We start from the raw sequence: 55079 nt of genomic DNA on the forward strand, positions 1-55079 counted from the left end.
ATATGCATGGCCAGCAGCGCATAAAGCGCGTAACCAAGCCACGTATGCAAGGCGCCGAAGCGATCATGCAAAGTCTCCTTGTACGCCGGATCGAGATTCATCACGTAGCCGATACGCGGCCAGGGAACCAGATTGAACAGGCGCATGGGGTGTGTGGCCGCGTCTTTCCACGCGGAATCGTGCAGCCAGCCGGACAGCGGCAGCGCGATCATCAGCAGATACAGCAGGAAATGCGCGACGTGTGCGGCAATTTTTTCCCACGACGGAAACTCATGCGGTAACGGCGGCGGCTTGTGCGACACGCGCCACAAGATGCGCATGAGCGCGAGGCCGAGCACCGTGATGCCGATCGACTTGTGCGTATCGATCACCGGACGCACCCAGTCGTCCGGCAACGAATCCGCGCTCAGACCAAGCACCACGTTGCCGATCATCAGCAGCGCGATGATCCAGTGCAGCGCCACGGCCACGCGGGTGTAGCGCGACGGCAGCGGCGTACCGGCCGCATCGGTCAAAGAGTCGGCGTGTGTATTCATGAGTCGTTCCATCCGCGCAGGCAATGTTGCGAAAGCTTTTTGAAAATCCGGCCATGCCGGCGCACTTGGGCGCGCCGCCGATTAGGCAAACGCCTAAGTGTGCCGGTTTATTCCACCGGACGCTTAACACCAGGTTTCTGATTATTTCTTGGGCGCGGAGTTCGGTCGCCGTTGCACCTTATCCGTGCACGCCCTCGCGCCGCGCGACAAACGCGGTCGCTTCGATCCGCTCGTCGAGCCAGCCGTTGGTTGTATGCGCATCCAGTAGTTGCCGGATGCGCGCGAGCAGTTCATCGAGCCGCTCGCCGAGCCGTTCACGCGAGAGGCTCGACATCGAGTGGTTAAGGCGGCGGTTCGATACGCCGGATTCTAGCGAAACGCAGGCGGCGAACACCGGATAGCGCTATTGTGTCGGCAACGTCAGCTCCCGCCTTCCACCCTGCTCATGTCCTCACGCTTCAACGCCGCCTTTACCGCCCTGCTCGCCGCCGCCCTGTTCGGCGCAACGACGCCGCTCGCCAAAGCCTTGCTCGGCTCGCTTTCGCCGTTCCTGCTTGCGGGACTGTTTTACCTGGGCAGCGGCACCGGCCTTGCCATTGTGATTCTGGCGCGCCGCCTGAAAGACCGCGCCGCCCAGCGGCCGGCCGATCACAACCGCTTCCCGTTACGCGAAGTGCCGTGGCTGGCCGGCGCGATCGCGGCCGGCGGCGTCGCCGGGCCCGCGCTGCTGATGCTGGGTTTGCAGACGACGCCCGCCGCCACCGGATCACTGCTGCTGAACCTGGAAGGCGTCTTCACCGCGCTGATCGCATGGGTCGTGTTTCGCGAGAACGTCGACGTGCAGGTGTTTCTCGGCATGGTCGCGATTGTCGCGGGCGGCGTCGCGTTGTCGTGGCAGCCGGGCGCGGTGGGCCTGCCGGCCGGCACGCTGCTGCTGGTTGGGGCGTGCGCCTGCTGGGCGATCGACAACAACCTGACCCGCAAGGTGTCGACGCACGATGCGATGTTCATCGCCTGCATAAAAGGGCTCGTGGCCGGTTCGGTCAACGTGGCGCTCGCGCTCACCCTCGGCGCCGCGTGGCCGACAGTGCCGACCGTTGCGCTCGCCATGTTGACAGGCTTCGCGGGCTACGGCGTGAGCCTCGTGCTGTTCGTGGTCGCGTTGCGCAATCTCGGCACTGCGCGCACCGGCGCTTACTTCTCGGTTGCGCCGCTGTTCGGCGTGACCTTGTCGTGGCTGCTGTGGCCGGAACTGCCGCCGCTGCTGTTCTGGGTCGCCGCCGCGCTCATGGCGCTCGGTGTGTGGCTGCATATCCGCGAACGTCACGAGCACCCGCACACGCATGAGCCGCTGGACCACACGCATCGCCACCGGCACGACGCGCATCATCAGCATGAGCATGATTTCGCGTGGGACGGCGACGAGCCGCACACGCATGCGCACCACCATGCGCCCATCACGCACACGCATGGGCATTTCCCAGATATTCACCACCGCCATACGCATTGATTTCGCGGCTGGCCGCGCTGCGTGGGCGCTTGCCGCACTGCAAGATAAATATCTCTGTGAAACAGATCAGGCGATAGGTCGATTCAATTGGCATCGACGCTGATCAAGTCCTCTAATGGAACTCCTGTTGTTCGTCCATCGACTCGCCCGCTTCCTTGGAGACACTCATGTCACAGCCTGCGCCCAACGTAGACGAATTGGTCAGAAGTATTGCCGAGGAAACCAATACACCGGCGGAAACGGTCTCGAAGATGTATGCGGACACTTTGGCCAACTACCGTAACGACGCGCGGGTATTCGATTACGTGCCGCTCTTCGCCGCAAAGAAAGTCCGCGACCAGCTGCGCCATCATCCGGACAACAAACACTGACTCCTAACTGTCGCTGCCGCGGTCGCTGTTTTCGCGGATGATCTTCGCGATCAAGGCGTCGGCCTCGCCTGAAACGTTGTCATGCACGCGCGTGCTTTGCACGGGCGCCGCTGTGTCGTTGCCGATCAGGTGACCGCTGCGCACGTGCGTATCCACTGACACCTGCATCGACAGCCCGAGCCGCAGCGGATGAGCGGCGAGGTCCCCTGCATCGAGCGAAATCACGATCGGCACGCGCTGCACGACCTTGATCCAGTTGCCCGCCGCATTTTGCGAAGGCAGCATCGAGAACGCGCTGCCGGTGCCCGCGGAAAATCCTTCGACGCGGCCGCGATACACCACCTGCGACCCGTACACGTCCGACACGATCCGCACCGGCTGCCCCACGCGCATGCTGCGGATCTGCCCTTCCTTGAAGTTGGCCTCCACCCACAGACGCTCGAGCGGAATGATCGACATCAGCGCGAGTCCCGGACCGACCTGCTGGCCGATCTGCACTGAGCGTTGCCCGACGGTGCCGTCAACGGGCGACACGATCGTCGCGCGTTGCAGGTTCCGGTAAGCGAGCCGCAGTTGCGCGGCGGCTTGCAGCACGGGGGGGCTGGCCTCGATCGGGAACTTGCCGCCGAGCGCCTTCGCGGCGTCGAGCTGAACCTGCGCGGACGCGAGATTCGCTTGCGCCACTGCCACCGCCTCACGTGCGCGCGCCAGTTCTTCCGGCGACACGACTTCGACCGAGGCATGGTCGCGCGCTGCCAGCGCGCGTTGCGCCAGTGCAAGTTCGGCGCGACGCGCGTCGATCGATTGCACATAAAGCTTGCGTGAGATGGTCGCGTTCGCGACTTGACGCACCGCCAGCGTCAATTGCGCTTTCGCCTGAGCGAACGCGGCCGCCGCTTCCGTATCGTCGAGTTTGACGAGCGTCTGGCCGGCGCGCACCTGGCGCGTGTTGTCCACCAGAATATCGGTGACGGTGCCGGGAATCTGCGCGGCGATCTGCACGATATTGCCGGCGACGTACGCATCGTCGGTCTCTTCGTAGAATCGCGCGCTCAGACTCCAATAGGTCAGCCACGCCACGCCGGCGAGCGCGACCACGCCGAAGAAGACGGCGATCCGGCGCCGGCGCGTCGCCCGCCTGGGGTCCTGCGCGCCGCTCGCGGTAGTTGCCTGGTTCGCGGCCTCGTCCGGCGTCCACCCGGCGGCCTGCTGTGCCTGTTTATCGTTGTGCATTCAATCGAAGTGAGTATCCGTAACGCGTGCGTGAGAGAGAAAGCCCTGCTGAGCATGAGAGATCGGTGCACCAGGTACCTTGCGTTCGTCGAAGCCGCCACCCAGCGCGCCGACCAGCCCGACCTGCAACATGCGGCGGCGGCCCTGCAGATCGACCTGCTGCGCGCGTGCATCGAGCAACGACAAATCGGCCAGCGTCACGTCTTTCTCCATGCCAATGCCACGCCGATGGCGCTCCTCGGCAATCGCGACAATGTGCGTGGCTGCCGCCACCGCGCGGGTCTGCTCGGTGGCGAGCCTGTCGACCGTGCGTAGCGACGTGAGCTGGCGCGCCACTTCGCCGAGTGCTTCGTCGACCGTCTTGTTGTACAGGCTTATCGCCGCGTCGGCGTTGGCGAAATCGCCACCCAGTTGCGCGCGCAACCGGGTTCGGTCGAACACCGGCAACGAAATCGCCGGTCCGATCGAGCCGGTCATCGCGGCGCGCGTGAAGAGCGCGCCGGGCGTCAAGGCGGTCAGGCCGGCGAACGCCACCAGATTCACATCGGGATAAAACTGTGCGCGTGTCGCGTCGATGTTGGCCAGCGCGGCTTCCGCCCGCAGGCGTGCCGCGACGATATCGGGCCGCCGGCCCAGCAGATCGACCGGAAGTTGGGCCGGCATCGGTGCGTCGGCCGTCGCGGCGAGCTGCGGACGGCGAATCGACAAACCCCGCTCCGCGCCGCGCCCCGTCAGCACACCGAGCTGCAGCTCGGTCAGCGTGATGCGTTCGTCGTTGAGCGCCTGCTGCGAGGCGAGGCGGCTGCGCTTGAGCGAGGCGTCGGCTGCATCGTAGGAATTGTCGATGCCTCGCGCGCCGCGCTCGCGCAGCACGGCATCGACCTTATCCGCGGCTTGCTGCTTCTGCAGCAGAATGTCCTGCATCGCGAAGGCGCGGTCGAGCTCGCAATAAAGCGTCACCAGCGCGACAGTCAGCGTAAGGCGGGCCTGCTCCGCATCGATCCGCGCCGCGTCCCGCGTGGACAGCACGCCGCGCGTCAGCGCCGCATTTTTGCCCCACAGGTCGAGTTGATAACTCAGGCCTGCGAACAATGCCGCGGGCGAGACCGTGGGATCGTTGAACAACTGCACGGGGATATGCTGCCCGCCCACCTCGACGTTGGCGATGTTGTCCGGTTGCGGCAGACGCGTCTTGCTGACGGTCGCCCCCGCCGTGCCCGTAAGACCAGTCAGTGAGCCGAACTGTTCGAGTTGCGCCTGCGCGGCGCCCACTCTAGCCTTGGCGATCTGCAAATCGGGATTGTTCTGCAACGCCTCGGCGACCAGTTCGTCCAGTTGCGGATCGCGATACTGCTTGACCCAATCGGGCGCGGGCCATGCGCCATTCGCGCCTCGGCCGACGGTTTGCGCAAGCGCATCGGCGGACGGTTCGAGCGGTTTGACATTCGCATGCAGGCCGCCGTCGCTGACGCAGCCGGTCAGCGCCGACGCGGCCAGCAGAAGCGGTAGTACGCGTTTCGTGACAGATTGCATGGGGCGGATCACGAGTGGTGGCTGCGATGCATGACGCCGTCTCGCGCGGGCGACGCGACCACCGTGCTGCGCGCCGCCTGAGCGGCCAGCCGCGGACGCGTCTGCGCGAGCGGCCCCATCCGGCCGAACAGCCCATCCCAAACTCCGAGTGCGATGGCGGTCAGTTTGGCCAGCTTGCCCTGCTCCAGCAGCACGATCTGGACGATCTGCCAGAGCGTCAGCACGTTCGGCACGACGGCGACCGGCAAACGCAGTCCATATTGCAGCGCCAGCTGCATCGCGTTGCGCGCGCTGTAGTAGCGCCGGAACCCGGCATGATTCATCGTGGTCAACTCGAAGGAACCCCATTTGTGACGGCGCCGCGCACCGATCCGATGCGACAGCACCAGCGACGGCACCACGTACAACGGCACATTGCACAGCAATGCGCGCAGGCAGTACTCGGTGTCGACGTGGTCGATGAAAAGCGTCTCGTCGAAGCGGCCCAGCCGCGCGAACGCTTCGCGGGAAATCACGCAGCCCGACGAGATAAGAAACGCGCAGCGTTGCAGCGCCGCGCCTGGCTCGACCTGCAGGCGCCCGACCGATAGCCCGCTCGTGGTCAGCTCCGGCAGGAAACGCTGATCGTTTTCGTCGAAGATACGCGGCCCGGCCATGAACGCCTGGCCACTCATCGACGCACACCGGTCGCGCATCACCGCGAAGTAGCCTTCAGGCACCTCGGAATCCTGATCGAACAGGGTCACCGCATCCACGTGCTGCTCGAACAGCGCGCTCAGGCCGTGATTGAATGCGCCTGCAATGCCGTGGCGATTGCCGTAGTGCAACAGCGCCACGCCCGCGTCGCTCAGCATCGCCGCCGCGCGTGCGTCCGGCAACGGCGAGTTGTCGACCACCAGCAGACGGTCGCACGCAGACTGCATTGCCACGGCTCGCGCAACCTGCTCTTCGCTCGGATGAAACAGAATGATCAATGCGCCCAGAATCGTCATAGGTGCTCCTCAGTGACCCAAGGTCATCGCCGCGCCGCGCTTCGGGCGGGTCAGCCACATCATGGCGGCGAGCACGAGGCAGGTCATGCTGGCCATCTGGAACATGTCGCCGGTCGCCATCATGTACGCCTGCTGCTGCACGATATGGTGCAACGTGCTGACTTCGCGCACGCCGTCGATGCCCATGCCATGCAAACCCTGCACGAAGCGCTGCGTGTTGCCGGACGACGCCGTCACCGACTGCGCGACGACGTCGTAGTGATACAGCGCGCGGTTGTCCCACAGCGTGACGCTCATCGCCGTGCCGAACGCCGCCGAGAGCGTGCGCAGGAAGTTCGACAGGCTGGACGCCGCCGCGAGCTTGTCGTCGGACACGCGCGACAGCGTGGCGGCCGTCAGCGGAATAAAGAAGCATGGCAAGCCGATACCCTGGATCAGACCCGGCGTGATGATCTGCGTGAACGTCATGGTCAGCGTGAAGTGCGCGTCCCACCACAGCACGGCGGCGAACACGAGAAAGCCGAACGTGGCGAGTACGCGCGCGTCGAACCGCGCCGCATGAATGCCGACCAGAATCGAGAACACCAGCGCGAGCACGCCGAGCGGCGCCGTGGCGAGTCCGGCCTGGTAGGCGGTGTAGCCCATCACGGCTTGCAGCCACAGTGGAAAGATCACGCCGACCACCGAGAAGCTCATCATGCCAAGCGAAATGATCAGCACACAGAACGAAAATGTGCGATCGCGGAACAGGCTCAAATCGATCACCGGATGACGCTCGCCCGCCTCCCAGATCAGCAGCGACGCGATCGCCAGCACTGCCACAATCGCCAGTATCAGAATTAGCGGCGAATCGAACCAGCCGCGGTCGTGGCCGAGGTCGAGCACGGCCTGCAGCGACCCGACACCCACGACCAGCAGCACGATGCCCGGCAGATCGATCGGCGCGGCCTTGCGGTTGGGTGCTTCGCGACGCAACAGCGTCATGCACACCGCAAACGAAAAGATGCCGATCGGCAGATTGATCAGGAAGATCCACGGCCACGAAAAATTGTCGATGATCCAGCCGCCGACCACCGGCCCGAAGATCGGCGCGAGCAGCACCGTCATCGCCCACAATGCGAGTGCCACCACGCGCTTGTCCGGTGGAAAGGTGCGCAGCAGGATGGTTTGCGAGAGCGGCACCATCGGACCGGAGAATAGGCCTTGCAACGCGCGGCACACCACCAGCACGTGAAAGTCGCCCGCCACGCCGCACAGCAGCGACGTCAATGTGAAAAGAATCACCGCGCCGAGGAAGAGCCGCGTCTCGCCAAGGCGCAGCGATAGCCAGCCCGTCAACGGCACGGCGATGGCCGCGGCCACGGAATACGAACTGATGACCCACGTGCCCTGGCTATTGGACACGCCCAGACCGCCGGAAATGGCCGGCACCGCGACGTTCGTCACCGTCGAATCCAGCACTTCGATAAACGTGGCCAGCGACAGTGCGAACGTCAGCAATGCGAGCCGCGCGCCGCGCAAGTTGCGCGCGCCGCGATGTGCGTCCGGCTCCATCGCGGCGCCGCCCGCCAGCGGCGTTGTGGCGCTCATGCGCGTTGCCCGCTGTTTGCCAACGCGGGCAGCAGCTTGGACACGGGCTGGTGAGTGACGTATTGCTCTCGCACGCCGCCCGGCATGAACCCTTCGATATAACGCGCAGCCGCCTCGCAGCCATCCGGCGACGCCGCCAGCCTGTCCTGCATGCGCACGCACTGGAGCGCAATCGACGGGTTGCCAAGTACGTGACCCAGCGCGCGCGCCAACGCTCGCGGCTGCAGAGGATCGTCGAGCCGGACCCCGCAGCCGCTGGCGGCGACGCGCTGCGCGTTATCGAACTGGTCGTGCGCAAACGGCGTCACGACTTGCGGAATACCGGCCTCGTAGGCAAGCGCTGCCGTGCCGATCCCGCCGTGATGCACCAGCGCCCGGCAGCGCGGCAACAGCGCCTGGAGGGGAACATAGCGGCGCTTGAGCAGCGCGAATTGCGCGTCCGCCTGCGGCGTGCTCGCTTCAGCAGACGGTGCATCCGGCGTCAGGAGAATGCCGCGCAGGCCGCGCTCCAGCGGCGCCGCGCGCACCGCCGCTTCATACTTCGCGTGATCGACCAGCGTCGAACCCGCCGTGAACACCACAGGCCGCTCACCGCTGTCGAGGAACGCGTCGAGTCCCGCGTCGATGGCTTGCGCGCTGGTGTCGTTAAAGAGCGGAAATCCGCTCGCGCGGTATGGCGCCGGCCAATCCGGCTGCGGTTGCGCGAACCATTCGGGAAAGAGGCAGAGCACCCCATCGGTCGAATGCAGCCACTGGCCGAAAATGCGCTTCGCCGGCGCGAGGCCGAGCTCCCCACGCAGCGCGTTAAGCGCCGGGCCGCAGACCTTGTCGAGCGCATACCGCTCGATCAGCCGCATCAGCGCCACCTTCACGGCAAGCGGCAAACCGCGCGGGATGGTAAGCCTCGGATGAGTAGGCGGGGCGTGCGCGGACAGCAACGTGGATGGCGACACCTGAACCGACACGAACGGCACGCGATACAGCTCCTGCATCAGCCGCGCGGAAAAAGCCCACAACGTGCCCACCAGCACCGTATCGTCATCCGTCAACGCGGCAAGCGTATCGAAATGCGGCCGTAGCGTCGGCGCGATCACCGCCCACAAGGTTCGAAACGACGTGCGCGGATGCCATAGCGCCGGATTCGCCATCGCCGCTGCATACTCTTCGGCCGTGCCGATCGGCACGAAGGTGAACCCCTGTCTCCGGGCGGCCTCCGCGAACGGCGGATGCGTGCAGAACACGATCTCGTGCCCGCGTGCGGCCAGTGCCGCGCCGATGCCTAGGAGCGGATGCACGTCGCCCGCCGAACCGATCGCGGTAATGATGACTCTGGTCATGGCGCCCGCTTCAGAAGACGCCGGGAATCAGCGCAGCGACATCGCGCCGATACTGCGCATAGGCTCCGCCAAAGTAGCCGGTCAACCAGCTTTCCTCCACGCGAACCTTATACGCAAGCGACGCAAAAATCATCAGCAGCCCAGCCACGCCGCGCCACTCCGCGCCGATCAGCACGGCACCCGCGAGCGCCAGCAGGCAACCGGTATAAATAGGATGCCGTACGAGCCCATACGGGCCGCTGCGCACCAGTTCATGTCCTTCTTTCAGCGTTACCGAGACGCTCCAGTTCGTGCCGAGATGCAGCCGTGCCCACACCGAAAACGCGAGGCCGGCCAGCAGCACGGCGAGGCCCGCGAGTTGCAGCGGCCCAATCGTGTGCAGATCGAAAGACCATGCCGCTGCTTGTGCATCCGGCAAGATGATCAGCGCACCGCCGGCGATCAACGGAATCGACTGCAACGTGCGCGAGACAGACGCTTCTTTGCGCGCGGTCTCCTTAACCTGGTTCGACGTCGCGACCCAATACAACAGCCAAAGGGTCCACGGTACAACGATGGCGATACTCTGAGCGATATTCACGGTAGTTCGGCCTGTTGGAACGAGTGATCGGCAGCGGACTGCAATGCGGCGTCCACGATGGCTCGCGGCGCGAGCGGCAAGCTGGGCGAACGCGCCGTCAGCGCGTCGAGGCAGTCGAGCGCCCGGCCCGAAGCCTGCGCCGGCGAGGGGCCGAAGTAATCGAGAATGGCCGTGCGAACCTGGCGCAAGGCGGGGCGCCCTTCGAGGTCAAGAAAGTGACCGGCCTGCTCGATCGTGGCGAACTCCGCGCGCTTCAGATGCGCGCTCAACGAGCGGGCGTCATCGGGTGTGGTGTATTCGTCGAGTTCGCCGTTGAGGAACTTCAGCCCGCAGTCGATGTTGCGGAACTCGTGCAGATAATCTTCCGGACGTATCGACAGAATCTGGTCGACGTGAAACGCCACCTGCTCCTGCTCGTCGCGCGGCAGCGTCGACAGATAGCGGTAGTTGTAGAGCTTCATGATGCGCGGCAGATGACGGCCCACGGTATCGTTGAGCAGTTGCGCGGCTTTGAGGTTTTCGCCCGCGGCGATATGGTCGCGCGCGGCGGTCACGTACGCGGTCATCGGTTCGTTGAGCCGCGGCGAGAACGACGCAATCACAGCGCGCTTGACGCTGGTGCGCGCACGCGACAACGCCAGCAGCGACGCGACCCCGCCCCACGATACCGACAACAGGAAGCTCGGCTCGAATACGCCGATCAGATGCAACAGGATGTCGACTTCATCGTCTTTGGTGAGGATGAAATCGCAAACGTTATGAGCTTTCGATTGCCCTGCATAAGGCAAATCGAAACAGATTGGGTTGTAGCGTTCGCCGAGGTATTTGATCGTCTGGCCGAACGACGCAGTGGTAGCCAGTGCGCCATTGATCAGAATGACACTCTCGAAGGCCGGATTGAATACGTGACGTTCAACGTAGACTTTCAGGCCCGCGGGTAGCGGAACAAGGAGTTTTTCGATGGGCATGGCGTATTCGCAAGCACTTGCACTAAGCAGGTGCGTACCGATACCGCGCCCGCCAACGCGGACGCCTTGCGGCCGTACTGCCGGAAGATCAGGCCCATGCGACTCGCCCTTGCAGGTCAAGTCAGATCCCCCACAGCCGCTTCTGCATCGAAGCACGCACACCTTGTGTGATACGTGCCGGCTCTCCAGGTCACGCGCCTGAGTTCAGGCGAGTTTCAATCGAGCGTTCGATGCCTCGTAATATTTCTTATAGGTAAATTCGAAAGCGTTGCGTCAACATCTATCGCACGCCATTCGTTGACCCCAGTCTGCCAGCACCGCGTGAAGGCTACGTGTCAAGCTGAGGTAGCGGAAGGTTTTTTAACACATTTCAAAAATAATTTCTAAAAAAATCCTAGACCATGCATTCGACATAGACGGGTAAATGCGTCATGCAACGGATCGCTTGAGCGACTGACTTCATACGGCACGCACAACACTGGGTATCAGGAACGGCAGGCCCTGCTGGCGAGGTCACGCACGATCGTTGCGAGGCGCGCCACCAGAGCATCGGCGTCTTGCGGTTTGATGCCCGCATAGCCAAGCATGAAACCGTTGTAGCGCGCGGTGTCTCGCGCCGGGTGATGGCAGAACGCGCTCAGCGCAGAGATATACAAGCCGTGTTCGCGCGTGGCGGCGCTCACGTCCTGATCGCGTAGCGGCGCGTCGAGCCGTACGGTCAGATGCATGCCGCCGCTGTCCGACGAGATCGTCACCAGGTCGCCCATGTGCCGCTCGATCGCTTCCACCAGTGCGCCCCGGCGTTGCTGATAGAGGCGCCGCATGCGCCGCAGATGTCGCGCATACTTTCCGCTTTCGATGAAATCGGCCAGCGCGATCTGTTCGGCCACGCGCCCTTGCCGCGCGATCTCGCTGAGCGTCGCGTCGACCTGGGCGGCAAGATGCGCCGGCACGATCATGAAGCCCATGCGCAACGCCGGGAACATCGTTTTGCTGAAAGTGCCGAGATAGATCACCGGCGTGTGCTCCGCTAGCCCCTGGATCGACGGTAACGGCGGACCGCTGTGGCGCAGCTCGCTGTCGTAATCGTCTTCGATGATCCACGCACCGCGCGCCATTGCGTTCTCGATGATCGACCAGCGCCGCTCCAGGCTCAGCACGCTGCCAAGCGGATACTGATGCGAGGGCGTGATGTACATGAGGTGCGGCGGCGTCTCCTGCCAGTGAGCGGGCGTCGGCGCCATGCCGGCGGCGTCGACGGGAATCGGCACGAGGCGCAACCCTGCTGCCAGGAACGCGGCTTTCGCGCCGTGATAGCCAGGATCTTCGACCCACACGCTGTCGCCCGGATCGGCGAGCATGCACGCGCACAGATCGAGACTCGCCTGCGTGCCGGCAGTGATGAACACCTGCTCGGCCGAACAGCGCACGCCCCGTGAGACGCGCACATATTCGGCAATCGACCGGCGCAGCGCAGGGTGTCCCGAGTTGTTGCCGTAGCCGAGTTCGTTGGGCTCGACGGCGCGCCACGCGCGTTCCATCGAGGCCCGCCATTGGCCGAGTGGGAATTCGTCGAGTGCGGGCACGCCGGGCCGAAACGGCGTAGGCTCGTCGGGATTGGAGCGTTCCCGCGGCAGGTCCGTCGCGCGGCGCGACAAGCTGTTGCCGGGCTCGCGCAGCCTGCTGGTCGAAGACGATGTCGCGCCACCCGCGCCGCTCACCATGTTGACGATTGAACCGTGGCGGCTCGCCGTGATGAATCCCTCTTCCGTGAGCCGCTCGTAGGCGTATAAAACCGAGTTGCGGGCAATGCCCAGTTGCTCGGCGAGCGCGCGGCTTGCAAGGAGACGGCTGCCGTGATGAATGTCGCCGTCGAGAATCGCGCGGCGCAGGCTCTCGTAAAGCAGGTCTTGCTGCGTGAGCTTGCGGCCGCCCAAAGCGCGTTCGACATTCGACATCAACAGACCGTAGTCCATTTCGTGGCTCCAAAATTTGACCGTCTTGTGGAGCTAACAATGGTGCCACAAATTTCTTATGCTGATGGTTCGGGAGTCTTTACAACCGACTATCGACAGAGAAAGGCCGACGCCATGAACACGCATGCACAAGGAACCGCAGCCGCGCGGCCGGGCTATGGCCTCGTGGCAACGTCCTGTGTGGCGCTGGCGTGCGCCGCGTATGCTTATTACGCGCTCGAACCGGCTGCAACGGCGCGGGCCACGCTGGATGCCTGCGTGCGCGAACGTGTCGCACAGCGCAGTTACGCGGCGAGCCCGGCTACTGTCGCCAACGCAGACCGCGAGCAGGCGCTGAGCGCGGCGCTCTACGCCTGCTCGACTCAGCCTTAGCATCGGTGGCCGATTCGTTTGCCGCCATCACTTAACGAGGAACCGTGTATGTCCGATTCGATTCAAATCCGCTCCGTCACGCGTGACGACTTCGACGCGTGGCTGCCGCTCTGGGATGCGTACAACGCGTTCTATGGCCGCTCGGGGGAAACGGCGTTGCCGCGCGAGATCACGCAAATAACGTGGGAACGTTTCTTCGACGGGTATGAGCCGATGCACGCGTTTGTTGCGGAACGCAATGGCAAGATAGTCGGCCTTGTGCACTTCCTGTATCACCGTCACACGACGATGGCGGGCCCGACCTGCTATCTGCAAGACCTGTACACACTCGAAAGCGAGCGCGGCAAAGGTGTGGGGCGTGCGTTGATCGAGGCGGTGTATGTGCGCGCCAAGGCTGATGGTTCGCAGCGCGTCTACTGGCAGACGCATGAAACGAATCAGACCGCGATGAAGCTGTATGACAAGGTGGCTGACCGGTCGGGGTTTGTGGTGTATCGCAAGGCGTTGTGATTGCGTAAAAACAAAGGGCGCACCACCCAGTGCGCCCTTCGTCTCCCTACTATCGCGGTACTACGACATCAACCGCCCACCAAACTCATCACCACGGCGAACTTCAAGCCTCCAGTTGCTCCAGCACCTTGCCCTTGGTTTCAATGCCAAGAAAGTGCACCGCCACCGCCGCAAGAAACGGCACGGCCGCGAGGATATAGAACGCCACCTGCAGATTCCCGCCGATCATCGTCTTCGACACGATAGCCGGCGCGAAGATCGCCGCCACCTTCAGCCACGCGCCGCCCACGCCGCAACCCATCGCGCGGATGCTGGTCGGATAGAGTTCCGGCGTATAGACATAAGCCGTGATAAATCCGCAAGCGAGGAAACCCAGTGAGAAAGCACAGCACGTCGCCACCACATACACCGACGAGTCGTGAAAAATACCCGCCAGCAGCAGCGAAATAGCACACGCCACGAACGACAGATTGATAATCGGCTTACGCCCCACCTTGTCGACCAGCAACGCACAAGTCAGCGAACCCACCACACCGAGTACGGAAGCGGCCACCGCCAGATTCAGCGCGAGTTGCAGCGGCGCGTGATAAATCGTGCGGTAGATCGTCGGCAGCCAGGTCGACAGACCATACTGAATGAAACCGCAGGTGACCCACAGCATCGCCACCGCCAACGTACGCTTCAGATACGCCGGACCGAACAGGTCACCCATACGGCGCTTCGGATGACGATTGGCCATCGCATCGAACTCAGCCGAATGCACCACCGGCGGCAACGGCCCCTTCACGGCACGCTCGAACGCATGCACGGCAACATCTGCATCGGCCATCCGTTCGCGTTCGGCGAGCCAGCGCGGCGATTCCGGCACCAGCCTGCGCAGCACGAAGAACAGAATCAGCGGCATGCCGCCAATAAAGTACATGGCTTGCCAGCCGAAACGCGGCACGATCCACGCGCCCAATGCATTCGACGCAAGCAGGCCGACCGGAAAAACAATTTCATACAGGAGCACGAAACGTCCACGGCCATGCGCACGGCTAATCTCGTTGATGTAAGTCGCGGCCACCGGCAATTCGCCACCGAGCCCGAGACCCTGAATCACGCGCAAGGCAACGAACACCGCAAAGGTCGGTGCAAAACCACACGCAATACTGGTGACACCGATGATTCCCGAACTCAACGCAATCGCCTTCACGCGGCCGTTGCGCTCCGCAAACCACGGGAAGACGAACGCGCCGATCAGTTGCCCGACGGAGCCGGAGCCGATCAGGAAGCCGATTTCCCACGGCGTCAGATGCCACTTCGCGATCAGGATAGGCAGCGTGGCCGCGATCGCGATCACGTCGAAGCCGTCGAAGAACGTCGCTAGACCGATCAGTATGCGTGCGCGCACCTGCATCGCATTCTTGGGCAAACGCTCCAGACGCGCAATGATCGAGCCTCGTGTCTCAGTGCCTGAAACGCCGGCACTGCTGCGGTCTCCTATTGTGTTATCGATAGTTCTCATGCCGTTGTGCCGTCCGTATATATGGTTAGGCAAGCGCCGTCGAGGCGTCGGTCAGGGTGGCAAGGTCGATGGTCCGGCCTTGGTTCATCCATTTGCGCGACAGTTTCAGTTCGCGCGGTGTGTTGATCGCGATCACGCCGCGAATCGCGTCGTCTTCCAGATGGAACAGCGTGGCGCGTTTGCCCGCCAGATCGCCGCGCACTGCAAGCTGCGCATCGGCCGGAATGTCGCCGAGAATCTGCAGGTTCACGTCGTACTGATCGGACCAGAACCACGGAATGTCCGCATACGGTTCAAAGTTGCCGAGCAGCGCTTTCGCCACGGAGATCGCCTGGTTCTGCGCGTTGGCCCACGATTCGAGGCGCACGCGGCGCTTGAGCCATGCGCTTGGATGGTTCGCCACGTCGCCGCACGCGAAAATGCGCGGGTCGTCGGTGGCGCCGAAATGATCGACCACCACGCCGTCGTCCACCTTTACACCGGCGGCTTCCGCCAGCGCCGTGTGCGGCGTGAGACCGATGCCGGCGACCGCGAAGTCGGCATCGAGCGTCGAGCCGTCCGCGAAGGTGGCGCGAATCCGGTTGGCGTCGTTGGGATGATCTTCGAGCTTCGTCAGCGATGCTTTCAGGCGCACGTCCACGCCGTTCGCGCGATGCAGGTCGAGCAGGAAGCGCGACACCAGCGGCGGCAACGAACGCGCGCACAGACGCGGCGCGCCTTCCACCACGGTCGCCTCGACGCCGAGCTTGCGCGCCGTGGCCGCAACCTCCAGGCCGATCCAGCCGCCGCCCACCACCAGCACGCGCTTGCTCGCCCGCAACCGTTCGCCGAGCGCGACGGCTTCGTCGAGCGTGCGCAGGTAAGCGATGTGCGAGGTCTGCACGAGGGAATCCGGCAAACGGCGGGCCGCGCCGCCGGTGGCGATCACCAGACGGTCGTACTGCACCTCGCGGCCCGACTGCGTGCGCACGATGCGCTGGGCACGGTCGATCGCGGTCGCGCTATCCGGCTGCCACGCTTCGACATTCAGCGCGTCGAAGTCGTCGGGCTTCACGAGCCGCACGGTTTCGATATCCGCTTCGCCTGCGAGCACGGCCTTCGAGAGCGGCGGGCGCTCGTATGGCAAGTGGACCTCGTCGGCGATCATCACGAGGCGGCCGTCAAAGCCTTCCCTGCGCAAGGTCTTGACGACCCAGCCGGCCGCCTGACCGCCGCCGATCACGACGATCGTGCGCGGCGCTTCGAGTCCAGCATGGGCGGCTTGCGCCTTTGCAACAGCAGCGTCAGTCATTTTTACGCTCCGTCATGAATTTGCCCTCGGGCGCCTTGGCGTTTTTCTGGCGCCGCGTATTGCCGTCGAGGCCGCCGTCGATCGCCCATTCGGCGAACACGGTCGGACCCGGCTCGAAGTCGCGCGGCTGCCAGGCGGGCGTGAGCTGGTCTTCGTCGGCGTAGTACTCGATCAGGCCGCCAGCCGGGTTCTGGAAGTACCAGAAGTAAGCCGACGACACCGGATGACGCCCCGGCCCGAGCTGCGTGTCCCAGCCGCAACGGCTGATATGCATGCCGCCGCCGAACACTTCGTGAATGTCGCGCACGGTGAACGCCACGTGATTCAGGCCGCGTTTGCCACCGGGCAAGGCCAGCAGGAAGATGTCGTGATGGCCGCCGTGTGGCGCGCAGCGCATGAACGCGCCACGGCCCGGATAACGGTCGGACATCTCGAAGCCGAGCAGATCCTGATAGAACTTTTCCTGTTCGGCGAGACAGTTCGTGAAGAACACCACGTGACCCACTTCGACGGGCTCGGCGCGTTCGTAGATCGTCGACGGCTGATCGACGCGCAGCATCTGGCCCCACACGTTCGAGGGCGAGCCGTGCACGTCGAGCGCACGCTTGCGCGTCACTTCAACGCGAATCGCCATGCCGTTCGGGTCGATGCAACCCACCGCGTCGGCGGTTTCGAAGTGGCCCGGCTGACCTTTGAAGCGGCCGCGCAGTGCGTCGAGTTCGGCTTGCGTCGCGACGCCCCACGTCACCTCGCGCAGCGTCGAGCCTTCCTCGAACGCGGGCGGCAGAGACGGATCGTTCGCGTCCACCACGAGAATCGTGCAGCCGTTCAGCGTTTCGAAGCGCGCGCGCGTTTCGTCGTGTGCGACTTCCTTCAGGCCCCAGTCCGCGAAAAAGCGGCGGCAGGTGGCGAGATCCGTCACGCCGTAGGTAATCTGTTCAATGCCGAGAATCGTCATAACTGCCTCTTGCCTAGTTCGCCCACGCCAGCGGCGCGTCGTTCAAGCCCCAGTAGAGGCTCTTCTGTTGCATGTATTCGCGGATGCCGAGACGGCCTTTCTCGCGTCCCATGCCGCTCTCTTTCCAGCCGCTGAACGGCGTCGAGATCGAGAACAGCTTGTAGGTGTTGATCCAGATGGTGCCGGCTTCGAGCGCGCGGGCAATCCGGTAAGCGCGCTTGTAGTCGCGCGTCCAGATGCCGGCGGCGAGGCCGAACACACTGTTGTTCGCTTCTTTCAGCAGCGAGGCTTCGTCGTCGAACGGCATCGCCACCAGCACCGGGCCGAAGATTTCTTCCTGGCAGATGCGGGCGTTGTTGGTCAGCCCTTCGAGAATCGTCGGCTGGAAATAGGTGCCCGCTTCGCGGCCGTCTCCGACCGGACGCTCGCCGCCGCACAACAGGCGGCCGCCTTCTTCCAGACCCAGCGCGACATAACGCTCGACCGTTTCGCGGTGCGCCGCCGTGATCAGCGGACCCATCTGCGTTTGTTCGCGCGACGGATCGCCCACGCGCAGCTTGCGCGCGCCTTCCGCGAGACGCGCCATGAACGCGTCGTAAATCGAGCGCTGCACGAACAGGCGCGAACCCGCGATGCACGCCTCGCCCGACGAACTGAAAATGCCGTACAGCACGCCGTTCACCGCGTGATCGAGATCGGCGTCGTCGAACACGATGGTCGGCGACTTGCCGCCGAGTTCGAGCGAAACCGGCATCAGCTTGTCCGCGGCAATGCGCGCGATGTTGCGGCCCACTTCGGTGCCGCCCGTGAACGACACTTTCTTCACGAGCGGATGACGCACCAGCACGTCGCCGATCACCGAGCCCTTGCCCGGCAGCACGCTGATCACGCCCTTCGGCACACCGGCTTCTTCGCAGATGCGCGCCAACGCCAGCGACACCAGCGGCGTCACCTCAGCCGGCTTCAGCACCACGGCATTGCCGCCCGCGAGAGCCGGCGCCAGCTTCTGCGCGTCCGACGCGATCGGCGAATTCCACGGCGTAATCGCGGCGATCACACCGATCGGCTCGTAGAGGCTCATCGTCAGATAATCGCCGCGCGAGGGCGTGACTTCTTCGTCGAGCGTTTCGAGGCAAGCGGCGAAATAGCGGAAGGTGTTCGCCGCGCTCGCCACGAGCACGCGCGTTTCGCCGATCGGCTTGCCGTTGTCGCGGCGCTGCAATTGCGCGAGCGCTTCGTGGCGCGCCATGATCAGGTCGGCGATGCGGTACAGAATCAACGCGCGTTGATGCGGCTTGAGACCCGACCAATCGGCCTTGCGCCAGGCGATGTCCGCGGCTTCCACGGCTTCGCAGGCGTCGTCGGCATTGGCCGTCGAGATTTCCATGTTGACCGACTGATCCGCCGGATACAGGCTTTTGTACGGGTTGCCACGCCCTTGCCGCCATTCGCCGCCAATGAAAATGTCGCCGGTGGGCACGAGGCTGGTATCGAAGTGAGTCATGTCGGTCATTCCGGTTTGCTTCGGGTTTGCTTCGGGTTTGCTTCTGCTATTGGCTTAAATCACACAGCGCGCCGCGCGGTTGCGCAGCGCACGCATCGCGCTATAAGCGGTCAGCGCGGACGTCTTGGGGTTGTCCGGCAGCGGCTTGCCGCACATTTCCAGCGACATCTCGCCGAATGCGCCGCGCGCCACGATGCGGTGCACGTTGCGCGTCACGTTCGGGTCCGCGATCAGCCGAACCCGGGTCTGGTCCAGACCGAGGCCGGCCAGCGCGATCGTCGCGGCAACGTTGGCGTTCTTCGGATACAGACGCGCCGCTTCGCGCGCGCTGCCTTCGAAAATCACCTTCTCTTCGTTCAGCGTGGTCAGATCGCAGAGCTGTTCCGCCGGCGTGCCGAGCCATCCCGTAGGCGGCTTGCGGCCCGTGTACAACACCTCGTCGAGACCGCCGAGCTTGGCCGCGGCCAGCGCGTCCACTCCGCCGATTGCGCCCGAGAGCAGCGTCAGCGTGGCGTCGCCTTCATCGGCGGCGGCGGCGAGCGTGTCGAGCAGCACCATGTCGGACAGCGCGCCGATCGACGCCACCGCGCAGTCCGTGCCGGCTTTCAGCAACGGCACCACGTGATCGACCAGCGCGCTATGTCCCGCGCATTCCAGCGCGAAATGCGGCTGGCTGCTCAATGCCGACACGGAGGCCACCACATCCACCGAGCCGCCCACTACTTCACGCACCGAAGCCATGTGGCGCTCCGGCACGATCACGTGCGACACGCGCACGGTCGGATCGGCGGCAACCGAGCGGTACACCGCCTGGCCGATCGCGCCGAAGCCGATCATCGCGACGTCGACGGGTGCGTGATGCCCCGCGTAGCCGGGTTCATGCATGTTCAGGCTCCTGTGCCTTGACCGGCGGGCCCGCGAACGCGGTGGCGAACGAGCCGACCGACAGCATGTCGACTTCGACCAGCACCGGGCCGGTCTTCGCCATGCCTTCGCGGATGATCGCTTCGGCCTGGTCGAGCGATTTGATGCGATAGTGCGTGAGCTTCAGGCTCTCGCAGAACTGCGCGAAATCCGGCTGGTGCAGATCGACGTAGCAACGGCGGCCGCCGTAGTGCGCGTCCTGAATGTTGCGGATCACGCCGTAGCACTGGTCGTTCATCAGCACGATCATCACGTTGGCGTTTTCCTGCACGGCCGTCGCGAGTTCGCCGACGTTGACCATCAGGCCGCCATCGCCGACGAGACACACGGTCTTCGCCGCGCTGCCCGCGAGCGCCGCACCGATGCCCATCTGCATGCCCTGGCCGATGCCGCCGCCGAGTGCGTGCACGCCCGCGCGCGGCGAGAAAATCTTCAGCATGCGGTTGCCCCACGTGCTGTTCGAGATCGTGACGTCGCGCACCCAGTTGTAGTCGCGGCCCACCGCCTCTTGCAGCGCATCGACGAGACGCTTGTAGGGACCAAGGCCCTTGCCCACATCGGCAACCGCGATTTCGCGTGCGGCGGCCAGATCCTGCGCGAACGCCGGATCGACCTGCAGGCGGCCTTCGAGCAGCGTCGCCAGTTCGTCGAGAACGGCCGATGCGTCGCCGTGAATGAACATCTCGTTGCGGTAGCCGCGGTTATCGGCGAGCGCGTCGGCGTCGATGCGATACAACGGTTGCGGCAGCGCGAGCTTGTACTTCAGCGTTTCATTGCCACGCAGACGCGAGCCCACCACCAGCAGCGCGTCGCACGTCTTATAGAAGCTCTCGACCGACGCGTGCACGTTGAATGCGCCGAGTGTGGCCGGATGATCTTCCGGCAGCACGCCGCGGCCCTGCACGCTCGTCACGACGCCGAAGCCCAGCGCCACCAGACGCTCGACCGCCTTGGTCGCGTGGCGCGTGCCGCCGCCCAGCCACAGGAGCGGACGCTTGGCCGTGGCCAGCGAGTCCGCGAGTTGCGCGACGCGCTGTTTGCAATGCGTGAGCGTGGTGACGTGCGGTGCGCCCAGATCGGCGGGCCATTCGATTTCAGCGGCTTGAATGTCGATTGGAATCTCGACGCTGACCGGACCGCTCGGCGCGGTTTGCGCAACGCGCACGGCTTCGCGGATGGTCGGCAGCGCGGTTTCGACCGAACGCACGCGGAACGCGGCCTTCGAGATCGACGACAGCATCGACAGTTGATCCGGTGCTTCGTGGATATACGCGAGGTCCTGATCGAGGTATTCGGTTTCGATCTGGCCGGTGACGTGCAGCAATGCCGTGCCCGCCGTCAACGCTTCGACCATCGCGCCCGCCGCGTTGCCCGCCGCGGTGCCGGTGCTCGTGAACGCGACGCCGAGGCCGCCGGAGACGCGTGCGAGGCCGTCGGCCATGTTCACCGCGCCCGCTTCGCCGCGCGGGCCGACGTAGCGGATCTTGCCGCGGTTGTGGATCGCGTCGAGGATCGGCATGTTATGGATCGAGATCACGCCAAATGCGGTTTGAACGCCGCATTGCTCGAGAAAAGCGGCGATCAGCTCGCCAACGGTGGTTTTGTTAGACATGTCGTGCAACGCCTCCAGAAACATCGATATGACTGCCCGTCGTGTAGGACGACAGCGTCGTAGCCAGATAAAAGAGCGCTTGAGCGGCTTCTTCGGGGCGACCGAAGCGGCCTAGCGGAATGTTTTTCTTGCGTGCCAGTTCGGCGGTCCAGTCTTCCCAGCTCTGCCCCGGCTGCGCCTGCTCCGCATAACGGCGGCGCCACTGACCCGATTCGACAATGCCGATCAGAATCGAATTGACGCGGATGCGCTGCGGCGCGAGTTCCACCGCGAGCGACTTGAGCAGGTTCTGCACACCGGCGCGCGCCGACGAGGTCGCCACCATGTGCGGCTCGGGTTGCAGCGCGAGCAGCGAGTTCACGCAGACCACCGACGCGTTGTGGCCGGCCCCGGCCACGTCGCGCAGCATCGGCAGAAACGCGCGGGTCGGACGGATCACGCTGAAATACTTCAGTTCGAGTTCTTCGCGCCAGGCGTCGTCGGTCGTGTCGGCGAAGGTCGACACTCGGCCCTGGCCGGCGTTGTTCACCAGCATGTCGGCGCGGCCGAAGCGCGTCTGCACCGCTTGCGCGAATGCGTTGACGTCGTCGGCATCGAGCACGTCGCAGCGCTGCGCGAGCAATTGCGAGGCGGGGAACTGCTCCTTCAGCGCGGCTTCCGCCTGCGCGAGCCGCTCGGTGTCGCGGCCGCAGATCGCGACCGAGGTGCCGGCGCGCAAAAACAGTTCGGCGGTGGCGAGGCCAATGCCGGACGAACCGCCCGTCACTACCGCTACCTGCCCGGTCAAGTCGATTTGAATCATCGGAGTCCCAGTGCTTTCATGTATTTGCTGCCCGCATTCGGCCCGCCTTTGGGCCGGTAGTTGAGCCGCTGCGATAGTTCGTCGGCCGCGCGGCGGACCTTGTCGATCAGGCCGCTGTCGAGCAGCGACGCATCGATCTCGTGGCGCGGAATGGTCGTCGTAATGACAGCGACGATGCGGCCCGTGTCGTTGCGCACCGGTGCGCTAACCACCGAAATGCCGCGCTCGAACGACGACTCGCTGATCGCGAAACCGCGCCGCGCATCGTCGCGCACCCGCTCGTAGAGATCTTCGACGGTGGCGGGCGTCTGCTTCGTGAAGCGCTCGAGTTCCGGCTCGGGATAGAGCTTCTTCAGGTCGTCGAGCGTCATGTCGCCCATCAGCACCTGACCGTGCGTCGTGGCATGCGCCGGCAGGCGTGTGCCCACGTTGACCTTCACCGAGCTGAAAATCGGCGCGTGGCTTTGTGCCTTGGCGACGAACACGACATCGCGTCCGTCGCGAATCACGATGTGGCTCGTCAAACCCGTTTCCGACCGCAGCGCTTCGATGATCGGCAGACCGAGATCGGTCAATTCGAGCGAGCTCAGATATTCGAAACCGAGCCGCAGCACCGCGACGCCGAGACGATAGTTGCGGTCCTTGTCTGCGCGCTCGAGAAAGCCGAGCGATTCGAGGGTTTGCAGCAGACGGAATACGGTCGTGCGCGGGATCTTCAGGCGCCTGGACAATTCCGGTGCGCCGAGAACCGGTTCACGAGGCGAAAATTCCGTGAGAATCTTCAGGCCGCGTTCGAGACCCGGCACCCGGTAGCTAGATTCGCTGCCGGTGTCGTTGCGGCCATCGTCCGCATCGCGCTCGGGGTTAATGATCTCGGGCGTCATTCACTGGCTCCGTTGTCTGTCGCTCGCGCGGCAGAACGTGTCGATGATCGCGGTGTACGCGGCGGGGGCTTCGATATAGCCGGCGTGCCCCGCGCGAGGCACGACCTGCAAGGGGGTGTCCGCAGCCAGCGCGAGTCGCTCGCAAGCCGCGGGGGATGTAATGGTGTCGTCGGCGCCGACCGCCACGTTGACGCGGCCCCGGTAGCGCGCGAGGTCAGCGGCAAGATCGGCGTTGGCGAGCAGATGGGTCGCTTGCGCGTAGCCGTGCGGGATCACGCGCGCCATGTTCCAGCGCACCCAGGCGCGCGCTTCGTCGCTCGCGTGCGCTGACAGCATATTGCTGCTGCGTTGTTCGGCCAGGCCTTGCGGACCAAGTTCGTTCAGCATCGCGAGGCGCTGATCGCGTTTGCTTGCACGCACCTCGGCGGATGCCGCGCCGTAGCCACCTGCCGGAGAGAGCAGCAGCAAACCGGCCACACGTTGCGGGTTCACCGCTGCAAACGCGCCGGCGATGATCGCGCCGAGCGAATGGCCGAGCAGCACACAACGTTCGATACCGAGCGCGTCAAGCCATTCCTTCAGCACAGCCGCGTAATCGGCCGCGGCGGGGGATTCGCCCGCGACCGGCGTGGAAGCGCCGTAACCCGGTGCATCCCACGCCAGCACACGACGCGTCTGTCCGAGTACTTCGAACTGCTGCACCCACGAAGCCGCGCCCGAACCGATACCGTGCAGCAACACGAGCGGCAGCGCAGTGCCGTTTGTGCTATCGGCTTCGCGATAGCTCACAGCGCGTTGCGATGCCAGCCCGATCTGCTGCGCCGGAAAGCGCGCAAGGCGTGCTTCGAGCGAGGCGTGCTGATCGGCGGTGGCGGATGGGACTGCGGACATGATTTCCTTCGCGGGTGAGTCTGGAACGAACGGCGGCTTAGCGCTTGAGCTTGGCGAGCGGCGAATCCGGCGGATAAGTCGGCGTGATCGGCTTCGGCGAACCGAGCATCACGCACATCAGCGCGTCTTCCTCGCCGACGTTGACTTCCGTGCGGTACACGCCCGGCGGCACGGAGATCAGGTCGCGCTCGCCCAGTTCGGCTTCCCACGTTTCACCGTCTTTCTCGCAGATCACCTTCATCTTGCCGCGCAGCACGAAGAAAATTTCTTCGACGTCCATATGAATATGGCTCGGACCGATGTTGCCGGCCGGAATCACCATCGTCGAGAACGTGAAGCCGCCGGCGGGCACCGTGTTCACGTCTTTCGCGACACCCGTGCCGCCCGTGCCGACATAGCGCATTTGCGCGCGGCGATACTTTGGGTCGTAGTCGGCCTGGAACTTCAGCGCGTCCCAGTCATAGCGACGCGTTGCGAGGCGCGCGACGCGGCTGTCCAGCCATTGCGCAAAGCTCGCGTCCGCGGGCTGTTCCCACGATTTGCGTTCGGTATCGGCGTCCGCCATCTCTTTCTCCTTTCGATTCGACAAGATCAATTCATCACGAAGCCGCCGTTGACCGGCAGCAGTTGGCCAGTCACAAAGCGTGCGGCGTCGGACAACAGGAACAGCACCGGCCCGGTCACGTCGTCGGGCACTTGTGCGCGCGTGAGCGCGCGGCCTTGCAGGTAATACTGGTGACGCTCGGCGGGCACATAGGCGGTCGCCTCGACTTCGGTCAGTCCCGGCGCAATCGCGTTGACGGTCACCTGATGGGCGCCGAATTCGCGTGCCAGCGACCGGGTCATGGAAATCACCGCGCCCTTGCTCGCCACATAGGCGAGCAGCTTCGGTGCGCCCCACATCGCCGTATCCGAGGCGATGTTGACGATGCTGCCGCGGTGCGAGTCGCGCAAATACGGCAGCGCGGCGGTGCTCATCAGCCAGGTGCCACGCACGTTGACGTTCATCACGGCGTCCCACGTCTCGACTGACAACTCGTCGGCGAACTTGCCGCCGGAATTGGTGATGGCCGCGTTGTTGATCAGTGCGTCGAGACCGCCGAGGCGTGCTGCGGCCTGATCGGCGAATTCCCGGATGCTGACGGGATCGGCGAGGTCGAGCGGCAGGTAGGTCGCCGCGTGGCCTTGCTCGACGAGCGATGCCGCAAGCGCGCGGCCTTCGTCGTGCAACACGTCGCCGAACACCACCTGAGCGCCGGCTTGCACCAGCGCGCGGACGAACGCCGCGCCAAGACCGCGCGCGCCGCCCGTCACCAGGACGCGCCGGCCGTTGAGCGCTGCGGGCGCGTCGTTATGCATGGCTGTGGCCTGCTTCGGTCGAAGCCGGCGTAGCGCTGGCCGCTTGAGCGCGATGCGCGTCCAGATCGGCGAAGTCCTGCTGCGCGCGCTGACGCAACATGCGGCGCACGCGCGTCATGCCGACGTCGTGCTGATAGAGGAATTCGTGATTGCGCGCATTCGGCGCCATGCTTTCCAACACGTAGCGGTCTTGCTCAAGCACGTCCCAATGCAGGCCTTCCAGACGGTTGCGGTACATGAAGCGCCATGCGTCGCGCTGCCAGCCTTGCACCTTGCGGGTACGCCAGAAGTAGACCTGGCAGTTGTCTTCGTCGACGGGAACGGCGAAGCCGATGATCCCGAAGTTGCCGCCCGGGCCGAACTTCTTCTTGTACGGAATCGCGAGGCGCATCCACAGGCAGCCGGTTTCGCCGAGTTCCACCCAGTCGAAGTTCACGTCGCGCTGGCCGACCTTTTCGAACATCAAGCCGGTTTCGGTCTTGCGCACGCGCATGTCGGCCTGCTTGTCGCCTTCGGCCATCGAGTGCGAGGTCGCGTGCAGATACGCGCCGTGCATCGGGTCCATCACGTTGTCGATCGCGTACTGGTAATTGCACTTCCAGTTCGACATGCACAGGAAGCTCGCGTATTCCTCGCCGACCAGTTCTTCCGGCAGCACCAGCGGCGTGGGTTCCTTATGCGCTTCGTCGCCGAACCACAGGAAGATCGCACCGGCATGCTCTTCGACCGGATAGGACTTCACGCACTTCTGGCCTTCCAGCGGGCAGTTCGACACGGCCGGTACTTTGGTGACCGTGCCGCCGCCGTCGATTTCAATGCCGTGATACCAGCACGCGACGCTGCCGCCGAGATTCCAGCCGAGCGACAGGCGCGCGCCACGATGCGGGCAGCGGTCTTCGAGCGCGCGGACTTTGCCTTCGTTGTCGCGCCACAGCACGATCTGGTCGCCGAGGCGCGTGATGCCGATCGGCGCATTGCCGACTTGCCAGCTCGGCGCAACGGGATACCAGTAGTTGCGCAGGCCTTTGTTCAGGTACGCCTGGATCGGATCGGCCGCGCCTTGAGTGGTGTTGGGGGACGTCATGAAGAGACTCCGGATACGGATGCGATGAAACGTGTTCGGGAAAGCGCGCTTATTCGGCGAGCAGGCGGAATTCGGCGGCGAGGCGCTCGCCGTCCCACGCTAGGCCTTCCGGGGTGCGGAAGCCAACGCGATTCAAACCGTCGACCACTTCCTGCAACTCCACTGCGCCGGCTTCAAAAACCTGTTCAAGCGCGTCGCCGAAGTCGTTTTCATACTGGGTCGGCTCGGCCTTGCGCGTTTGCCAGATGAAGTTGCCGGTCTCGCCCGGCTTTTCGATCACGCCTTTGCCCGCGACGTTGTTCGGCTGCGGCGCAAGCCACGGCTTCAGGAAGGGATTGAAGTTCACGGTTTGCTCTCGCATGTCATTCCACCTTGATCTGGATTTCTTCACCTGCGAGACGCACCGAGTACATCTTCAGGTCGCGGCCGCCGGGCTCTTTCAAGCACTTGCCGGTCGGGATATGGAACACGGCTTCGTGCAAGGGGCACTCGACGGTGTCGCCGTCAATAAAGCCCTGCGTCAGCAACGCATACGCATGGGGGCAGACGTTTTCCAGCGCGTACAGCGCATCGCCCACCTTGTAGATGCCGATTTCCGTGCCGTCGAGCTTGAACTCGAGCGGCGTGTCATCGGACAGGTCGCCGGCATGGCCGGCGCAGCGCCATTGTTCAGTCATTTCTCGCCTTCTCCTGAAGCCTTATGTTCCATACAAGGAACATCAGTTCGTGTATGGATAATTATAGGAGCGACCTTGGCGAGAGCAAATAAAAATCTGGACTGGTAGGGGAAAACACCGAGTGTGGCGCTCGCAAGACAGCGGCGGGTGGGCTGCGGCAACTATTGCGATCTCACGCTAAGCCTTTACAGGCTTAGGTTTGAGCATAATTTTCAGACAAATTCCGAAGCCTTCATGCGGGTTTGTACGGGGTCCAAAATTTTATTTTGACCACCTGAAGACTCACTATACTTTTCCATAGGCGATACAAACGCCCATAGGTGGAACATAAAGCGTGGCAGTTTTGGCGCATAAACCCAGAACTGCATTCAACCCAAAGCAAGGATCAGGGAAGACGAATCCGGCGAGAGCTATTCGTCGGGTGATCAGGAGAACCAACGGTGAAGCACATCATTGCAGCCGGCTTGACGGCAATCTGCGCAACGACGGGCGCATGGGCGCAGAGCAGTGTGACGCTATACGGCAGCCTGGATGCCGGTATCGCGTATGTCAGCAATGTAGGCGGCCATTCGAAGTGGATGGAAGAACAGGGCAACATGCAGCCTGACCGCTGGGGCCTGAAGGGTGTGGAGGATCTGGGCGGCGGTCTGAAGACGGTCTTTCAGCTGGAAAACGGCTTCTATACGAACACTGGCTCGTTTGCAAAAGCCGGTGTGCTGTTCAATCGCCAGGCGTTTGTTGGGTTGAGTTCAGACACGATCGGCACGCTTACGCTCGGCCATCAAACGCCTTTCAGCTTCGACGTGCTGGGTCCGCTGAGCACGGCGTATCTGGCGGCCAGCTGGTACGCGTTCCACCCGGGCAATATCGACGAACTCGCCGACACGGGCGTGGTGCCGTTCGACAACTCGGTGAAATTCCGCTCGGCGAGCTTCTATGGCTTCCAGGTCGGCGCGATGATGGGTCTCGGCAACACGACCAACTTCTCGACCGGCAAGACACTGAGCTTTGCACTTAGCTATGCTAATGGTCCGTTCAAGGCCGGCGCAACGTATGCGAACGAGCACAACCGCACGCCGTCGATCGTCACCACCGGCATCACCACCTTCCAGGGCGTGGCCGCGGCGAACTACACCGCTGACAAGGTCGAAAACATGGGCGCGGGCGCGTCATATCAATTCGGCAAGCTGCTGGTGCATGCGCTGTACACGCGCGTGAAGCTGGAGTCGGCCGGGCACTCGGACACGTATCAAAGCTACGATGCCGGCGCGAATTACCAGTTCACGCCGTTTAACAGCATCGCCGGCGGCGCCGCAACGACGACGCTGGCGGGCCACCGCTGGACGCAGTTCGAGATCGGCGACATCTACGCGCTGTCGAAGTCGACGCAGTTGTACGTGAACGCGCTGTATGAGCGCGCAGGCTCGAACACGGATGCGGCGTTCTTTACCGCAGGTGTGTCGAGTGGCCGGAACCAGACAATCATTCTGACCGGCATCCACCACTCGTTCTGATTCAGCTGTTCAGCGTCAGCTCGCCGCAACCGGTTTGCGGCGCGCCTGCTGCGCGGTCGGATCGTCCGGCCGCGGCCGGTAGCTGAGGCGCTCGGACAGTTCGAGCGCCGCCTGGCAAACGGCGATGATGAGCGGCTCGCGCTCTTCGGCTTCGCCGATATCCGAGCGTGGAATCGTGACCGTCAAGGCGGCGGCGATCTTGCCGCTTTGATCGCGCACCGGCGCGCTCACCACCGAAATCCCCCGCTCGAACGACGCTTCGCTCAACGCATAGCCGAGCGCCGCGCTTTCGCGCACGCGTCCGTACAGTTCCTCGACGGTGACCGGCGTGCGTTCGGTGAAGCGTTCGAGCTGCGGCTCCGGGTACAACTGACGCAATTCCTCGAAAGTCAGATCGCCCATCAACACCTGCCCGTGCACGGTTGCATGCGCGGGCAAACGCGTGCCGACGTGCACCTTCACGGAACTGAACATCGGCTCGTGGGTTTGCGCCTTGGCGACGAACACCACGTCGCGCTGGTCGCGAATCAGCAAATGCGTACTTAAACCCGTGGCATCGCGCAAACGCTCGAGAATCGGCGTGCCGACATCGGTCAGTTCGAGCGAGCTCAGATATTCGAAACCGAGCCGCAGCACCGCGACGCTCAAGCGGAAATAACGGTCGCCATTGACGCGTTCGAGAAAGCCAAGTGCTTCCAGCGTCTGCAACAGACGGAAAGTGGTGGTGCGCGGAATGCCGATGCGCTTGGACAACTCGGGGGCGCCGAGCACCGGTTCGCGCGCGCTGAATTCCGCGAGAATGCGCAGGCCGCGTTCGAGGCCCGGCACCAGATACGTCGATCCGCCGGCGCTCTCTTCGCCGGTGGAATCGGGGGAATCAACGCCGTCCGCCTGGTCCGGCGACGCCGTCTCGTCCGGCAAGGCCGCGGCCGCCGCGCCGCGCGGCTTTGCCTGCTTGCGTCCCGCTCCTGTTTGCTCTTCTTTTGCCATCTTGGCTGCCGTTTCTGCTGTTCATCAAGGTCAGATCAGCATCATAGCGCGAAGCACGCGCCGGTCAGCCGCCGTGGACGGGCGCCACGCGAATGCCGAGGTGTGACCGGCCATGTCAATTGCTGCACTGCCATCATATAGCGCGGTGCTATGCTTTGAACCGGTCCAATGCGCGAGGCTTGATTGCCGCGCTTTCGCTCTGCCCAGGCGTTCGGAGGCCACGCTCATGTCCGATTCCATCCAGATCCAGGTTGCCGATTCGCACCTTTATCCGGGCTGCGCGGTGCAAATTCCGCACTTGCCCGAAACGGAGAGCGCGGCGGCGGCCGTCGTCGAATTCGCGGACGGTTCCGGTGCCAACGCCACCTGCCATCGGCGGGCATTCGACGAACTCGAATTGATGGTCGAGCGCTATGCCACGCAAAAGCGCCATCCTGTCGACACGAGGCACTGGCTACTCTTTGCCGTCGACGCATCGCATCACAGCTGGCGAGTGAAGCGCCGGCTGCCGTAGCCTGATCTTCAACCCGCCGCCCTTCTGCAACCGGTGCCGCGCGCACGCCGCCCCGAGCGGCGCCCCAGCGTCCGTTACCGCCACTTCGGAACCGACTGATGACAGACGACGACTCCAAACTGCCGCCGAACGCCCAGAACACCCACCACATTGATGACGCCCCCGACAACCCTGACCGCCGCCGCGTCCTCACCGGCCTTGCGGCAGTCGGAATCGGCCTGGCGCTGACGGGCTGCAAAACCGGCGACGCCATCGCGGAAAACGGCGCGCCGCGCAGCGCCGCCGACATGCGCCTCGACGCCGCGCTCCACGATCAGGTCAAAAACATCGTCGTGATCTACGCGGAGAATCGCAGCTTCGCGAATCTGTATGGCAACTTCCCCGGCGTTGAGCATCCGCTCGATGCGGTGAGCGCCGAGCGCTATCTGCAACTCGACCGCGACGGCAAAACGCCGCTGCCGCGTTTGCCGGCCATTTGGGGCGGCCTCGTGCCGCAAGCGCAGGAAGTGGACGGCAAGCGCTACATGATTGGCCAGAAGGACATCGCCAGCCTGCACAACCGCCCGTTCCATATCACCGACGCGCAAGGCACGCCGCTGCCGACCGGCGTGATCACGCGCGATCTGATACATCGCTTCTATCAGAACCAGATGCAGATCAACGCCGGCCGCAATAACCAGTTCGCCGCGTGGGGCGATTCCGGCGGCCTGGTGATGGGGCACTACCGCAATTCCGCCGACACGCTGCGTCTGTGGAATCTCGCGCAGCAATACACGTTGTGCGACAACTTCTTCATGGCGGCCTTCGGGGGCTCGTGGCTGAACCACATCTTTCTGATCTCGGCGCAAGCGCCGTTTTATCCCGACATCCAGAACAGTCCGGCGAAGAAGATGATGTCGGTGATCGAAGGCGACGATCCAACCGGCACGCGGCTCAAGCAGACAGCGGACTCGCCCGCCTCCGCATTGGACGGTCCGCCGAAGTTCGTCAACGACGGCGCATTCACCGCCGACGGCTACGCCGTCAACACCATGGCGCCGCCCTACCAACCCAGCTTCGTGCGCCCGGCCGAAGGCGGCAATCCGGCTTACGCGGATCCGTCGAGTCCGCGCGTGCTGCCACCGCAAAATTACGCGACGATCGGCGACCGCCTGACGGAGAAAGGCGTGGACTGGGCGTGGTACAGCGGCGCATGGCAATACGCGCTGGACCATCAGGACACCGGCGCGGTGCCCGACTTCCAGTATCACCACCAGCCGTTTAACTACTTCGTCAATTACGCGCCGGGCACCGCGGCGCGGCGCAAGTATCTGCGCGACGGCGGCCTGGGCAACGACGCCGCGACCAATCGTTTTATCGCCGACATCGACGCGGGGCGGCTACCCGCCGTCACGTTCTACAAGCCGCAAGGCGACCTGAACATGCACGCGGGTTACGCGGACGTGGCATCGGGCGACCGGCACATCGCGACCGTCATCGAGCGCATTCAGCGCGGCCCGCAGTGGGCCAATACGGTGGTGATCGTCACCGTCGATGAAAACGGCGGCTGGTGGGATCCGGTCTCGCCGCCGAAGGGCGACCGCTGGGGGCCGGGCTCGCGGATCCCAGCGCTGGTGGTGTCGCCGCTGGCAAAGAAAGGGAATGTCGATCACACGGTGTACGACACCAATTCGATTCTTCGTCTGATTAGCCGCGTGCATGGACTGGCACCGCTTGACGGCGTGGCGGCGCGGGATCGGGCGTTCGCGGCTGGTGGGCTCGCGCCGTTGGGAGATTTGACGGCGTCTCTCGATCTGGCTTGAGCGGCGCAGCATGGGTGGGGCGGGAATCGTTCGATTCGTCGGTGTTGAACCGCCTGCGGCGCGGCCGCGGGCGGCCGGTCGAACTATTGCGCCGCACCGTGCAGCTTGGCGATCACGGCGTCTGAAATCTGCTGAGCGGTTTTCTTGATCGTCTTCTGCTCGTCATCGCGCGACATCACGAACTTGGCGGCAATCACATACGGGTTCAGTTTGATGACCGCGCCCGGCTTACCCTTGCTGTCGGCTTCGTCGACGGCCTGATACAGCGGCGGCAAGTCGGCCGCCCCGAGGCTGTCGCACGACACCGCCACCTGGATCGAATTCTGGCCGGCGCCGAAACCCACCATTGCCCGCCTGAGGCGGTTGCCGTCATCCACGCTCAGAAACACGCCGCGCACTTCCCACCCCGCCGTGGGCAGCGGACTGCCCGGCGCGCTGCGGCGCGCGTCGACGCCGCCCTTCTTCAGATCCGCGGTCAGCGCCTCCGCCATCTCGTCCACGATGTGCTTCGCGTGGTCCTGCGGATTCTTGTCCTGCCCCATCGGTCCCGGTCCGCTCGGCAGCAATCCGCGCAGCCGGCGCAAGCGTTGCCCCGGGCCACTGTCCGGCGTCACGTTCGCGGCGTCGAGTTCGAAGTCGGACACATAGACGACCGGCGCCGGCGCGGCGAACGCCGCGCTGTCCGCCGCGGCGCTCACGGCCGCCACCATGCTCAGGCATCCGGCCACCGCCGCGCAGTGCAAAAATCGACGCGCCATAGTCCGCCTCCGCGAACGTCATCAGGACGCGGCTATCGTACAACCCGCGCACATCGCGCGTCCGTTTTTTCGTGTCTGGACCTCTTACCTTTTGCCTTGCATAACGCCGCTCGCGGCATAGACTGTTAGAGCAAAACTTCGCAATTTGTACGGGAGTGCTATGCGCCTGACTATCCTCATCAACGGTTCCGATCCCACCGTCAATCACGACTATGCGGTCTTATGGCTCGACACCGACGAACACCGGTGGTCGAGGGAAGCGCATCAAGGGATCGATTTGCCCCCGTGGGGCGAGTTGCACGACGAGAACGGCGTGACGACACTCTGCGCCCCTAGCGCGGACTCACCGTTATGCACGCTGCGCGGATTGCACGTCGACCGCAAGCAGCGCGTGAGCGCGGCGCAAGGCGCTGCCGCCTGGACAGCCCTGCCGACACATGCGGCAACCAGCGGCTTCTGGCGCCTGCAAGCCGTGGACCGCCAAAACATCCACGCCGAACACAGCGTATTCGGTAATTAGGATCGAACGCTTTTTTGTGTCGGTCGAAATGCCCGTTCGTGCATTACCCCGCATTCTGAATCTTCCGCTCCCGCTCGTTTAAGCCCTTCTTAAGTTTGCGTGCGTAGAGTTGGAAGTCCACGCATTAGGGTCGCTGCAAAGCGGCCCGTTTTTTTGCTGCTGCGCATGGCGGACGCGTCTGCCTGCGCCACGCGCCGCCATTGATTCCCTACCGGTGCGCGCGGCGCGTCAAGCCACTTTCCTTCCAGTCTTTTCCCCGTAGTCGACGTCGCGCAATACACGCCCGCGACGCTATACTTTCGCCCCCATCCCTCGACTGACTGACACATGAAGAAGTGGTTTGCCTGTCTGTTGTTCGCCGCTGCCGCTCACGTGAGCGCAGCGCCTTCCTGCACCCAGTTCACGCCGAATGCGCAATGGCCCGCTCTGACCAATCAGAAGATGGCGCCAAAAACGCGCATGCTTTGCTACAGCGATTTCGCGGTTCTGCATTCCGGCATCACGCACGGTCCGCTGTGGTCTGCCGAGTTTCTGACGCGCGACCATGTCGAAGCCGCCAAAGACATGGTGCGCACCAACAAATTCTTCGAAGACGCGCGCTTGCCTGACGGCGAGGGCGCCACGCTCGCGGACTACAAGCGCAGCGGCTTCGATCGCGGTCATATGAGCCCGGCGGGCAATCGCTGGAATCCTGAAGCGATGGCACAATCGTTCTCACTGGCCAATGTCGTGCCGCAAAACCGCGAGAACAATCAGCGGCTGTGGGCGCGCATCGAAACGTCCGTGCGCAAGATCGCGGTGTCGTACGGCGACACGTATGTGGTCACCGGTCCGATCTTCAATGGCCAGCAGTTGCAGACCATCGGTCCGACGCGCGTGTTCGTGCCGACGCAATTGTTCAAGGTAGTCTACGTGCCGTCACGGCAGCTGGCGTTCGCGGTCCTGGTGGACAACGTCTCAACCAACCGCTACGAGATGAAGACGATTCACGAACTCGAAGCCGCTTCGGGTATCCGCTTTCCGGGAATTCCGGAGAACCTCAAAGATCAGCGACCGGGAGGACTGAAAGGTGTTTAAACCTTATACGAACGACGACGATGTACTCAACATTCAGGGCGATGCGCTGACCGTGACGAACGGCACCACGCGCGTCGTACTGAACGGCACGCTGGAGCTGACGCAGGATCAGCGTGGGTTGAAGGCGGCGCTCGCGCTCAAGGAAGCGGTGGACGCGATTGTCGCCAGCTTGCAGGCGCAAAGCAATTTGCCCGCGAAGGTGAAGGACGAACCGGATGCGAAACCGGGGGTTGTGCAGAATCCGTTTCAGTAACAAACCAGCGCGGCATATTAGCGCGAAGGCAGGGAGCTTCTCCCTGCCTGTGCCGCATTAACCGCAACTGCTTCGGTATCCCGACATGTTTCAGCGGTTACGTTTTGTCACCAGAGCGTCGTCAACTCCTGTCTTCCCGTCAGCGTTAAACCGGCAGCGCTGAAACTTTTCAGCCGCGACACAAGAATCAACCGGTTAAACCAGGAGTTAAACCATGAAGACGCTTCTCGCCACACTCGCTTCCGCTCTGCTCGTGTCGACCGCTTTTGCCCAAACGGCCGCACCGACCGCCGCACCCGCTGCCGCTCCGGCCACGCAACCCGCGCAAGCGCAGCCTGCCGGCCAGGCGAATCTGAAGGCAAGCACCGCCGTGCAAACCGGCGCCACGGACGAAGTCGCGGCCGCCACGAAAGCGCCGGCCAAGGCCGAAGGCAAGACGCATGTGAAGAAGGCTTCCGCTCATCACACGGCGAAGGCACACAAGGCCACCAAGAAGACCATGCCCAAGGCCGATACCAGCGACGCCAAGACCAAAACGGAGAGCGCGAAAGAGGCCAGCACTGCTCCGGCAAAAACCGATGGCGCAAAGACCGACACGACCAAGACGCAATAACACGTGATCGGCTTCGGCACACACCGGCCATGCACTTCTAGATAAACAAAGCCGAACGGTGCCGTTCAGGGAGGGCGAGTCATACGACTCGCCTTTTTTTATGTGCGTTCATCTGGCGTTACGCGCACCGGATCCGAATACGTCTGGATTCAGGCCGTACGATTTTTTCAACACACGCCTCAATTTTTGCACCGCGTTTACCCGCAGAAGTCTAATCTCGAACTGTCTTGATCAACCATGGCGTCAACGAACGCCGCAGATATGGCTCTCACTCAAACAATCGACAGATTCGCCACGCGACCCCTGAACGAGCCGCAAGCGCCACGCAACAACGTCATTCCTTTTCCCGCGGCGCGCGTGCGCCTGCCGGTGACTCTGCCACACGCGGCGCACGAACTTCCCGGCACCCAACTGCGCGCACTGCTTCACTCGCCGCTTGGCGTGTACGTGGTCAGCACGGAAGCCGATCGTGACGAAGTTCGCGTGCTGCTCGACATTGCGTTCGACGATCTCGACTTCACCCTTCACACGCTGATCTCCTCGCTCCCGGCCGCGCTGATCGGACCGCTGAAGCGCCGCAACGCCAACACAAAGGCGCGCTAATCATGTTCTCAGGTATCTGGTTGCCCATCGTCACCCCGCTGCGTAACGGCGAAGTCGATATCGATGCCTTGCAACGCCTCGCTGACTACTACCTGCATACGGAGATCAGCGGCTTCGTCGCATTGAGCACGACCGGTGAAGCCGCGCTGTTACAGGAGGCCGAGCGTCTCGCCGTTTTACAGGCGCTCACCGAAGTGGTCGGCACACGTCTGCCGATGCTGATCGGCGTCGGCGGTTCGAACACGCGCGATGTCCTGCACGATATCCAGCGCTATGAACGGTGGGATTGCGCGGGCTATCTGGTCTCCGCGCCGTCCTACGTGTGTCCGGATCAGGCCGGCGTGCAATGGCACTTCGAGCAGGCCGCGCTCGCCACCGAGCGCCCGATCGTGCTGTACAACGTGCCGCATCGAACCGGCGTGACGATCGCGCCGGACACGGTCGCGCGACTCGTCGAGTTCGACAACATCGTCGCGATCAAGGAGTGCGTGAAGGAGCACTTCGAGAAGTTGAGCAGCCTGCCGGTCAATGTGCTGTGCGGTACGGATGAAGCGTTCGACGATTGCCTTCATCACGGCGGCACGGGCGGCATCCTGGCGAGCGCGCATGTCTGCGCGGACCTGCTGGTCGCCGCGCAGGAACTGCTGCGCGCCGAACGCTGCCAGGAGGCGCGCACGCTGTTCGCGAGTCTGCTGCCGGTGCTGCGGCTGCTGTTTGCCGCGCCGAATCCGTCCGCCATCAAGGCGATGCTCGCTTTCGATCATGCGCTCAGCGACGAGACACGCATGCCGATCACGCGCGCCTCGGCGCAACTCGTCGAGCGGCTGAGCACCGCGCGCGACCGGCTGCAAGACTTGCGCGCGGAGTTCGCCTGCGCGATTCACTAGTTTCACTCGCGCGCTTCTATTCAACCCTTCTTGACTGCACCGCGAATCAGGAGATCATTCGCGGTGCAAACTTGCGTCGAAGCGCTGCATACGAAGCGCGACACGCCGCGCGTAGCCGCGTCCGCCGCCGCTATAGCGAAGCAGCGCGGCATCGAGATCGCCGCCGCTCTCATCGAGGTATCCACGCAGAATGGCCGAGCCAAGCCGCACGTTGACAGCCGGATCGGATAGATCGGTCGTGCTTGCGATCAATTGCGGATGGGCGGCGGGCAGAATCTGCATGAGCCCACGCGCGCCCGCCACACTCACCGCATGGCGATCGAAACTCGACTCGACCGCCATCACCGCAAGCAGCAAGATGGGCGAGATGGCATGGCGGTCGGCTTCAATCAGCACAGCGCGTGCGATCTTCATCGACTCAGCAGGCGCCACGCGAAACTGCGCGCGCAGCAGGGCAGTGATGTCGTCAAGCGACGGCCACCCTGAATCTGAAGGCGTGTCGCTCGCGGCGATTGGAGCGGAGGCAGCCTGCATCGCCGCGTCCGATTGCGTGCCGGCGGCATCAGCGGCTTGGGCTGCTACGGCGAACGAGAGGACAATCGCCGCCAGCATGGCCGTCAGACCCGATGCTGGGTGACGGCCTGCTTTTCGTTGTACTGACACACCATTCAGTGCGCTATTTCCATGCATGTTTTCGCTTCCTGACCGGGGTCTCTCGACCTTACCGGGCTCGGCGTAGCGAATCGCCAAAGAAACAGGGGTGCGCCGTAAAATGATTATAAAAATGCGCCGATTGCGAAGCGCGTATACGTTTTTTATGCGCCTCGCGCCGCGTGGTCCAGCTCCGCCAACGCGCTGAGTTTTTGCACGTCCGCAATTTCGATTTCCGCATAGCCCAGCTTCAGCGCGCCTTGCGATTCGAACTGCTTCAGCACCTGGTTGATCGTCTGCCGGGACAACGCCAGCATCATCGCGAGATCTTCCTGCGGGACTTTGAGTACGCGCCGCAATGCCCCAGGCTCGCCGTAGCCGCCCGCCATCAGCAGCAAGCGGCGCGCGACGCGTGGCGCGGCAGGCAGCAGCGCGGCCTCTTCAATCGCCTCGAAAGCGAGGCGCAGCTTTTGCGTCAACAGCAATCCGAACGCATGCCAATACGCGGGCGTGTGCTCGAGCAGCGCAACGAGTGCGGCGCGCGGCACATGAAACAGCTCGGAATCGCGCTCGGCATACGCGTCGTGGGTTCGCGGCCGGTTGTCGAACAGCGCGATCTCGCCGAACCAGTTCACCGGTTCGATCACGGCAAGCAAAGCTTCTTTGCCCGTCGAACTGGCCGCTCCGATTCTCACCAATCCGTCGAGCACACAGTAAAGGCCGTCGTCGGTATCGCCGCGCATAAAGAGCCGTTGACCGGCCACGAGCCGCTCGACACGCCCCGCTTCGATCAGGCGCGCCTGCAGGGCCGCAGGCGCCGAGCGAAACCACGCGCTGCGCCCAAGCAACACGGCAAGCTCATTCGATGGGAAACTCGCAGTCATAGAACAGCATCCACGCCCGATTGTCGGCTACCCGATGGTTTCAAAATCCGCTGCCCGCGATTATGCTGACTTTGACGCAGAAGAGGCATCCATGAGAACGCTGACGCAACAGCTCACGCAATACGCGGCTTACCATCGTGACCGGCGCAATATCGTCACGCACTTCATCGGCATTCCAATGATCGTGCTGGCTTTGGCGGTGTTGCTGGGCCGGCCTGCGGTCGTGCCCGGCGCACTCTCGTTGACTCTGTCGCCCGCCTCGGTGCTATTCGTCGCCGCAACCCTCTACTACCTGAGGCTCGACGTGCCGCTCGGCTTGATGATGGCGGTCGTGTCGGCCGTATGCCTCGCGTTCGGCCAGTGGGCGGCGGCGCAATCCACGCTGGCGTGGCTCGCAATCGGCGTCGGGCTCTTTGTGATCGGCTGGGTGTTTCAGTTCATCGGCCATGTGGCTTACGAGCATCGCAAGCCGGCCTTCATCGACGATGTCATCGGCCTGCTGATCGGACCACTGTTCGTGCTCGCGGAAGCGCTATTCGGCTTCGGCTGGCGGCCCGCGCTGCGCGAAGCCATCGAGCAGCAAGTCGGCCCCACGCGAATCAACACGGATCGCGCGGCGGCGCATCGCTAAAGCACGCCGCCCGAGCCGACCGAGCCGTTCAATTCGGCGCGAAGCGAACGAGGCGCACGCCGTGCAATGCGGTCAGCGCGACCGCGATCCAGATTGGAACGTAGGTGGCCAATTGCGCACTGCTTAGCGTTTCGCCGAGCAGCACAACCGAGACCAGCACCAGCAACACAGGCTCGACATAGCCGAGGATGCCGAACAACGCGATCGGCAACAGGCGGCTCGCCTTCAGATACGATGCCAACGCAACGGTGCTCAGCGCGCCAAGGCCCGGCAGCAATAGACACCACATGTCCACGCGGCCGGCGATCATGGTCAGCGAACCGCCGCTGATCACGAAGACGATCGCCGCCGGCAGCAGCAGCGCCATCTCCACCGTGAACATCGCCAGCGAATCGCGATTGATCCGGCGGCGCAGTACGAAGTACGGCGGATAGCCGAGCGCGACCAGCAAGGTTGGCCACGAAAAGGCGCCGGTCATCCATAGCTCGTGAACAACGCCCACGGCCGCGAACGCAACAGCCAGCCACTGCAAACCGTCGAGACGCTCGTGGTAATAGAAGCGCCCCACCAGCACCATCACCAACGGCAGAAGGAAGTAGCCGAGCGAGACTTCAAGCATCCGGCCGTGCAGCGGCGCCCAGAGAAATACCCACAATTGCAAGCCGAGCAACACCGCGCTCACGATCATCGCCACGCCCAGTTTCGGCTGCGTCACCATGCGGTAAAGAAGCTCCCGGAGAATCGGCAAGCGCTTGCGCAATGCGATCAGCAATAGCGCGCCAGGCACAGTCCAGATAATGCGCCACGCGAAAATATCGAGGCCGCCAAGCGGCGCGAGCAACGTAGCGTAAGCGGACAGTAATGCGAACAGCGCGGACGCGCCGACCGACAACGCGATACCGCGTTTGGGGTCATACTGGTTCATCGCGCACCCCGTTGCGCGATCTTTTTGGCGGAGATGGCGTTTTGCTGCGCAGCGCCCGGACGCGCGGCGTTGATGGTTGTCATTGGAAAGGCAGTCTCACAAGCGGGCAGTGCGAATCAGGCGCTGCGTTTTTTGTCTTCATTAAGCGACGCAAGCCGGCATTCTAGACGGGTTGCCCGACCCCGGGGTCGCGCGCTTTCGCCGGCAGGTTGTAATTATTCCGTGCACATCGTGCATTGATGCACTAGAACATAACTTCACGTGCGGCGGCCTGAACACGCTTTTTCATCGGCAGCGCCGCATTTCTTTCGCGCAGGACGGCTCACGCGCGAATCTTGCTACGGAGTCTTGCGACGCTGTTGGCCTGTCTGAACGGCGTCATATCTCGCATGCTCCGCCCGGCAGCAATCCCGTTCATCGTATGTGACTACTGGAGCCAGCATGACCCAGCCAGCCCTATCACACGACGTATCGCCCAACCTGCGCGCAGCCTTCGCCGCCGAAGTACGCGCGGGACTCGAGCACACACCGCAAAAAGAGCTGCCGTCGAAGTATCTGTATGACGAAGTAGGCTCCGCCCTGTTCGAAGTGATTACCGTGCTCCCCGAGTACGGCGTGACGCGCGCCGAGGAGCGCCTGCTCACGAAGCACGCCGCGGACATCGTCGCGCATCTGCCGCACGACGTGACGGTTGCCGAACTCGGCAGCGGCAGTGGCCGGAAAACGCGGCGCATTCTGGAAGCGCTGTGTAAAAAGCGCCCCACTTCGTACCATCCGATCGAAATTTCGCGAAGCGCCTTGCAGTTGTGCCGGCGCGAACTCGGCGACATCGAGCGGATTTCGATTGTGGGTTATGAACGCGACTATCTGGCCGGTCTCGCCGAAGTCAGCAAGAAGCGCGCAACGGACGAGCGGTTACTGGTGCTGTTTCTTGGCAGTACGATCGGTAATTTCGGCAGACTCGCGGCCACGCGTTTCCTGCGCGATATCCGCAATATGCTCGCCCCCGGCGACGCGCTGCTGCTCGGCACGGATCTGATCAAGCCGACGCCTGTGCTGGTAGCTGCTTACGATGATTCGATCGGCGTCACCGCGTCGTTCAATCTGAACCTGCTCGCGCGTGTCAATCGTGAACTGGACGGCGACTTTCCGCTCGACGCCTTCGAGCACGTCGCGCGCTTCAATCCGGACGCGCGCAGCATCGAAATGCATTTGCGCGCAAAGCGCGATGTCACAGCGAACGTGGGCGCCGCGCAACTGACGGTGTCGCTCAAGGCCGGCGAAACGATCTGGACCGAGAGCAGCCACAAATATCGCGCGGAAGAGGTGCCCACGATCGCCGACGACGCCGGCTTTGCGTGCAGCCATCAATGGATCGAAGACGAATGGGGATTCGCGGAGAGCCTGCTCGTGGCGCGATAAACGCCGGCAACTTCGATGGCCGCGCATTGACGCGGCCGCACTCCGACAACACTTGGGCGGCGCACCGTCATGCATGACGGCGCTGCCTTTTTTGCATCAAGCCGCCCAGTGCGGCTCCTTAATGCTGCTCGAAGCGCTCGTAACGTTTTTCAGTAAGGCGCTCTTCGCCGGTCACTTCGGTCACGCGCGCCGCGGGCGGGCCGTGCCGCAGCCACGACAGCATGCGGTCGACCTGGTTGGCCGCGCCCTGCAACATGGCTTCGACGGAACCGTCGTCGAGGTTCGCCACCCATCCCTTGATACCAAGCGCGTGAGCCTGCCGCACGGTCGCGTGGCGAAAGCCGACGCCCTGCACGGTGCCGCGCACGCGCACGTAATACGTTTCGATCCGCTGATCCAGATCCGGGGCCATGCTGTCCTCACTTTGCTGTCTTTCAAGCCGGCATTCTAGTCGCGCCGCGGCGAGCTTGCTCGGCAATCCGCGCGCCCGCCACGTACAATCCGTCGTCTGTCATGCGGGGAATGGAAAAGAATGACCGAACAGAATGGCGATCTCGTGCTCGTGACCGGCGCTTCAGGCTTCGTCGGCTCGTCGGTGGCGCGCATCGCGCAACAGAAAGGTTTCAAGGTGCGCGTGCTGGTGCGCGCCACCAGTCCGCGTCAGAACGTCGAGGCGCTGAACGCGGAAATCGTGGTCGGCGATATGCGCGACGAAGCGTCGATGCGCAACGCGCTGCGCGGCGTGCGCTATCTGCTGCATGTCGCCGCCGACTATCGCCTGTGGGCGCCGGACCCGAGCGAGATCGAGCGCTCCAATCTCGAAGGCACTGAGGCGACCATGCGCGCGGCGCTGAAGGAAGGCGTCGAACGCATCGTCTATACGAGCAGCGTGGCGACCCTGAAAGTGACCAGCTCCGGCCAGTCCGCCGATGAAACCTCGCCGCTCAAGGCCGACCAGGCGATCGGCGTGTACAAGCGCAGCAAGGTGCTGGCCGAACGCGCGGTGGAACGGATGATCGCCGAAGACCGGCTGCCGGCAGTGATCGTCAATCCGTCCACGCCGATCGGTCCGCGCGACGTGAAGCCGACGCCGACCGGGCGGATCATCGTCGAAGCGGCGCTCGGCAAGATTCCCGCGTTCGTCGACACGGGTCTGAACCTCGTGCACGTGGACGACGTCGCGGCGGGCCATTTTCTGGCGCTCGAGCGCGGCAAGATCGGCGAGCGCTATATTCTCGGCGGCGAAAATCTGCCGCTTCAGCAGATGCTCGCGGACATCGCGGCGCTGACCGGCCGCAAGGCGCCGACGCTGAGCTTGCCGCGCTGGCCGCTCTACCCGCTCGCCATGGGCGCGGAAGCGGTCGCCAAGATCACGAAACGCGAACCGTTCGTCACCGTCGACGGTCTGAAAATGTCGAAGAACAAGATGTATTTCACGTCGGCGAAGGCAGAACGCGAACTCGGCTATCAGGCGCGCCCCTATCGCGAGGGTTTGCGCGATGCGCTCGACTGGTTCAGGCAAGCCGGCTATCTGAAGCCGTAACGCCTGTCCGTATGAATACGCGACGCGTGCTCGGCCATCCGTCACGCGCCGCCAAGAATTTGTTACAACGTCACTGTGTTAGCGAAAGGTAAAAGCCTACGCGCAGCAGGTAAAATCGTGGGTCTTACCAGAGAAACCTCGCATGAATCTTCACGAACAGCTCGGCGCACTGGAAATGGGCGTCGATCAGCTCATTCAGGCTGTCGTGGCCCCGCAGGCCAAAAACACTCCCGAGACACCCGCCAACAACGCCGCCGAGCACGTGCCGGCGGAACAGGCCGCGGCCGAACCCCAGGCGGATGCGCCTGCGGCCGAGACCGTGGCGGTCGTTGAAGAGAACGAGGCGCCGGCTCAAAAGCCCCAGCCCACGCTCCAAATCAATCGACCCGCGCAGAACGAGATCACCATGACGATCGGCGATCAGACGGTCGCGTTACGCACGGAGCAGATCGGCCAGCTGATCGAGGAATTGTCGAACGCGCGCGCCTCGATGACGCCGGAGCCGCCGCCGGGCATTCCGCCGGGCTGGCGCTTCGTATCGACGAAGAATCCGGTCATGGCGGTTCAGAAGCAGTCGAACGGCGACCGTTTGCTGGTCATGCGCCACACCGGCCACGGCTGGGTGCCGTTCTCCTTCTCGCCCGACATGGTGATCCAGCTCTACATGATGCTGACCAAAGCCTGATACGAAAAAGCGGTGCCCGAGCGCCGCTTTTTTCATTCAGGTCACACCCTTCATTTCGCGCGCCGCCTCAGCGCTCCTGCACGGGCGCCTGAACGCGCGCCTTCCACTGGCCACCCTTACCGCGCCAGTAGCGCACCGCCGACGCGAACGTCGCGCCGACATAGAACAGCGCGACCAGCGGCAGGAACGGCGCCCACAACGGCGAGCGGCGGTAGTAGCTCAGCATCGGCGCGTACGCGCAGCACATGGCCGCCCACGCGAGCCACGCGGGCCAGCCCGTGGGTCCGAGCACCAGCGCGGCCACCGGCGGCATCAGATAGATGATCGTCATGCCGGCCAGCGTTCCGGCCAGCAGCAGCGGCGAATAACGCAATTGGGTAAATGCCGTGCGCGCGATCATGTTCCAGATATCCCGCCAGCTATCGTATGGACGCAGCGACACGCTGCGCGCCGCCACATCCAGCCGGATCGCATGACGCCCCGTGCCGCGATGCTTGATGCGCGCGGCGAGACTGCAGTCGTCGATCAGCTCGGCGCGGATCGACTCGATGCCGCCCGCCTCCTCCAGCGCGCCACGCCGCACCAGCATGCAGCCGCCCGCGGCGGCCGCCGTGCGATTGCGCGGGTTGTTGACCCACGCGAACGGATACAGCTTGGCGAAGAAGAACACGAAGGCCGGAATCAGCGCCTTTTCCCAGAACGAGTCGCAGCGCAAACGGACCATCAGCGAGACGAGGTCGCGCTGTTCCGCGTCGGCGCGCGCCACGAGTTGCACGACCGCGTCGGCGGGATGGCCGATGTCGGCGTCGGTCAGCAGAAGAAAGTCCGCCGGCAGGCCGAGCGTGCGCACGGCCTCGATGCCCTGCGACTGCGCCCAGACCTTGCCCGACCAGCCCGGCGGCAGCGGCTTCGCGCTCAGCACCGTCAGGCGGCCGGGGCATTGCAGCTGCAACGCGGCGGCACGCGCGGCGTCGGCGGTGCCGTCGGTGCTGTGGTCGTCGACCACGATCACGTGGAATTCGCCCGGATAGTCCTGCTGCAGCAGGCTGGTGACCGCCTCGCCAATCACATCGACTTCATTGCGGGCCGGCACGACGGCAGCGACCGCCGGCCATGATTCGCGAGGCCCGATCGTTAGCGGCGCGGCAGGACGCGCGCGCCAGAAGCCGCCGCGTGCGAACAGCAGCACGCACCAGATCAACAGCGAAAGACACGAAAGAAGAAACAGAACCACTGCCATTAAACATTACCCTCGATTGAGCGCGCCTCGACCCCAACGCGCCGTGACAGCCACATCACCACAGTGCGCGCCGCGACAACGCACCAGTCAAATGTATTAAGCACTGGCCGCGCGCGAAACACGTCGTAGTCCGCGCGCTCGATCCGTTCGAGGAAGCGCAGACCGCCCTGAACGGCGCCGCAGAGTTCGAAACCCAGCCGCCCCGGGATGCGCAACGCGAGCGGCGCGCCGCGCACCAGCGTGTCCCGCACGAAGGATACTTCGTGCGCCATGAGCGCGCGCCAGTTGTCGTCGGCGACACCTTTGGCGATGTGCGCCTCGGTGACATTAAAGCGCCGCAAATCCGCGAGCGGCAGATACACACGATCTTTTTTCCAGTCGGCGGCCACGTCGAGCCACAAGCCGATCAACTGCGACGCCGTGCAGATCGCGTCGGCGTCGGCGAGATTCTCCGGCGTGCCGGCGCCGATCAGATGCAGCATCAGATGCCCCAGCGGGTTCGCGGACAGGCGGCAATAGCCGAGCAGCGCGGCCCGGTCGGCGTAACGCGGGGTGTCGATGTCCCGCGCGCACGCGTCGAGCAGTTCGTAGAACGGCGCGAGCGGCAACTGATGCTGCGCCACCACGCCGGCAAGCTTGCCGAACAGCAGCGGATGCACCGGCGCCGCGCGCCGCTCCGCCACCGCGTCGAGACCCGCGCGAAAATCGGCGAGACAGGCGTGCCGTTCGGCCGCGCTCCAGTCGTCCTCGTCGGCAATGTCGGCGGCCGTGCGGACCACCTGATAGATAACGCCGATAGGCGCGTGCAGCGCCTTTGGCAGCAACACGCTCGCGACCGGAAAGTTTTCGTATTGATCGACGTCCATCCAGCGAGCCTCGAAACCCTTTTGTAATACTGGCGCCAAGCGCCGCGAACTGCGTAGTTTAAGGGTTCCGTTCGACCGGTGCAGCGTGTAATCTTTGCCAGGCCCGCTGTGCCCGGATCGCTGTGCCGGGTCCGGCTGACCGCCCGTGCCGCGGGCGCCGCAAGTGCAATATCGCGTAAGATCGGCTGGTTCCTTTGGCGCCCGTCCAACACCCGGCGGGCACGTCGAAGCAAAGCCGGCCTGATAGCGTTAGAATGCGCGTTTGGTTTTGCTGTACCGGCCCGCTGCCGGGGCTCAAGACGTCAACTAACTAGATGATCGCGGCGATAAAGTCATATTTACCGACTTCTTCGAAACCCGCGTCAGTCGGAGTTCGCCAACTTATGCGAGTCATCCTTGCTCAGCCCCGCGGCTTTTGTGCGGGTGTTGTTCGTGCAATCGAGATCGTCGATCGTGCGTTACAGCAACACGGCGCACCCGTGTACGTACGCCATGAGATTGTTCACAATCGGCACGTAGTCGAGAATCTGCGTCAGAAGGGCGCGCGCTTCGTCGAAGAGCTCGATGAAGTGCCGCAAGGCGCGGTGGCGATTTTCAGCGCCCACGGTGTGGCTCAAACCGTCGAGCGCGACGCGGAAGCGCGCGGGCTCGACGTGCTGGACGCGACCTGCCCGCTGGTCACCAAAGTCCACGTGCAGGGGCGCCAGTATGTCGGCGCCGGCCGCACGCTGATCCTGATCGGCCACGCCGGGCATCCGGAAGTGGAAGGCACGATCGGCCAGATTCCCGGCAAGGTACTGCTGGTGCAAAGCGAGGCCGAGGTCGCGCATCTGGACCTGCCGGCGGATACACCGCTCGCTTACGTCACGCAGACCACGCTCTCCGTGGACGACACGCGTGGCATTATCGACGCCCTGCTGCGCCGTTTCACCGACATCGTCGGTCCTGACACGCGCGACATCTGCTATGCCACGCAAAACCGCCAGGCGGCGGTGCGCGAGTTGAGCAAGCAGGTCGATGTGCTGCTGGTGGTGGGCGCAACCAACAGTTCGAACTCGAACCGGCTGCGCGAGATCGGCAGCGAAAGCGGCGTGGCGAGCTATCTCGTCGCCGACGGTTCGGAAGTGAAGCCGGAATGGTTTGCGAACGTGCAAACCGTCGGCATTACAGCCGGCGCTTCAGCGCCGGAAGAGATGGTGAAGAACGTAATCGATGCGCTGAGCGCATTGGGGCCTGTCGATGTCACGACGATGGCGGGCCGTGAAGAAAAGGTCGAATTCAAGTTGCCATCGAAACTGATGCAACCACTCGCTGCGCGCGAAGTTTAAGGAGGACGTTTTGTCTATTCCGCTGCTACAGAAAGTCCGGGTCGGCGCCTATATCATGCGTCAGCATCTGTCCGGCAACAAACGCTATCCGCTCGCCCTGATGCTGGAGCCCCTGTTCCGCTGCAATCTCGCCTGCAACGGCTGCGGCAAGATCGACTATCCGGATCCCATCCTGAACCAGCGCCTGTCGCTGGAAGAATGCCTTGGCGCCGTCGACGAGTGCGGCGCGCCGGTGGTCTCGATCGCAGGCGGCGAACCGCTGCTGCACAAGGAAATGCCGGAGATCGTCAAGGGCATCATCGCGCGCAAGAAGTTCGTGTACCTGTGCACGAACGCGCTGCTGATGGAAAAGAAGATGGACGACTACGAGCCGAATCCGTACTTCGTCTGGTCGGTCCACCTGGACGGCGATCAGCAGGCGCACGATCACTCGGTGTCGCAAGAAGGCGTGTACGACAAGGCTGTTGCCGCCATCAAGGAAGCGAAGCGCCGTGGTTTCCGCGTGAACATCAACTGCACGCTGTTCAACGACGCCGTGCCGGAACGCGTTGCTGCGTTCTTCGATACGCTCGGGCCGATGGGCGTGGACGGCATCACCGTCTCGCCGGGCTACGCGTATGAGCGCGCACCGGATCAGCAGCACTTCCTGAACCGCGACAAGACCAAGCATCTGTTCCGTGAGATTTTCAAGCGCGGCAACAACGGCAAGAACTGGTCGTTCAGCCAGTCGGCCATGTTCCTCGACTTCCTCGCCGGCAACCAGACCTACGAATGCACGCCGTGGGGCAACCCGGCGCGTACGGTGTTCGGCTGGCAAAAGCCGTGCTATCTGGTCGGCGAAGGTTACGTGAAGACCTTCAAGGAACTGATGGAAACCACCGACTGGGACAAGTACGGCACGGGCAACTACGAAAAGTGCGCCGACTGCATGGTGCACTGCGGTTTCGAAGCGACGGCCGTGATGGATACGGTGGCGCATCCGCTGAAGGCGCTGAAGGTGAGTCTGCGCGGACCGAAGACCTCGGGCGCGTTCACCAAGGACATTCCGCTGGATAAGCAGCGTCCCGCCGAGTACGTCTTCTCCCGCCACGTCGAGATCAAGCTGGAAGAGATCAAGGTCGCCGGCACGGGCAAGAACGTGCGGGCAGCGACAGCGGCGCACTGAACGGCCGCCGGGGCGGTGCGGTGCCGCCCCTGAAGTCTGCTTGCGGCTGGATGTGAGCACAAAAAAAGCGCGGTGGCTCGATGGCCACCGCGCTTTTTCTTTATGCCCCCTAACCCGCGAGGCGATCCATGCTTACCCGGCGCTGCGCGCGTTGTGCGCGGTCAGGAACTTGATCAATCCATCGACACCGCCCTTGGACAACTGATCGGCGAACTGCGTCTGGTACACCTGGATCAGCCAGGCGCCCATCATGTTGATGTCGTAAATCTTCCAGCCGGACGGCCCTTTGGTGAGGCGGTAGTCGATCGCGTCGTCGCCGCCGTTGCTGATCACGTGCGACTGAACGACGATGTCATTGGCCGAGCCCGCCGCGCTGGCCGGCAAGAATTTGAACTTCACGTCCTGGTCGCGCAGTTGCGACAGCGAGGCAGCATAGGTGCGTACGAGCAGCAGCGAAAATTGCTCATAAAGCTGCTTCTGCTGCTCAGGCGTGGCGGTGCTCCAGGCCTTGCCCACGGCGATGCGCGTGGTGCGCTGGAAGTCCGTGGCCGGCACGAAGCGCGTCTCGACCAGCTGGGTGATCTTCGCCATGTCGCCGCCGCGCGCCTGCGGATCCGCCTTCATCGCGGCTACCGTGCCCTCGACTGCACTTTTGACAACCGCGTCGGGCGCAGTTTGCGCATAGGCCGCCGTGGACACCACGGCCGCAGCCAGAAAAGCAGACAGATAACGTTTCATACGCTCGCCAGAACCTGAAAGAAGTAAGCGCCACCGAGCCCGCGAGCTCTTGGCGAAAGCAGGATAGACCAGTATACCGAGATTGCGTTCCCACCCCAATGAGCCACGCCGGGAACCGCACGTGCTGTCAAATACGAGTCGGACCGCTCCGGCTCTGTATACTTGTGCACTTTCTTCAAAAACTACGTCCGTAACAAGGCTACTTTCGCCTACATGCTGAAGCCATTCATTGTCCGTCTCGTCGCCTATTCGGTGCGCCATCCGTATCGGATCGCCGCGCTGTCGCTCGTGCTCGCCGTTCTGAGCGGCATCTACGTTGTCAACAACTTCAAGATCAACACGGACGTCAGCCGTCTCGTCGAGAACGACAAGCAATGGTCGTCGCTCGGCGACGCCATCGACAAGGCCTTCCCGGATCGGGGCGACTCGGTACTGGTGGTGGTCGAAGCGCGCGCGCCGGAATTCGCCGACGCCGCCGCCAATGCCCTGACTACCGCCCTCAAGGCCGATCCCAAGGAATTCGTCTCGGTGTCGCAGCCCGCCGGCGGTCCGTTCTTCGAACACAACGGGCTGCTGTTCCCGTCCATCGACGACGTGATGTCCACCACCTCGCAGCTCGTCCAGTCCCGCCCGCTCGTCAACGCCCTCGCCCACGATCCCAGCCTGACCGGCCTCGCCGGCACGCTCACCACCAGCCTGCTGCTGCCGCTTCAGCTCGGCCAGGTGAAACTCGGCGACATGAGCGGCCTGCTATCGCAAAGCGCGAACACGCTCGACCGCGTGCTGGCCGGCCAGCCGGCGGCCTTCTCGTGGCGCGCGCTGGTCGATAAGAGCACGGCCACCAATCCGGCGCGCGCGTTCGTCGTCGTGCAGCCGGTCCTGAACTACGACGCGCTTGAGGCGGGCGCTACAGCGTCCAAGGCAATCCGCGACACCGCCGCGTCGCTGCACCTCGACTCGCGCTTCGGCGCCACCATCCGTCTGACCGGCGAACAGCCGCTCGCGGATGAAGAGTTCGCGTCGGTCCAGGATGGTGCGGTGCTCAACGGCATTGGCACTTTCATCGTCGTGCTGATCATTCTGTGGCTGGCGCTGCGCTCGGGCCGCATGATCGTCGCGGTGTTCATCACGCTGTTCGTCGGACTGGCGATCACCGCGGCGCTCGGTCTGCTGCTGGTGGGCGCGCTCAACATGATTTCGGTCGCCTTCATGGTGCTGTTCGTCGGGCTCGGGGTCGATTTCGGCGTGCAGTTCGGCGTCAAGTACCGCGAGGAGCGCAATCGCGACAACCGGCTTTCCGCCGCCCTGATGCATACATCGCACAGCATCGGCGTGCCGCTGACGCTTGCCGCGGTCGCGGTGGCGCTGAGCTTCTTCTCGTTCCTGCCGACGGCATACCGTGGCGTGTCGGAGTTGGGTGAAATCGCGGGCGTCGGCATGTTCGTCGCGTACCTCACCAACATGTCGCTGCTGCCGGCGCTGATCAAGCTCTTCAAGCCGCCCGGCGAGGCCGCTTCACCCGGCTTCAGGCAGCTCGCGCCCGTCGACGATTTCCTCGACCGCAATCGCAAGCCGGTGCTGATCGGCACGCTCATCGTCGTGATCGGCGCCACGCCGTTGCTGACGCATCTGCGTTTCGACTTCAATCCGCTGCATCTGAAGGACCCGCATACGGAGTCGATGGCGACGCTGTTGTCGCTGAAGGATTCACCGGAAGCCGCCGTCAACAACGTGCAGGCACTGGCGCCGTCGCTCGCTGACGCCGACCGGATCGCCGCCCATCTGCGCACGCTGCCGGAAGTGGGCCGCGTGACCACGCTCGACACCTTCGTTCCCACCGAGCAGCAGCAAAAGCTGATGCTGATCGCGAGCGCGGCGCAGCAACTCCTGCCGGCGCTGCTGCAGCAGCCCGCCCCGCAGGCGACGGACGCGGTGCGCGTCGACGCGCTCAAGCGCACATCGAACCAGCTCTCGCTCGCCGCCGACGATCACCCGGGCCCCGGCGCCGCCGAAGCCAAGCATCTGTCTGCCACGCTGCAGAAGCTGGCGGCCGCCGACGCGGCCACGCGCGATCGCGCCGAGACCGCGATGTCCGAGACACTGCGCATCGCGCTGAAGCAACTGGCCGACCTGCTGCAGCCCACCGAGATCACGCGCGACAACCTGCCCAAGGAGATCTCCAGCAGCTGGGTGTCGAAGGACGGCCACGCCCTCATCGACATTTCGCCGAAGGTGAAACCCGGCGCCGATCCGAGCGACGACACCGTGCTGGCCCGCTTTGCCCACGAGGTGAAGAAGGCGGAGCCGGGCGCGATCGGCGGGCCGATTTCGATCCTGCATTCGGCGGACACCATCATCAAGGCGTTCCTGCAAGCCGCCGCCTACGCGCTCATCTCGATTGCGATCCTGCTGTGGGTCGCGTTGCGGCGGTTTGGCGACATGCTGCGCACGCTGGTTCCGCTGCTGGTCTCGGCGCTCGTGACGCTGGAGTTGTGCGTTGTGTTCGGTATGCCACTGAACTTTGCGAATATCATCGCGTTGCCCCTGATGCTTGGCGTCGGCGTAGCGTTTAAGATTTACTTCGTGATGGCATGGCGCCACGGCCAGACCAGCCTCCTGCAGTCGAGCCTCACGCATGCCGTGCTGTTCAGCGCCGCAACCACGGCGACGGCGTTCGGCAGCCTGTGGCTGTCGCACCATCCTGGCACGTCCAGTATGGGGCGGCTGCTGGCGCTGTCGTTGTTCTGCACGCTGATCGGTGCAGTGGTGTTTCAGCCCGTGCTGATGGGTAAGCCGCGCCCGCATCTTGCGCGAAGCAAAAAGGAAAAATAAGCATGAAGCTGCGTAACACCGTGTTAGCGTTCGCCGCCACCGGTCTGATCTCTGGCTGCGCCACCGGTCCCGACCGCAAGCCGGGCGACCCGCTCGAACCCATGAACCGGGCGATATTCAGTTTCAACGACGGGGTGGACCGCTACGTCGCGGTTCCGGTTGCGAAGGGCTACCAGAAAGTGACGCCGCAGCCGCTGCGCACCGCCGTGAGCAACTTCTTTTCGAACCTGGGCGACCTGACCAACGCCGCGAACGCGCTGCTGCAGTTGAAGATCACCGACGCGACCGAAGACTTCGTGCGTTTCGCGTTCAACTCGACCTTCGGCCTAGGGGGCCTGCTCGACTGGGCGACGCCGGCCGGCCTGCCCAAGCATCACCAGGATTTCGGTCTGACGCTGGGTCATTGGGGCGTTCCGTCGGGCCCGTATCTCGTCCTGCCGCTGTTCGGTCCGAGCACGGTGCGTGACAGCATGGGACTGATCGTCGATGTGAAGTTCAATCCTCTGAACTACGTGGAACCGGCGGTGCGCAATCCGCTGTACGTGCTGCAGTTCGTGAGCGTGCGCTCCGACCTGCTGGGTGCGAGCAGCCTGCTGGAACAGGCCGCGCTGGACAAGTACTCGTTCGTGCGCGATGCCTACACGCAGCAGCGCAAGGCGCGTCTGCGCGGCACGAACGAAAATGCGGCGCCGTTGCCGAACTATGACGACCAAGGGGGCGATTCTGGCGCGTCGGCCACGCCGGCAGCGGCCGCACCGGCGGCCGGCGGCCTGCCGAACTACGCTGATCCGGGCGACGCCGCGCAAGCCCCGAATGCGGCCTCTGGCGCCGCCACAGGAGCACCGGCAGGCGTGCCTGACTACAGCGATCCAGGCGAGGCTCCCGCGAGCGGCGCAGCGGGCTCGAACCCGGCCGCGCCCGCCGCCGCTTCAGGCGCGACGGTGCCGACGCCGCAGCCCGCACCGGCTGACGGCGCCAAGCCGGCCTCAGCACCGGTTTCGCAGTAGGGAAAGAGAATCAGAAAAAGGCGTGCTGCGGGCACTCAAGCCGGTCGTTGTCCCGTTGTCCGGCGAGGGGCCCGCTTCCGGCGGTGTGTCAGGCAATCGCCGCCATCCGCAAAGCCCCGGCCGCGCCCATCGCGCGGCGCGCCTGAACCAGCGCGATACGCGCCGCCCGGGCGTCGCCGGCTAATTGAATGAGCGCGCCGATCTGCGACGGCTGCCGCATCAACTCGCGCAGAATCGGCCCGAGCGCCGTGCTGCCGTCGTCGCGCAGACCGGCCGTGGCGGCGGAAGGCAGCGTGCGCCAAGCCGGATCGACGATGGCCCGGCACACGGCGAAGGGCACACCATGCGCGGCGGCTGCCGTGCCGGCAATGTGCGACTCCATATCCACGGCCAAAGCGCCATTCGAGCGATGCAGCGCGTCCTTGTCGCTCGCGCTCACCAGCGGGGCGGCGACCGCGGCCATGAGGCCGCGCCGCAGGCGCGCTGCAAGCGGCCCTGCCGCGATTGCGTCCGCCAGCCGGTCCGCCCACGCCCGATCGGTCTGGAGACGCCCCAACGGCCCCGCCACGGCGTCCGCGATGATCAGGGAACCCGCTTCCAGATCCGGCGCCAAACCGCCCGCCGTACCGAAACTCACAATGCCCGAGCAACCGCGCGCCATCGCCGCGCTCAGCGCACGCTCCAGCAGATCGGCGCGCGCCGCATAGACCACCTCGACGCCTTCGCCGCGCGCGATCCGCGCTTCGAAGGCCATGCCCGCGACCACGATCACCGGCAAGGCAGAGCGGCCGTCAGCGGTTAACGGTGTTATCGAGCGTGGCATGCGGTTACATCCCGACCGCGACGCGCGTGAGGCCGTTGCGCTTCAGATGACGGAAACGCGCCAGCGCCCACAGCGGGAAGAACTTGCGATAGCCGTGGTAGCGGAGATAGAACACCCGCGGGAAGCCGGTCGCGGTGAAACGCGTTTCGTCCCACAAGCCATGCTCGCGCTGTTCACGCTGCAGATACGCGACGCCACGCGCCACCGCCTCGTGATTGACTTCGCCCGCCGCCATCAGGCCCATCAGCGCCCACGCGGTTTGCGAGGCCGTGCTCGGTGCGCGCTCATAGCCGTGGTAGTCGAGCTTGTAGCTCTCGCCACCCTCGCCCCAGCCGCCGTCCTCGTTCTGGATCGATACGAGCCACTGTGCCCCGCGCTTCATGCGCGGGTCGTCGTGCGGCATGCCGGCTGCGTTCAATGAACACAGCGCGGTCCACGTGCCATAGATGTAGTTCAGACCCCAGCGGCCGTACCAGCTGCCGTCCGATTCCTGCTCCTTCAGCATGTAGTCGAACGCGCGTTGCGCCGGCTCGCTGCCCTGCGGCAGTTCACCGATTTGCGCGAGCATCGACAGGCACCGGCCGGACACGTCCGCGGTAGGCGGATCGAGCAGGGCGCCGTGATCCGAGAACGGAATGTTGTTCAGGTAGTACTGCGTGTTTTCCGGCTCGAACGCGCCCCAGCCGCCGTCGCTGCTTTGCATGCCGACCACCCATTCGCGCGCGCGCGCAATGGCTTCGCGATCGACATCGGACTTCGTAATCGCCGCCGAACGGTACATCGCCATCGCCACCACCGCCGTATCGTCGACGTCCGGGTAGTGCGCGTTGTTGTACTGGAAGGCCCAGCCGCCAGGCCGCACATTCGGACGGCGCGAAATCCAGTCGCCGCGCACATCGAGAATCTGCAGCGGGCGCAGCCACGCGAGTCCGCGTTCGGCAGCCTGTTCGGCACGCGTCTCGCCGGTTTCGAGCAGCGCGTGCGCCGCGAGCGAGGTGTCCCACACCGGCGAAAGACACGGCTGGCAATATGCTTCGTCATCCTTGATAACGAGCAATTTGTCGATCGACTGGCGCGCAATCGCGCGATTCGGATGGTCGGCCGGATAGCCGAGCACGTCGTACATCATCACCGAATTCGCCATGGCCGGGAAAATCGCGCCGAGGCCGTCTTCGCCGTTCAGCCGTTCATCGACGAAGGCCACCGCCTGGCGCACCGCGCGCTCGCTCGTGGCTTTCGGGAACAGCCCGTCGACCGCGCGCAGCACGCCGTCCACGCAGCGGAAAAAGCGGAACCAGCCGGCATGCTGATGCGGCGCGCGCTGCGGCATGCCGGTGTTGACCGGCGCGCCGCGGAACAGCTCGTCGATCCGCACGCGGCGCGGGTTGCGTGCCACCGGCCGCTTCGCATTGAGCACCAGCAGGGGCACGATCACGGTGCGGGCCCAGTACGACACCTTCGACAGATGGAACGGGAACCACATGGGCAACGACATGATCTCCACGGGCATCATCGGCACCGCGCGCCACGACACCACGCCGAACAGCGCGAGCAGAATCCGCGTGAACACGTTCGCGGCTTCGGCGCCGCCGTGCGAGAGAATCGCCTCGCGCGCGCGGACCATGTGCTCGGCGTCCGCCGGGTCGCCGATCATCTTCAGCGCGAAGTACGCCTTGATGCTGGCGCTGATGTCGAGCGCGCCGTCGGTGAACAGCGGCCAGCCGCCGTTCGGCAACTGGATGCGGCGCAGGTAGCGCGCGATCTTCTGCTCCAGTTCCACGTTCGGCGTTTCGCCGAGGTAGTGAAC

56 protein-coding genes (2 of these 56 running past the window's edge) are annotated in these 55079 nt (G+C 64.0%); 21 read left to right on the forward strand and 35 right to left on the reverse strand.

All coding sequences use genetic code 11. From position 1 onward, the window contains the following. Positions 1–536: the 5' portion of a cytochrome b gene (locus A6V37_RS06390; protein WP_064271239.1), read on the reverse strand. Its footprint begins 64 nt before the window's first position; only the first 536 of its 600 coding nucleotides appear in the window; it begins with the start codon at positions 534–536; its stop codon lies off the left edge, out of view. A 178-nt stretch (positions 537–714) separates the two neighbouring features. Beyond that, complete coding sequence (locus A6V37_RS38805; RefSeq protein ID WP_242665930.1) at positions 715–870, reverse strand: hypothetical protein; 156 nt, start codon at positions 868–870, stop codon at positions 715–717. A gap of 111 nt (positions 871–981) precedes the next feature. Between A6V37_RS38805 and A6V37_RS06395 the strand changes: the two genes are divergently transcribed. Then, entirely contained in the window at positions 982–2046 is a 1065-nt protein-coding gene (locus A6V37_RS06395) for a DMT family transporter (RefSeq protein WP_064271238.1), read from the forward strand. Between the two features lie 167 nt (positions 2047–2213). Further along, the gene (locus A6V37_RS06400; RefSeq protein WP_064271237.1) at positions 2214–2417 is read left to right on the forward strand and encodes a DUF3562 domain-containing protein; all 204 of its coding nucleotides are present in this window, start codon (positions 2214–2216) and stop codon (positions 2415–2417) included. 3 nt (positions 2418–2420) lie between these two features. Here A6V37_RS06400 and A6V37_RS40465 read toward each other — a convergent pair whose 3' ends face one another. The 8 genes from A6V37_RS40465 to pdxR all read right to left on the reverse strand — a co-directional run bounded on the left by A6V37_RS40465 (position 2421) and on the right by pdxR (position 12626). Then, entirely contained in the window at positions 2421–3650 is a 1230-nt protein-coding gene (locus A6V37_RS40465; RefSeq protein WP_064285863.1) for an HlyD/EmrA/EmrK family protein, read from the reverse strand. Next, positions 3651–5183 carry an efflux transporter outer membrane subunit gene (locus A6V37_RS40470; RefSeq protein WP_064285864.1) on the reverse strand — a complete coding sequence of 511 codons (1533 nt, stop codon included), beginning with the start codon at positions 5181–5183 and terminating at the stop codon, positions 3651–3653. It abuts the gene before it with no gap. 8 nt (positions 5184–5191) lie between these two features. Next, positions 5192–6175, reverse strand: coding sequence for a glycosyltransferase family 2 protein (locus tag A6V37_RS06415; protein WP_064271234.1), 984 nt, complete (start codon positions 6173–6175; stop codon positions 5192–5194). A 9-nt stretch (positions 6176–6184) separates the two neighbouring features. Then, entirely contained in the window at positions 6185–7765 is a 1581-nt protein-coding gene (locus tag A6V37_RS06420; RefSeq protein WP_064271233.1) for a DHA2 family efflux MFS transporter permease subunit, read from the reverse strand. Further along, on the reverse strand, positions 7762–9102 hold the full coding sequence (locus A6V37_RS06425) for a glycosyltransferase (protein ID WP_082904844.1): 1341 nt from the start codon (positions 9100–9102) through the stop codon (positions 7762–7764). Before A6V37_RS06425 ends, A6V37_RS06420 begins: the two co-directional genes overlap by 4 nt. 10 nt (positions 9103–9112) lie before the next feature. Continuing rightward, the gene (locus tag A6V37_RS06430; protein ID WP_064271232.1) at positions 9113–9682 is read right to left on the reverse strand and encodes a methyltransferase family protein; all 570 of its coding nucleotides are present in this window, start codon (positions 9680–9682) and stop codon (positions 9113–9115) included. Then, positions 9679–10650, reverse strand: coding sequence for an alpha/beta fold hydrolase (locus tag A6V37_RS06435; RefSeq protein ID WP_082902877.1), 972 nt, complete (start codon positions 10648–10650; stop codon positions 9679–9681). Before A6V37_RS06435 ends, A6V37_RS06430 begins: the two co-directional genes overlap by 4 nt. Positions 10651–11135: 485 nt before the next feature. Further along, positions 11136–12626 (reverse strand): MocR-like pyridoxine biosynthesis transcription factor PdxR, encoded by a 1491-nt coding sequence (pdxR, locus tag A6V37_RS06440; protein WP_064271231.1) that lies wholly within the window; start codon positions 12624–12626, stop codon positions 11136–11138. A gap of 114 nt (positions 12627–12740) precedes the next feature. On the opposite strand from pdxR, the gene A6V37_RS06445 reads away from it, so the two are divergent. Beyond that, positions 12741–12998, forward strand: coding sequence for a hypothetical protein (locus A6V37_RS06445; RefSeq protein WP_064271230.1), 258 nt, complete (start codon positions 12741–12743; stop codon positions 12996–12998). A 48-nt stretch (positions 12999–13046) separates the two neighbouring features. Beyond that, complete coding sequence (locus tag A6V37_RS06450; protein ID WP_064271229.1) at positions 13047–13508, forward strand: GNAT family N-acetyltransferase; 462 nt, start codon at positions 13047–13049, stop codon at positions 13506–13508. Between the two features lie 103 nt (positions 13509–13611). On the opposite strand, the gene A6V37_RS06455 is transcribed toward A6V37_RS06450, so the two are convergent. The 14 genes from A6V37_RS06455 to A6V37_RS06520 are packed head-to-tail and all read right to left on the reverse strand — an operon-like array spanning position 13612 to position 27001. Further along, positions 13612–15015: an MFS transporter gene (locus A6V37_RS06455; protein ID WP_064271228.1), complete on the reverse strand. Its 1404-nt coding sequence runs from the start codon at positions 15013–15015 to the stop codon at positions 13612–13614. A 25-nt stretch (positions 15016–15040) separates the two neighbouring features. Then, positions 15041–16306 (reverse strand): NAD(P)/FAD-dependent oxidoreductase, encoded by a 1266-nt coding sequence (locus tag A6V37_RS06460; protein ID WP_064271227.1) that lies wholly within the window; start codon positions 16304–16306, stop codon positions 15041–15043. Next, on the reverse strand, positions 16299–17264 hold the full coding sequence (locus A6V37_RS06465) for a VOC family protein (RefSeq protein ID WP_064271226.1): 966 nt from the start codon (positions 17262–17264) through the stop codon (positions 16299–16301). Before A6V37_RS06465 ends, A6V37_RS06460 begins: the two co-directional genes overlap by 8 nt. A gap of 13 nt (positions 17265–17277) precedes the next feature. Then, positions 17278–18768, reverse strand: a complete 1491-nt coding sequence (locus A6V37_RS06470) for an aldehyde dehydrogenase (RefSeq protein WP_064271299.1) — start codon at positions 18766–18768, stop codon at positions 17278–17280. 54 nt (positions 18769–18822) lie between these two features. Continuing rightward, the gene (locus tag A6V37_RS06475; RefSeq protein WP_064271225.1) at positions 18823–19653 is read right to left on the reverse strand and encodes an aspartate dehydrogenase; all 831 of its coding nucleotides are present in this window, start codon (positions 19651–19653) and stop codon (positions 18823–18825) included. After that, positions 19646–21304, reverse strand: a complete 1659-nt coding sequence (locus A6V37_RS06480; RefSeq protein WP_064285865.1) for a thiamine pyrophosphate-binding protein — start codon at positions 21302–21304, stop codon at positions 19646–19648. Before A6V37_RS06480 ends, A6V37_RS06475 begins: the two co-directional genes overlap by 8 nt. After that, positions 21297–22106 carry an SDR family oxidoreductase gene (locus A6V37_RS06485; protein WP_064271223.1) on the reverse strand — a complete coding sequence of 270 codons (810 nt, stop codon included), beginning with the start codon at positions 22104–22106 and terminating at the stop codon, positions 21297–21299. The genes A6V37_RS06480 and A6V37_RS06485 overlap by 8 nt, the downstream gene beginning before the upstream one ends. Further along, on the reverse strand, positions 22103–22990 hold the full coding sequence (locus tag A6V37_RS06490) for an IclR family transcriptional regulator (protein ID WP_064271222.1): 888 nt from the start codon (positions 22988–22990) through the stop codon (positions 22103–22105). Before A6V37_RS06490 ends, A6V37_RS06485 begins: the two co-directional genes overlap by 4 nt. Next, a complete protein-coding gene (locus A6V37_RS06495; RefSeq protein WP_064271221.1) occupies positions 22991–23881 on the reverse strand; it encodes an alpha/beta fold hydrolase in 891 nt (296 codons plus the stop codon). It abuts the gene before it with no gap. Positions 23882–23918: 37 nt separating this feature from the next. Then, positions 23919–24446, reverse strand: a complete 528-nt coding sequence (locus A6V37_RS06500; RefSeq protein WP_064271220.1) for a cupin domain-containing protein — start codon at positions 24444–24446, stop codon at positions 23919–23921. 26 nt (positions 24447–24472) lie between these two features. Then, complete coding sequence (locus A6V37_RS06505) at positions 24473–25240, reverse strand: SDR family oxidoreductase (protein ID WP_064271219.1); 768 nt, start codon at positions 25238–25240, stop codon at positions 24473–24475. Next, entirely contained in the window at positions 25233–26324 is a 1092-nt protein-coding gene (locus A6V37_RS06510) for an aromatic ring-hydroxylating dioxygenase subunit alpha (protein WP_064271218.1), read from the reverse strand. Before A6V37_RS06510 ends, A6V37_RS06505 begins: the two co-directional genes overlap by 8 nt. Before the next feature lie 49 nt (positions 26325–26373). Next, positions 26374–26685, reverse strand: a complete 312-nt coding sequence (locus A6V37_RS06515; RefSeq protein ID WP_064271217.1) for a recombinase-like helix-turn-helix domain-containing protein — start codon at positions 26683–26685, stop codon at positions 26374–26376. Between the two features lies 1 nt (position 26686). Continuing rightward, a complete protein-coding gene (locus A6V37_RS06520; RefSeq protein ID WP_064271216.1) occupies positions 26687–27001 on the reverse strand; it encodes a non-heme iron oxygenase ferredoxin subunit in 315 nt (104 codons plus the stop codon). 440 nt (positions 27002–27441) lie between these two features. Here A6V37_RS06520 and A6V37_RS06525 point away from each other — a divergent pair, with 440 nt between their 5' ends. Further along, the gene (locus tag A6V37_RS06525) at positions 27442–28515 is read left to right on the forward strand and encodes a porin (RefSeq protein WP_064271215.1); all 1074 of its coding nucleotides are present in this window, start codon (positions 27442–27444) and stop codon (positions 28513–28515) included. A 15-nt stretch (positions 28516–28530) separates the two neighbouring features. On the opposite strand, the gene A6V37_RS06530 is transcribed toward A6V37_RS06525, so the two are convergent. Next, on the reverse strand, positions 28531–29505 hold the full coding sequence (locus tag A6V37_RS06530) for an IclR family transcriptional regulator (RefSeq protein ID WP_064271214.1): 975 nt from the start codon (positions 29503–29505) through the stop codon (positions 28531–28533). Positions 29506–29731: 226 nt separating this feature from the next. On the opposite strand from A6V37_RS06530, the gene A6V37_RS06540 reads away from it, so the two are divergent. Beyond that, positions 29732–30019: a hypothetical protein gene (locus A6V37_RS06540; RefSeq protein WP_064271212.1), complete on the forward strand. Its 288-nt coding sequence runs from the start codon at positions 29732–29734 to the stop codon at positions 30017–30019. 98 nt (positions 30020–30117) lie between these two features. Beyond that, positions 30118–31821: an acid phosphatase gene (locus A6V37_RS06545; protein ID WP_064271211.1), complete on the forward strand. Its 1704-nt coding sequence runs from the start codon at positions 30118–30120 to the stop codon at positions 31819–31821. Between the two features lie 83 nt (positions 31822–31904). On the opposite strand, the gene A6V37_RS06550 is transcribed toward A6V37_RS06545, so the two are convergent. Next, complete coding sequence (locus A6V37_RS06550; protein WP_064285866.1) at positions 31905–32579, reverse strand: DUF4410 domain-containing protein; 675 nt, start codon at positions 32577–32579, stop codon at positions 31905–31907. 160 nt (positions 32580–32739) lie between these two features. Here A6V37_RS06550 and A6V37_RS06555 point away from each other — a divergent pair, with 160 nt between their 5' ends. The 6 genes from A6V37_RS06555 (at position 32740) to A6V37_RS06580 (ending at position 36532) form a co-directional block, all read left to right on the forward strand. Next, a complete protein-coding gene (locus A6V37_RS06555) occupies positions 32740–33099 on the forward strand; it encodes a DUF3564 domain-containing protein (protein WP_064271209.1) in 360 nt (119 codons plus the stop codon). Positions 33100–33426: 327 nt separating this feature from the next. Further along, on the forward strand, positions 33427–34176 hold the full coding sequence (locus A6V37_RS06560; protein WP_064271208.1) for a DNA/RNA non-specific endonuclease: 750 nt from the start codon (positions 33427–33429) through the stop codon (positions 34174–34176). Then, the gene (locus tag A6V37_RS06565; RefSeq protein ID WP_064271207.1) at positions 34169–34429 is read left to right on the forward strand and encodes a hypothetical protein; all 261 of its coding nucleotides are present in this window, start codon (positions 34169–34171) and stop codon (positions 34427–34429) included. The genes A6V37_RS06560 and A6V37_RS06565 overlap by 8 nt, the downstream gene beginning before the upstream one ends. A 214-nt stretch (positions 34430–34643) precedes the next feature. Next, a complete protein-coding gene (locus tag A6V37_RS06570) occupies positions 34644–35042 on the forward strand; it encodes a hypothetical protein (RefSeq protein ID WP_064285867.1) in 399 nt (132 codons plus the stop codon). Positions 35043–35303: 261 nt separating this feature from the next. Next, entirely contained in the window at positions 35304–35645 is a 342-nt protein-coding gene (locus A6V37_RS06575) for a hypothetical protein (RefSeq protein WP_064271205.1), read from the forward strand. Positions 35646–35647: 2 nt separating this feature from the next. Further along, positions 35648–36532 carry a 4-hydroxy-tetrahydrodipicolinate synthase family protein gene (locus A6V37_RS06580; RefSeq protein ID WP_064271204.1) on the forward strand — a complete coding sequence of 295 codons (885 nt, stop codon included), beginning with the start codon at positions 35648–35650 and terminating at the stop codon, positions 36530–36532. 54 nt (positions 36533–36586) lie between these two features. On the opposite strand, the gene A6V37_RS06585 is transcribed toward A6V37_RS06580, so the two are convergent. Continuing rightward, complete coding sequence (locus A6V37_RS06585) at positions 36587–37195, reverse strand: lytic transglycosylase domain-containing protein (RefSeq protein ID WP_242665929.1); 609 nt, start codon at positions 37193–37195, stop codon at positions 36587–36589. Between the two features lie 152 nt (positions 37196–37347). Further along, positions 37348–38067 (reverse strand): Crp/Fnr family transcriptional regulator, encoded by a 720-nt coding sequence (locus A6V37_RS06590; protein ID WP_064271202.1) that lies wholly within the window; start codon positions 38065–38067, stop codon positions 37348–37350. Positions 38068–38158: 91 nt separating this feature from the next. On the opposite strand from A6V37_RS06590, the gene A6V37_RS06595 reads away from it, so the two are divergent. Continuing rightward, positions 38159–38698, forward strand: a complete 540-nt coding sequence (locus A6V37_RS06595; protein ID WP_064271201.1) for an Mpo1 family 2-hydroxy fatty acid dioxygenase — start codon at positions 38159–38161, stop codon at positions 38696–38698. 28 nt (positions 38699–38726) lie between these two features. Here the strand turns inward: A6V37_RS06595 and rarD are convergent, their stop codons facing one another. Continuing rightward, positions 38727–39623 carry an EamA family transporter RarD gene (gene rarD / locus A6V37_RS06600; RefSeq protein WP_064271200.1) on the reverse strand — a complete coding sequence of 299 codons (897 nt, stop codon included), beginning with the start codon at positions 39621–39623 and terminating at the stop codon, positions 38727–38729. A 441-nt stretch (positions 39624–40064) separates the two neighbouring features. Here rarD and egtD point away from each other — a divergent pair, with 441 nt between their 5' ends. Next, positions 40065–41045, forward strand: a complete 981-nt coding sequence (gene egtD / locus A6V37_RS06605) for an L-histidine N(alpha)-methyltransferase (RefSeq protein ID WP_064271199.1) — start codon at positions 40065–40067, stop codon at positions 41043–41045. Positions 41046–41163: 118 nt separating this feature from the next. On the opposite strand, the gene A6V37_RS06610 is transcribed toward egtD, so the two are convergent. Beyond that, positions 41164–41457, reverse strand: a complete 294-nt coding sequence (locus A6V37_RS06610) for an acylphosphatase (protein WP_064271198.1) — start codon at positions 41455–41457, stop codon at positions 41164–41166. 120 nt (positions 41458–41577) lie between these two features. On the opposite strand from A6V37_RS06610, the gene hpnA reads away from it, so the two are divergent. Then, entirely contained in the window at positions 41578–42588 is a 1011-nt protein-coding gene (hpnA, locus tag A6V37_RS06615) for a hopanoid-associated sugar epimerase (RefSeq protein WP_064271197.1), read from the forward strand. A gap of 142 nt (positions 42589–42730) precedes the next feature. Next, on the forward strand, positions 42731–43273 hold the full coding sequence (locus A6V37_RS06620; RefSeq protein ID WP_064271196.1) for a hypothetical protein: 543 nt from the start codon (positions 42731–42733) through the stop codon (positions 43271–43273). 67 nt (positions 43274–43340) lie between these two features. Here A6V37_RS06620 and A6V37_RS06625 read toward each other — a convergent pair whose 3' ends face one another. Both A6V37_RS06625 and hpnC read right to left on the reverse strand, forming a co-directional pair. Then, entirely contained in the window at positions 43341–44513 is a 1173-nt protein-coding gene (locus A6V37_RS06625; protein ID WP_064271195.1) for a glycosyltransferase, read from the reverse strand. After that, the gene (gene hpnC / locus A6V37_RS06630) at positions 44513–45379 is read right to left on the reverse strand and encodes a squalene synthase HpnC (protein WP_064271194.1); all 867 of its coding nucleotides are present in this window, start codon (positions 45377–45379) and stop codon (positions 44513–44515) included. Before hpnC ends, A6V37_RS06625 begins: the two co-directional genes overlap by 1 nt. A gap of 383 nt (positions 45380–45762) precedes the next feature. Between hpnC and ispH the strand changes: the two genes are divergently transcribed. Then, positions 45763–46707, forward strand: a complete 945-nt coding sequence (gene ispH / locus A6V37_RS06635; protein ID WP_064271193.1) for a 4-hydroxy-3-methylbut-2-enyl diphosphate reductase — start codon at positions 45763–45765, stop codon at positions 46705–46707. A 10-nt stretch (positions 46708–46717) separates the two neighbouring features. Further along, entirely contained in the window at positions 46718–47872 is a 1155-nt protein-coding gene (hpnH, locus tag A6V37_RS06640; RefSeq protein WP_064271192.1) for an adenosyl-hopene transferase HpnH, read from the forward strand. A 132-nt stretch (positions 47873–48004) separates the two neighbouring features. On the opposite strand, the gene A6V37_RS06645 is transcribed toward hpnH, so the two are convergent. Next, entirely contained in the window at positions 48005–48610 is a 606-nt protein-coding gene (locus tag A6V37_RS06645; RefSeq protein ID WP_064271191.1) for an MlaC/ttg2D family ABC transporter substrate-binding protein, read from the reverse strand. 213 nt (positions 48611–48823) lie between these two features. Between A6V37_RS06645 and hpnN the strand changes: the two genes are divergently transcribed. Together hpnN and A6V37_RS06655 are read left to right on the forward strand one after the other, a co-directional pair. Next, a complete protein-coding gene (gene hpnN / locus A6V37_RS06650) occupies positions 48824–51442 on the forward strand; it encodes a hopanoid transporter HpnN (protein WP_064271190.1) in 2619 nt (872 codons plus the stop codon). Positions 51443–51444: 2 nt separating this feature from the next. Further along, complete coding sequence (locus A6V37_RS06655; protein ID WP_064285868.1) at positions 51445–52449, forward strand: MlaA family lipoprotein; 1005 nt, start codon at positions 51445–51447, stop codon at positions 52447–52449. Between the two features lie 88 nt (positions 52450–52537). On the opposite strand, the gene A6V37_RS06660 is transcribed toward A6V37_RS06655, so the two are convergent. Together A6V37_RS06660 and shc are read right to left on the reverse strand one after the other, a co-directional pair. Further along, positions 52538–53272 carry a phosphorylase gene (locus A6V37_RS06660; protein WP_064271188.1) on the reverse strand — a complete coding sequence of 245 codons (735 nt, stop codon included), beginning with the start codon at positions 53270–53272 and terminating at the stop codon, positions 52538–52540. Between the two features lie 4 nt (positions 53273–53276). Next, on the reverse strand, positions 53277–55079 hold the 3' portion of the coding sequence (shc, locus tag A6V37_RS06665; protein WP_064271187.1) for a squalene--hopene cyclase. The gene runs 228 nt beyond the window's last position; only the last 1803 of its 2031 coding nucleotides appear in the window; the start codon falls outside the window, past its right edge; it ends in the stop codon at positions 53277–53279.

Origin of the sequence: Paraburkholderia ginsengiterrae, from assembly GCF_001645125.1 — a bacterium.
Lineage (GTDB): Bacteria > Pseudomonadota > Gammaproteobacteria > Burkholderiales > Burkholderiaceae > Paraburkholderia > Paraburkholderia ginsengiterrae.

What these genes read in the sequence shown, in the direction of transcription:
- A6V37_RS38805 (WP_242665930.1), bottom strand. Translation starts at nt 870, where the DNA reads ATGTCGAGCCTCTCGCGTGAACGGCTCGGCGAGCGGCTCGATGAACTG.
- A6V37_RS06395 (WP_064271238.1), top strand. Translation starts at nt 982, where the DNA reads ATGTCCTCACGCTTCAACGCCGCCTTTACCGCCCTGCTCGCCGCCGCC.
- A6V37_RS06400 (WP_064271237.1), top strand. Translation starts at nt 2,214, where the DNA reads ATGTCACAGCCTGCGCCCAACGTAGACGAATTGGTCAGAAGTATTGCC.
- A6V37_RS40465 (WP_064285863.1), bottom strand. Translation starts at nt 3,650, where the DNA reads ATGCACAACGATAAACAGGCACAGCAGGCCGCCGGGTGGACGCCGGAC.
- A6V37_RS40470 (WP_064285864.1), bottom strand. Translation starts at nt 5,183, where the DNA reads ATGCAATCTGTCACGAAACGCGTACTACCGCTTCTGCTGGCCGCGTCG.
- A6V37_RS06415 (WP_064271234.1), bottom strand. Translation starts at nt 6,175, where the DNA reads ATGACGATTCTGGGCGCATTGATCATTCTGTTTCATCCGAGCGAAGAG.
- A6V37_RS06420 (WP_064271233.1), bottom strand. Translation starts at nt 7,765, where the DNA reads ATGAGCGCCACAACGCCGCTGGCGGGCGGCGCCGCGATGGAGCCGGAC.
- A6V37_RS06425 (WP_082904844.1), bottom strand. Translation starts at nt 9,102, where the DNA reads ATGACCAGAGTCATCATTACCGCGATCGGTTCGGCGGGCGACGTGCAT.
- A6V37_RS06435 (WP_082902877.1), bottom strand. Translation starts at nt 10,650, where the DNA reads ATGCCCATCGAAAAACTCCTTGTTCCGCTACCCGCGGGCCTGAAAGTC.
- pdxR (WP_064271231.1), bottom strand. Translation starts at nt 12,626, where the DNA reads ATGGACTACGGTCTGTTGATGTCGAATGTCGAACGCGCTTTGGGCGGC.
- A6V37_RS06445 (WP_064271230.1), top strand. Translation starts at nt 12,741, where the DNA reads ATGAACACGCATGCACAAGGAACCGCAGCCGCGCGGCCGGGCTATGGC.
- A6V37_RS06450 (WP_064271229.1), top strand. Translation starts at nt 13,047, where the DNA reads ATGTCCGATTCGATTCAAATCCGCTCCGTCACGCGTGACGACTTCGAC.
- A6V37_RS06455 (WP_064271228.1), bottom strand. Translation starts at nt 15,015, where the DNA reads ATGAGAACTATCGATAACACAATAGGAGACCGCAGCAGTGCCGGCGTT.
- A6V37_RS06460 (WP_064271227.1), bottom strand. Translation starts at nt 16,306, where the DNA reads ATGACTGACGCTGCTGTTGCAAAGGCGCAAGCCGCCCATGCTGGACTC.
- A6V37_RS06465 (WP_064271226.1), bottom strand. Translation starts at nt 17,264, where the DNA reads ATGACGATTCTCGGCATTGAACAGATTACCTACGGCGTGACGGATCTC.
- A6V37_RS06470 (WP_064271299.1), bottom strand. Translation starts at nt 18,768, where the DNA reads ATGACTCACTTCGATACCAGCCTCGTGCCCACCGGCGACATTTTCATT.
- A6V37_RS06475 (WP_064271225.1), bottom strand. Translation starts at nt 19,653, where the DNA reads ATGCATGAACCCGGCTACGCGGGGCATCACGCACCCGTCGACGTCGCG.
- A6V37_RS06480 (WP_064285865.1), bottom strand. Translation starts at nt 21,304, where the DNA reads ATGTCTAACAAAACCACCGTTGGCGAGCTGATCGCCGCTTTTCTCGAG.
- A6V37_RS06485 (WP_064271223.1), bottom strand. Translation starts at nt 22,106, where the DNA reads ATGATTCAAATCGACTTGACCGGGCAGGTAGCGGTAGTGACGGGCGGT.
- A6V37_RS06490 (WP_064271222.1), bottom strand. Translation starts at nt 22,990, where the DNA reads ATGACGCCCGAGATCATTAACCCCGAGCGCGATGCGGACGATGGCCGC.
- A6V37_RS06495 (WP_064271221.1), bottom strand. Translation starts at nt 23,881, where the DNA reads ATGTCCGCAGTCCCATCCGCCACCGCCGATCAGCACGCCTCGCTCGAA.
- A6V37_RS06500 (WP_064271220.1), bottom strand. Translation starts at nt 24,446, where the DNA reads ATGGCGGACGCCGATACCGAACGCAAATCGTGGGAACAGCCCGCGGAC.
- A6V37_RS06505 (WP_064271219.1), bottom strand. Translation starts at nt 25,240, where the DNA reads ATGCATAACGACGCGCCCGCAGCGCTCAACGGCCGGCGCGTCCTGGTG.
- A6V37_RS06510 (WP_064271218.1), bottom strand. Translation starts at nt 26,324, where the DNA reads ATGACGTCCCCCAACACCACTCAAGGCGCGGCCGATCCGATCCAGGCG.
- A6V37_RS06515 (WP_064271217.1), bottom strand. Translation starts at nt 26,685, where the DNA reads ATGCGAGAGCAAACCGTGAACTTCAATCCCTTCCTGAAGCCGTGGCTT.
- A6V37_RS06520 (WP_064271216.1), bottom strand. Translation starts at nt 27,001, where the DNA reads ATGACTGAACAATGGCGCTGCGCCGGCCATGCCGGCGACCTGTCCGAT.
- A6V37_RS06530 (WP_064271214.1), bottom strand. Translation starts at nt 29,505, where the DNA reads ATGGCAAAAGAAGAGCAAACAGGAGCGGGACGCAAGCAGGCAAAGCCG.
- A6V37_RS06540 (WP_064271212.1), top strand. Translation starts at nt 29,732, where the DNA reads ATGTCCGATTCCATCCAGATCCAGGTTGCCGATTCGCACCTTTATCCG.
- A6V37_RS06545 (WP_064271211.1), top strand. Translation starts at nt 30,118, where the DNA reads ATGACAGACGACGACTCCAAACTGCCGCCGAACGCCCAGAACACCCAC.
- A6V37_RS06550 (WP_064285866.1), bottom strand. Translation starts at nt 32,579, where the DNA reads ATGGCGCGTCGATTTTTGCACTGCGCGGCGGTGGCCGGATGCCTGAGC.
- A6V37_RS06555 (WP_064271209.1), top strand. Translation starts at nt 32,740, where the DNA reads ATGCGCCTGACTATCCTCATCAACGGTTCCGATCCCACCGTCAATCAC.
- A6V37_RS06560 (WP_064271208.1), top strand. Translation starts at nt 33,427, where the DNA reads ATGAAGAAGTGGTTTGCCTGTCTGTTGTTCGCCGCTGCCGCTCACGTG.
- A6V37_RS06570 (WP_064285867.1), top strand. Translation starts at nt 34,644, where the DNA reads ATGAAGACGCTTCTCGCCACACTCGCTTCCGCTCTGCTCGTGTCGACC.
- A6V37_RS06575 (WP_064271205.1), top strand. Translation starts at nt 35,304, where the DNA reads ATGGCTCTCACTCAAACAATCGACAGATTCGCCACGCGACCCCTGAAC.
- A6V37_RS06580 (WP_064271204.1), top strand. Translation starts at nt 35,648, where the DNA reads ATGTTCTCAGGTATCTGGTTGCCCATCGTCACCCCGCTGCGTAACGGC.
- A6V37_RS06590 (WP_064271202.1), bottom strand. Translation starts at nt 38,067, where the DNA reads ATGACTGCGAGTTTCCCATCGAATGAGCTTGCCGTGTTGCTTGGGCGC.
- A6V37_RS06595 (WP_064271201.1), top strand. Translation starts at nt 38,159, where the DNA reads ATGAGAACGCTGACGCAACAGCTCACGCAATACGCGGCTTACCATCGT.
- rarD (WP_064271200.1), bottom strand. Translation starts at nt 39,623, where the DNA reads ATGAACCAGTATGACCCCAAACGCGGTATCGCGTTGTCGGTCGGCGCG.
- egtD (WP_064271199.1), top strand. Translation starts at nt 40,065, where the DNA reads ATGACCCAGCCAGCCCTATCACACGACGTATCGCCCAACCTGCGCGCA.
- A6V37_RS06610 (WP_064271198.1), bottom strand. Translation starts at nt 41,457, where the DNA reads ATGGCCCCGGATCTGGATCAGCGGATCGAAACGTATTACGTGCGCGTG.
- hpnA (WP_064271197.1), top strand. Translation starts at nt 41,578, where the DNA reads ATGACCGAACAGAATGGCGATCTCGTGCTCGTGACCGGCGCTTCAGGC.
- A6V37_RS06620 (WP_064271196.1), top strand. Translation starts at nt 42,731, where the DNA reads ATGAATCTTCACGAACAGCTCGGCGCACTGGAAATGGGCGTCGATCAG.
- A6V37_RS06625 (WP_064271195.1), bottom strand. Translation starts at nt 44,513, where the DNA reads ATGGCAGTGGTTCTGTTTCTTCTTTCGTGTCTTTCGCTGTTGATCTGG.
- hpnC (WP_064271194.1), bottom strand. Translation starts at nt 45,379, where the DNA reads ATGGACGTCGATCAATACGAAAACTTTCCGGTCGCGAGCGTGTTGCTG.
- ispH (WP_064271193.1), top strand. Translation starts at nt 45,763, where the DNA reads ATGCGAGTCATCCTTGCTCAGCCCCGCGGCTTTTGTGCGGGTGTTGTT.
- A6V37_RS06645 (WP_064271191.1), bottom strand. Translation starts at nt 48,610, where the DNA reads ATGAAACGTTATCTGTCTGCTTTTCTGGCTGCGGCCGTGGTGTCCACG.
- hpnN (WP_064271190.1), top strand. Translation starts at nt 48,824, where the DNA reads ATGCTGAAGCCATTCATTGTCCGTCTCGTCGCCTATTCGGTGCGCCAT.
- A6V37_RS06655 (WP_064285868.1), top strand. Translation starts at nt 51,445, where the DNA reads ATGAAGCTGCGTAACACCGTGTTAGCGTTCGCCGCCACCGGTCTGATC.
- A6V37_RS06660 (WP_064271188.1), bottom strand. Translation starts at nt 53,272, where the DNA reads ATGCCACGCTCGATAACACCGTTAACCGCTGACGGCCGCTCTGCCTTG.